Here is a 45,243-nt window from a genome sequence, read left to right on the forward strand (position 1 = left end):
TCTTCTACACCTATTTGTAGTAGCATGACTCGTAGTAACGGCCGAGATGCTAAATCAAAAGACTTTTGGGCTATTTCTGTTGTTAGCCGCTCAACTTGTGCTTGTCGTTCAACTTCTGGCATCAAAAGCAAGTTCACCAGTGGCAGCGTTACCGTTACAGTAGGATGAATAACTTGAACTGCTTGTTCCTCAACTATCTCAAAAGTAGTACGTAACGCTTCATGGCGTTGCACAATCTTGTTGAGACTTTGTTCTAGCACATCCACGTTCAGCGCACCCAATAACTGTATAGACGCTAGTTCACTGTAATAAGGATTGCTAGGATCTAACTGATGGAGAAACCACAGCCGTTGTTGAGCAAAAGATAGGGGGGCAGGACTTGTTTGAGAACGTTTTGGAATAACTTCTAATTGAGAGTGAGAGTCAACTTCACCCCGCAGCCGTTTTTCGAGAAGCGCCTGCTGAGTGGGTGAAAGCTTCGACCGTCGTTTCAAAATTTTATCTTTTGTGTTGTCCATAATGTCCCCATCAACCTATCAAAACTAGCAATGCCTTCTACTCTATAATTTTGACCTTCACATATTCAGGAAAGAGTTGAATTTGTGTAAGTTCATTTTCTAAAATTTGCAAGTCTCCGTTCTTTTCAATTTCCTTAAAACCTGCAAATTTATAAAACACATACATCATTCTATTATGATTGTTTGAAACAAACTCAGAACGCAAACGGACATTGTTGTTTTTAGCTAATGTCATCATATAATTAAGCATAATTGTACCAACACCTCTGGACATAACACGACAAGACATCAGCATAAGTTTTATAGTCCACACAACCTCTTGAAATTCTACAAGAGCTAATCCAATTTTACCGTAACTGCCATACTTATCATCTAAACTTGCAACTAATAGTTTATGTTTATCAGATTTGCGAAAATGATTGAGATCGTCATAGGAATATGTATAACCAGTTGTATTTAATTGATTAGTTCTAACTGTTAATTCTTCGGCTCGCTGTAAATCTTCTTCTTGGGCAGAAGAGATAGTAAAAATCATATTAAGTGTGGCTAAAAATTCTTCTTGAGTCCCAACAAATTTTTTTTCTAAATTGTTGCGTTCTATATCACTCATGTACATTAATCTTCTCAGTCTTGAATCCTCTGTAATAAAACGAGGATTCATTTCTGGCAGTTCGAGGAAATGCGCTAATTCACTAGTGTTAATACAAAGTATTTCTGTCAGTGAAAAACTAACTTCTTCCAATTCAAATAACTGGTCATCTATAAAAGCAAATGTATTGATACCAAGATTTAAGGACTTAGCAATTTCTTTGAGCGAACTAGATTTGGAGTTCCAATTGATTTGGGGATAGAGAAAATATTCGTGCAAACCAAACTCTTGGAGTTGCGCGATCGCTCTGGCATAATCATTTTTACTTGCGATAGATTGTAAAATACCTCGACCATCCAATGTTTTGATAATCTCGACTACCCGATTTCGCAAAGAAACGCGGTCATTCTCTAGTAAAACACCATCCCAAATTGTGTTATCTAAATCCCAAACTACACATTTGATAGCTTTTTTGTCGGTGTGTTTATTATTTGAAAGTTCAGCTTGTATATCAATCATATTCTTACGTCCTTGCCAGTAATTTTTGAGAAATTACAGCAGGAGTAGGTTGTAACATATACTCCTGATAACCGTAGTCAGCGATAGTTATCTGTTGTATTTGCGTGCTTCCTTCAATGATTTCCATGATTTTGGCATCTCGTAAATACCTGGCAACAGAATATTCACTACTGCATCCATTAGCACCGTGAATTTGTACGGCATCATTAGCAATTTTGGTTGCTGTTGTAGATGCAAAATATTTAGCGATAGAAGTCTCTACTATCGAGCTTGGATCGCTATTATCTTTGAGATAACCTGCTTGATAACACAGTAATCTTGCTGCTTTCACATTAGCAATCATCTCAGTGATCATTTGCCGAATCAATTGGTGTTCTTTGAGATAAACACCAAACTGCTTTCGTTCGCTTGTGTATTGAATACAGGCTTCTAGACACGCTTGAGCAATACCTACAGAACCCCATGCCACACTGTATCTTCCGTAATCTAGTGCAGAAGAAGCAATATAAGAGAAACCAAAACCTAACTTACCCACTAGATTATCTTGGGGAATTCGGCAATCCTGAAAATGTAATTCTGCTAACATAGAAGCCCGAACACCTAACATTCCAGAAATAGGTTTTATCGTAAGTCCTGGACTGTTCTTTTCAACTAAAAAAGCACTAGCTTTCCCTGAACATTGAGCAAATACCAAAAAAACATCGGCTATTTGTCCATAGGTAATCCATTTCTTCTGCCCATTTAACACATAGGAATCACCTGAAAGTATCGCTGTAGTTTCTATACTCTTGGCATCGCTACCAACATTAGGTTCACTCAAACCAAAAGCAGCTATAATCTCGCCAGATGCTAACTTTGGTAGCCAATAATCTTTTTGAGACTTATTGCCCCATTTATCAAGAGCGCGAGCAACCATGCTATGAACTGTGAGCAAACTCCGCAATGAAGAACATCCACGCCCAATTTCTTCGTTTAGAAGACCATAGGTAATCATGTCCATAGCTTTGCCGCCAAATTCTTTGGGTAATATAGCACCCAAATACCCTAGTTGAGCTAGATTTTTAATTAGCTTTGGAGGTGTGCGCTCTTCTTGGTCGTAGCGATTTGCGAGAGGAACAATTTCTTCGTCTACGAAAGCTCTAAATTTAGCTTGAGCATCTTTTTGTTGAGTAGTTAACTCTATTTTCATCTTACTAAGATTGACATTGATTAGAACTCATTTTTGTATTACTAAAGCTGTTTTGCGCTCAATCAAATTAGTCATTGCATTTATCGTCCTAAAGTTATTAAGTTCTAAGTCTTCATTATCAATAGTCAGTTGAAATTCTTGTTCAATAAACAAGACGAGTTGCATAGCGAACATGGAATTTACAAAACCGAGTGCAAATATATCTTCATCTAGCTGCAAGTCGTGATTACGGAAAAACTTTGAAAGGAATTGTCTAATTTTTGCTTGTATTTCTTTCATATTTTAAATAATGGTTGGGATTTTTTGTTAAAATCCTGTTTGATTTATGATAAATAAACTGCAAAGGAAAAAAGTATCTGACTTCAGATTGTTCTTTTATAAGTATAAAAACCTTGTCCATTCTTACGACCATACAATCCTGCATCTACCATCTTTTTCAGCAATTGACAGGGTCTGTATTTGCTGTCGTTGAAACTCTCATACAAAACTTCGATGGAAAAAAGAATTGTATCCAATCCAATTAAGTCAGCAGTTTCTAAGGGCCCCATCTTGTGACCAAAACAAGTTTTGAAAATTCTATCCACTTCTTCCACTGAAGCAACTTGATCTTGTAACAAGAAAATAGCTTCATTTATGGTCAACATTAAAACTCGGTTGGAAACAAAACCTGGCGAATCATTGACAAGGATGCCTTCTTTACCCATCTGTGCCAACAATTCTTTTGCTGTCGAGATTGTTTCATCGGATGTATGATATCCGCGAATCATTTCAACCATCGGCTTCATTGGAACCGGGTTCATGAAATGCATACCAATTACTTTGTTAGCACGCTTAGTTAGTGAAGCAATGCGAGTAATGGGAATAGCAGATGTATTAGCTGCAAATATAGCTTTCTGTGGACAAATCGCATCAAGCTGTGCGTATACCTCCTTTTTAATATCCCACTTTTCTGTAACGTTTTCAATCACGAAATCTATATCTTCAAGAAACTTATAATTTGTAGAAAATTTAATTCGATGCAGAATGTCATCGGGATTGTCTACTTGCTCATTTTTATTGAAAAAACCTTGAAAACGGATATTATTTTTGATTTGCTTGTTAGCAGATGATAAAATTTCTTCAGAAATATCTACTAGAATCACTTGATGATTGGTTTGGGCAAGGTTTTGAGCTAACCCAATTCCCATCACACCTGCTCCGACAACACCAACAGTTTTAATTTTCATCATCTTTATCCTGCAATAACCAAATTTTGCTATCTAGTTTGACATGATTTCATTTGCAGATAATTTTTCTAACTCTTCTATGAGAATTTCTTCAATTACCAAAGCTAATTCATCTATGGTGGGGGCTTCAAAAAGAGAACGAACAGGTAGCTCTATGTGAAAATTTTTGCGAAGTTGAGAAATTAGTACAGTTCCTGTGAGAGAGTCTCCCCCTAATACAAAGAAATTGTCATGAATACCAATCGGCTCAATACCTAGTAACTCTTGAAAAATCTCAGTCAGCTTGCGCTCTAGATCATTACTAGGAGCAACGTAAGCATTCTTTAAATTCGGTCTGGAGTGACGAGAAGATAAATTAACTTTTTGGGCAATAGTTTTTTCTTGTAAAGGTTTTAATTTAATCCATTGGTCAATTCTAGATTGTAAATTACCAGTCGAGACAACTATTTGATGATATTGACTCCACAAAAGAATACGTTCCAAGGCATTGATACCCTCAGTCGGTTCGATGGTGAATTCAGCCAAACTTGTACCAGCAGGTATTTGTGAATTGTCTGCGCCAAATTGCCATGCATCCCAATTGACACTCATCCAAGGAATCGGATTTGTCTGATTATGTTGGTAAGTAAAAGTGTCCGTTAATAAACTTGCTGCTGAGTAGGTAACAGAGCCTAATCCCCCTAAAACTGAGGTTAATGAAGACATTAATAGACAAAAATCAAGTTTTTGGGGTTGTAAAACATTTTCTAATATTAAAAGTTCCTGTTTTTTTTGTTGAAATTGCTGTTCGTACTCCATTTTATCTATCTCCATAATGGGAATAAATAATTTTTTTTTGGAAACTTTAGCTGTATGAAATACCCCGTTAATTTGACCAAACTGTTCTTGGATTAAATTTACTATATTAGTGTTTTTGATTAAGACTTCTGCACCGATATTTTCTAGTTCCTGTACTTTGAGAATCTTGCGGCTGATATTACATTGCTGATCGTGAGTTGTTAGCCACTGTTCCCATTTCTGTCGGTTGGGAAAATCCTCAGCCTCTAAAAGTAGTAGTTTTGCTTGTACTGTCTTTGCTAAATATTCGGCTACTACAAGTCCTATATCTTCGAGTCCACCAGTTATTAAATAGACTCCTTTTTCCCTTAATGGTGTTTCAGAAAAGTTTGCATCAAATTGCACAGACTCATAGGTTTGTACCCACCTTTCTAAACCACGGTAAGCAATCACTGAATCAGAGGAATTAGCTTTGATTTCCGTTAACAATTGACCTACAAATCTCTCTTCTTGCCAACTTCCTGGTGAAGGAATAGTAACATCGATATTGCGACATTTAATATTTGTATATTCTTGTGGGATGACTTTAACAAGTGCAAGTACAGTCGCTTTTTCTGGGCAAAGAGTTTCAACTCCGGTTACTGCTTGTATGTTGTTGGAGATAACTACAATTTGTAACTCATCAATGAAATTCTGTTTTCCCAGCGCCTGTGTCAACAACAACAAACTTTGGCATCCTTGGGCTGTGTTAGAGTCTGCAAGTTCTGACTGGGTTACATTCCACAGATGAATAATTCTTGTTGGTATGAAGTCTTGGGCGCGAAGTTCTTTAATTAGGGTATTGTATTCATCCTGTTTTTGAGGCGCTATTGTATATGTACGCTTGCCAAACTGCTTCTGTGAAGATTCGCTTGTACTACTAAATTGCTCGCCAACTCTCACGGCGATCGCATCTTGACTTTCAAGTTCGAGTCGGTTGATGATTTGAGCGCCTAACCCATACTCATCGACAAATACTAACCAGCGTTCTGCTTGTTTAACCTGACTGTTTAACTGTGGTGGTAGCGAACGTTTCCAGGAAGGAATATAGAACCAGTCAGCGATCTTGGGCTGTTTGCCAAATGAAACTTCATGCGTGTTCTGTGCATCTTGTTCATCAAGTAATGCTGTAAATGCGAATGGTACTTTCTCTGTTGCTGGCGCAGTAGCTTGAGCTACAATCACATGTTCTCTAAAAGGTGCAAATTCTGAAAACGCACTCACCTGCACGAAACCATGAGATTTGAGTTCTGCTTGCCACTGTTTTTCAGATATAAAAGGATTACCCATGTTGCGATCGCCTGATGAATCTTCTATCGGATTCATAATTAAGGCATCAATAACCTCTGATTCCAACCTGGCTTGAGTTGTCTCCCAAAGTAGCAGCAAGCCGCCAGGAGCAAGTAAAGAGCGAATATATTCCAAAGTTTGTCCAATATTTCGAGCTACATGCAGTACTTTAAAAGCTACGACTACATCATAACTGTGTTCCTTGTAGCCCTGTTCTGCTGGCGATCGTTCAATGTCTAGCAATTGATAGTCAAGAAACGGATAATCGCTAAACTTCTTTTTAGCTGCATTGAGGAAAAATCCACCCACATCAGTAAAGGTGTAGTTCGTTTGTTCTAAGGGCAATATAGGTAATAATTCTGCCGTGGCTGTACCAGTTCCAGCACCAAGTTCAAGAATTCTTAGGTTGACTCGAGATGACAATGACTTCACTACCTGTTCTACACATGCCCGCATAATCGAGTTGTAGTACTTATTCTCAGGTAATTGTTGGACTGAAAATTCTCCTGACTTTAATAAGGTAGAAACATGAAATTCTAACGGTTCTTTTTCACCAGTCAGTATGGCTATCATATTTTCGCCATAGAGTTGCAGCAAATCTATTTGTTGAAGTGTATCTGTGCATCTGACTCTTACCTCTGGTAAAAGTTTATCAATATAGTCTGTTGAAAGTGGTAACAGGTCGAGAAACAGCCCTTGTTCTTGATGCAAATGACCTTGCTCTACCAATATTTCCAGCCATCGACTTAACAATTCTTGATAGCGAGGAATAATCTGACATTGCTCAAACAATTCTGCCAATGAATACTTTTTAGAGGGATTGCTAAAAGCACCTAAATGTGACAAACCAAGATTGATATAGGCTGTGCATAAAATATCTAACCACTTTCTTTTCTCTTGATAAGCTTGCTCGTCAAATTCCGCAGCACCTACGCTAGCTTGGAGTTGACCAGCTTCTACCAGAGATTTCCAAAGTTCTGATGCTGTTAACTTGGGTTGAAAATTTATCTGTGAAGGTAATAATTTCTGCGGTTCAATCCAATATTTTTGTCGCTCAAAGGGATATGTTGGCAAGGGAAGACGATGTCGGTGCTCATGAGCATGAAATCCTGACCAATCTATCTTGATTCCCTCAAGCCACAGTTGTCCTACTGTGTTGAGGATGAAAGCAACGTCAGATTGTCGCTCGTATGCATAGCGTAGCGAAGATAATATTACTTTGTTATCATCAACATTATCTAAACATTGCATTGCCAAGCTGCTTAATGCTTGTCCTGGCCCTATCTCCAAGAAAATAGGACTGTGTTTTGCCCACAACTGATGTATTCCATCGGCAAATAGCACAGGTTGGCACATGTGCTGTGTCCAGTAGCTGGGATTTGTGGCTTGCTCTGGTGTTATCCAAGTTCCGGTAACGTTAGATAGATAAGGGATTTGTGGTGGTTTGAGATTGATAGTTTTTACCAGTGCGGTGAAGGAGTTAGCGATCGCCTCCATCATGTAAGAATGAAAAGCATGAGAAGTCTGCAATTGCCGACAAGCTAAACCCTGAGCGCTTAACTCACCTGCCAATTCCTCTACAGCCTGTGTAGTTCCCGCAAGCACGCACTGGGATGAACCATTGACTGCTGATAATGAAAGGTTTTCACCTAAGAAAGGTTGCACTTGTTGCTCTGTCAAAGGAACCGCCAGCATTGCGCCCCCTGGCAACTCTTGAATCATTTGCGCTCTTTTGGCAACAAGAGTAATTGCATCTTCTAAAGACAGTACCCCTGCTAAAGTTGCTGCGACATATTCACCGATGCTATACCCAATCATCGCCACTGCACGAATGCCCCAAGACATCCATAATTGAGCTAAAGCATATTCAATGGCAAATAGCGCTGGCTGAGTGAGATAGGTTTGATTGAGTTTTTCGGCAGCGGGATCTAGTGGTTGAGTACCCCGGCCAAGCATTTGGCGTAAATCTATACCAGATTTTTCTGGGGTTGCTTCTTGATTTGTAGAAGAAGTAGGATAGATAACTTCTTTGAGATTAAGACCTAACAGAGGTTCAAATAAAGAGCAACAGCGATCAAGTTGTTCGCGGAAAATAGGTTCATTTTGGTATAATTCAGAACCCATATTTACATAATGAGTTCCCAAACCAGTAAACATAAAAACTACTGAGCGCTCATTCGTCTCCTGAGTGCCACTGAGAACTCGTTTGGAATTCTGAAGGGCGGCTATAGCATCTTGAATGTCTTGACAAACAACTGTGCGGCGATGGCTAAAAGTGTGACGACCGACTTGCAATGTATAAGCGACATCCGCAAGGTTGAGTTCTGGGTGCTGTTGCAGATAATTAACCAAATTTACAGTTGCAGTTTCTAAAGCAGAATTGGTTTTAGCCGATAGACACAGTAGATATTTACTTTTGCCTTTTGACTTTTGACTTTTAACTTGTACTGGCGTTTCTTCAAGTACAACATGAGCGTTAGTCCCCCCAAGACCAAAAGAACTAACCCCAGCACGGCGTGGTGTCCCGTTTGTTTGCCATGCAGAAAGTTGGGTGTTGACGTAAAAAGGACTGTTGGCAAAGTCTATCTCAGGATTTGGTTCTTCAAAATGCAAGCTGGGTGGTATTTGTTGATGCTTGAGAGCCAAAACAGTTTTAATCAAGCTGGTTACGCCAGCGGCTGTATTCAAATGGCTGACGTTGGTTTTGACTGAACCGATAGCACAAAAACCTTTCTTATTGGTTCCGGCACGAAACACCTTTTCTAAGGCTCGAATTTCGATGGGGTCGCCAAGGGCTGTACCTGTGCCATGAGTTTCAATATAGGTAATTGTATCAGGAGCGAAAGAGGCGATCGCTTGAGCTTGAGCAATCACTTCTGCTTGACCTGCAACGCTTGGTGCTGTGTAGCTGACTTTCACTGCACCGTCATTATTAATAGCTGAACCTTTAATCACTCCATAAATATAGTCGCCATCTGCTACGGCATCTTCTAATCTCTTAAGAACAACAATACCCGCCCCTCTACCAAAAGGGCCGCCAGTAGCTTTGGCATCAAACGCACGAGTGTGAGCATCAGCAGAAGCCATGCCTCCAACTTGATAGAAATAACCTTCTACTTGCGGAACTTGGATGGCAATGCTTCCAGCTAGCGCCGTATCACACTGGTAACTTTGCAACCCTCGGCACGCTAGATGAACAGCTACTAAAGAGGTAGAACAAGCTGTACCAACACTAACACTCGGCCCTTTTAAATTTAACTTGTAAGAAACTCGTGTAGATATAGAATCCTTATCATTGCCAAGGGCAATTTGCATATTCAGCGATTTGAGCAAGTCAGGGTGTGAGGCGAGATTATTGAGCAGGTAAGTACTTAGATTGCCCCCAGCATATACACCAATTAGATTATTGTCTGATTTTGGGTCATAACCAGCATTTTCTAAAGCTTCCCAAGCACACTCCAAAAAAACTCGCTGCTGCGGGTCGAGAATTTCAGCTTCTCTAGGAGAGTAACCGAAGAATGAAGCATCAAACATCTCGATGTCTTCTAGCACAAACCCTGCTTTCACATAGTTAGGGTCTTGCAAAGAGGTTCGATCTATGCCTTGTGCCATTAACTCTTCATCGCTGAAGAGTGAAATAGACTCCACACCGCTGCACAAATTCTGCCAAAACTGAGTTACACTTTTGGCTCCAGGAAATCGACCAGCCATGCCAATGATGGCTATTCCTTTCAATCGATTACTCATATTACCCTCCTTTTGAGCTTCATCAGCTCCATTTCTTCTTCAATTGCTGCTTCTTGCCTCTTGGCACGCTCTTGTGCTTGCTCAAAGGCTGGTTGTTCGTTTTGTGTTTGGCTGAAATATTTTGCCAAAAGATTGATGGTGGGATATTCAAATAAGTCAGCTGTGGAAATATCGCAGTTTAAAGCAGCCTGCAATTTACTGCGTACTTGTACCATCAGGAGCGAATCGCCACCTAACTCAAAGAAGTTGTCGTGGATACCTACTTGTTCGCTCCCCAAGAGTTCTTGCCAGATAACAGAGATTTTTTGCTCGATTTCATTTCTGGGAGCAACATAGACAGTAGTCAGTTCTGGTCTTGAGTACGTTGGTTTCGAGAGGTTATCTTTGGTTGTAGCTTCTGAAATAGGTGAGTTACTGACGATATCCGGCTCGATTTGGAGTCTAAAATCATGGGTTGATACCAGAACTTGGGAAAAAGTATTCCCCAGAATCCGGTTGAACGCTTCTACTCCCTCAGCAGGTGATAAACCTTGCTCTAAGAGCTGTTTTTGATACGCTTGAGCAGGTGTAACAGATTTTTTCGGCTTTTTAGAACTAAAAGCCACGGATACTTTAGTATCTTTGTTTTCCCCAATAGCTAGGGAGTCTTGATTTTCTAAAGATACGACAATCTTACCAATATGTTTAGCTTTAGCCATATCTTCAAAGGCGCGAGCTACCGAGTCAATAGCAAAGACCTGATAAGACAAGGGTTTAAAATTTCTCTCGTGGAAATGTTGTACTACTTCGTGCCATAGGTCGCTAAAGTTGGGAAGTTGTCGGTCTACGTTAATAGCAAAGAACGATAAGCATTTTGCAAATACTTTTAAACCTAGTTGGCTATTGTTGAGAATATCCCGCTTACCAATTTCCAGAAAACGTCCATAAGGTGCTACTATATCTAGACTTTTAGTCAAGAATTCTCCAGCCAGCGAATTTAAAACGACATCGACTCCTTTACCATGCGTGCGTTGCATCACTTCGTCAGCAAAAGCCACAGACCTAGAATCAAAGACATGCTCAATGCCAATCGAATGCAGAAACGCTCGTTTCTCTGGATTTCCCGCAGTGGCGAAGATTTCTGCTCCTACCCACTGAGCAATTTGGACTGCGGCCATACCGACTCCACCAGCCGCAGCATGAATGAGAATGCGATCGCCCTTACTCAGCCTACCTAATTGCATCAACGAATAGTAAGCTGTAGTAAAGGCTACGGGAATTGTTGCCGCTGCTTCTAAACTCAAATGTTTGGGTTTGAGTGCAACCGACAAAGCGGAAGTTGTCAAAAATCGGCTAAAGCAACCATCACCAAAAGCAATCACTTCGTCTCCGATTTCAAATCCCTTAACGCCTTCTCCCAATGCCACTATCTTGCCAGCACACTCTAAACCAAACTTGAGATGAGTATCAGATGGAACAGGAAGCATTCCTAATGCTAGAAGTACTTCTTTAAAATTAAGACCAGTTGCACCAACTTCAATTTCTACCTCTCCTCGACCTGGTTGCTGGCGTGGCATTGATTGAAATGTCAGAGTATCTAGAATGCCAGGAGCAGAAATTTGCAAACAGAAGTTTTGGTTTTCAGCAACGGAAGATTTTTGTTGAACAGCAACTGTATTAGTCTCTATTTTTCTTAGGGTATACTCTTCTATTTCAACTAATTCTCTCCCTTGTCCATCCATAATAGTAATATCAAATTTCAGAGTATTATTCTGAACTTTTTTAGTGCTTCTAATATAACTATATATTTTTTCTGGTAAAGGTTCTAGAAATTTTAATCTCTTATAACAAAACGGCAAATAAGCGCCTTCTTCTTTAATTCCTAGAAAACCAATGGCATTATCTAATAAAGCCGGATGTAATTTATACACATCAATATCATCTGCAAATTCTGTAGGTATTTCTAGGGTAGCAAAACCCTGACTATTGCTAAAACTTGCCTGTTTAAAGTTGTTCCATCTAGAGCCAAATTCTATGTATCCCCCTTGATTTTCTGCAACAGTAATTTTCTGCTCGTTACATCTGGCTGCAATTTCTTCTACATTATATTTTTGAGGTAATTCTCTGGCGATAAAATTTATTTCGCCTCTAGCATGTTCTAACCATTTATCTTCTTCAGTATTAGATTGGCTAATAATCGAGAATTCAAATTTATCTGCCTGCTTTGTGAGAAGTGTCCGAACTTCTTTTTCTTCCTCTACTTCTACTACTAAAGGTGTGAGAAAGTAAACTTCCCTGATTTCTATAGGGCGATTTTCGCTGTGGGTTTCAAAAGCAGCTCTAGCCATTTCTAAGTAAGCTGTTCCTGGAAGCGTCGCCTTTCCCATAACTATGTGTTCATTCAAAACCCAATGTTTGATAACGCTAAACTTAGAGATATATATTTCTTGCCCTGAACTCTCTACTATACATTTTTCAAATAATGGATGATTCACTGTTTGGAATTGGGATTTGGCAGTCAGTTTTGCTGCTGTGGCTGCCATCCCGACTTCCTGCCAAGCAGACCAGTTAATAGATATAGAAAATATACCATCTCGATTGCTTTTGTAGTGAGCAAAAGCGTCAAGAAAAGCATTCGCACTGGTATAATCTACCTGCCCTATTTCTCCTTGAATGGCAGTCATTGAGGAACATAAAATAAAAAAATCAAGCTGAGTGTCTTGGAAAATACTATCAAGAACTAGCGTTCCCTTTACTTTAGGTGCTAGAACATTTGCTGTCATTTCTGCCGTTTTTAGCTGAATGATTCCACCTCCTGGAATCCCTGCGGCATGAATTACACCATTGAACTGACCAAAACTCTCCTGCGCTTGAGCGATCGCCCAACGCATTTGTTCAATATTAGTAACATCAGCATTCACTACCAAAATTTCTGCACCTAACTGTTCGAGTTCTTGGAGTTTTTGAATCTTGCGGCTAACACTATCTTGTTCACCATGAGCGTTTAGCCACTCTGACCATTTGTCTTTTGTTGGAAATTCTGAACGTCCTGTAAGCAGTAATTTTGCTTGTACAGTCTTCGCCAGATGCTCTGCTAGTACCAGTCCAATACCTCCCAATCCACCAGTGATTAAATATACGCCTTCTTTTTTGAGTTTTGGTATTTTTGCGGAGGCTGGCTCTAAGTGAACAGGTTCAAATTGTTGTACCCAGCGATGATTTCCTCGGTAGGCAATAACTGAGTCCGAAGATTGGGTTTGTAATTCGCTCAACAACTGGTCTATCAGTTTTTCTTGTTGCCAAGATTGATTTGAGGGAATGATAATATCAATGCTGCGACAACTGATATTAGAATACTCTTTTGGTATGACTTTCACAGGACCAAGAACAGTTGCCTTTTGGGGACACAGCATTTCAACTCCTGTCACTTCCTGCATATTGTTGGAGATGACAACTATTTGCAGTTGTTCGCTAAGGTGTTGTTTCCCAAGTGCCTGAGCAAGAAATAGCAAACTGTAAAATCCTAAATCTTCTGTATCAACTACTGATTTTGTGTTATTTACAGGTGTGACATTCCATAAATGCACAATTGTTTTTGGAAAATTGTCTTGTGCTAGAAGTTCCTTAAGCAGAGCATCATAGTCTTCTCGTTGTTGCGGATTTAAGGTGTAGTGGCGATCGCTTAGTTTTCTCAACTCCAATCCTACACTGACGGCGATCGCATTTTGACCTTCCAGTTCCCATCGTTTAACTAATTCCTCACCCAAGCCGCACTCATCGGTAAATATCAGAATGCAAGATTTTTCCCTTTCGGGCTTTTCCGATAGTGGAGAGCGTTTCCATGATGGGATGTAGAACCAGTTAGCAATATCTAACTTTTCACCTGGTAAAGAAGTAACAGGCTTCTGTACACTCGTCTTAACAGTTGTTACATTTTTTTGACCTTGAATCCAATAACGCTGGCGTTCAAAGGGATATGTTGGCAAGGGAAGACGATGACGGTGCTCATGAGCATAAAATCCCGACCAATCCACATTTACTCCAGATAGCCAAAGTTTGCCTAATGTGTTCAATATGAATGCTACATCTGACAGTTTTTCTTGAGGATGTCGTAATGAAGACAATCCCACCCGTTCTGAATGCTTTTTGGCGAAGGTAGATAAAGTATGTCCAGGCCCAACCTCTAGCAGAATGCGATTTGGCTCTTGCAACAATGCAGAGATTCCCTCCGAAAAGCGAACACAAGAGCGTAAATGTTTCGCCCAATAATTTGGATCTGTGGCTTGAGCTGCTGTAATCCAAGTGCCTGTGACGTTAGAAATAAAAGGAATTTTTGGGGGATTTAGTTTGACTTTATTGACTTCTTTGATGAATGGCTCCAAGATGGGTTCCATCATCGGAGAATGAAAAGCGTGGGAGGTATGCAGGCGACGACATTCTATCCCTTGAAGCTGGTTTTGAAATTCATCTATAGCATCATCAGTTCCCGATACTACACACAAAGCTGGCGCATTACTAGCAGCTAAGGATAAATTTTCATTCAGTAAACCTCTGACTTCTGCTTCTGGCAGTGGTACTGAGAGCATAGCACCAGATGGAAGTTGTTGCATCAGTCGCCCACGAGCAGCCACCAGAAATAAAGCATCTTCAAGTGACATCACACCAGCTAAAGTTGCAGCAATATATTCCCCGATGCTGTGGCCAATCATTGCTTGGGGAGAAATCCCCCACGACATCCACAGTTGAGCTAAAGCGTATTCTATGACAAACAATGCAGGTTGAGTGATGTCAGTTTGTTGGAGTTTTTCGGCTGCGGCTTTTGATTCGGACTCGTTGGGGTAAATCAGTAAACGCAAATCCAACCCTAAATGAGGTTGCAGCAATTCACAACACAAATCAATCTGTTGTTGAAAAATCGGCTCAGTTTGGTAAAGTTCTTTACCCATATCTACATACTGAGCGCCCTGTCCAGGGAACATGAAAGCGATGGGGCGATCGCCATTTTCAACTAAGCGAGTGAAAATTCTTTGCGGATCTCCTAACTGCAAGGCGCTGGCTGCATCTTCGATATCTTGGCACACCAGCACACGACGATGATTAAATTCACCACGCCCCACTTGTAGGGTATGGGCAACATTCGCTAAGTCCACATCGGGATGTAGCTGGAGGTGATTAGCCAGATTTTCTGTTGCAGTTTCTAAAGCAGAGTCAGTTTTAGCAGAAAGTAGCAACAACTGCCAGGGACGAGAAGGGCTAGAAGGTTCTAGCACTGGTGCTTCTTCTAAAACGACATGAGCATTAGTGCCACCAATACCCAAGGAACTCACACCAGCACGGCGAGGACTATTTCCTGGTTTCCATTCTGCTAGCTTTGTATTGACATAAAAAGGGCTGTTGGCAAAATCAATTTGGGGATTTGGCTGTTCAAAATTTAAGCTGGGTGGTATTTGCTTGTGTTTCAAGGCTAAGACAGTTTTAATTAGTCCGGCAATCCCAGCAGCTGCATCCAAATGACCAATGTTTGTTTTCACTGAACCAATAGCACAGAAGCCTTTTTTGTTGGTATTACTACGAAAAACTTGAGAGAGTGCGGCAATTTCAATGGGATCGCCTAAAGCTGTACCAGTCCCATGAGCTTCGATATAGTTGATTGTCTCAGGCTCGACTCCAGCCAGCATCATTGCTTCGGCAATCACCTCTGCTTGACCATTCACGCTAGGTGCTGTGTAGCCAACTTTACTAGAACCATCATTATTGATAGCTGAACCTTTAATTACAGCATGGATGAAATCGCCATCTGCTAAAGCATCGCTCAATCGCTTAAGGACAACAACACCCACACCATTACCGATGGTCGTTCCTTGCGCTTTAGCATCAAAAGCACGACAATGACCATCAGCAGACAGTGTTCCTCCCGGTTCGTACAAATAACCTATTTTTTGTGGTACGTGGATAGAAACTCCACCAGCCAAAGCCATATCGCATTGATAATTCAACAAGCTTTGGCAAGCGAGTGTGGTTGCAACTAATGAAGTGGAGCAAGCTGTTTGGACTGTAATACTTGGACCAGTTAGATTTAATTTATAAGAAACACGAGTTGTAAGAAAATCTTTATCATTACCAATTACTGTTTGATAGCATTGGGCTGAACCCATGCAATCGCGATTTAAATCTACAGAATAATAGTTATTCAGGCTAGCACCAGCATAAACTCCAATCCGACTGTCACATCTATTAGAATCATAGCTAGCATTTTCCAACGCTTCCCAGGCGCATTCTAAGAAAACACGGTGTTGGGGATCTGTAATTTCTGCTTCTTTGGGATTAAAACTAAAAAATCCCGCGTCAAATAAATCGATATTTTCTAATATGGCACTGGCTTTTACATAATTAGGTTCGTTTAGTATATTAGGAGCAATTCCGTCAGATATGACTTCTTCATTTTTGAAGATAGAAATTGACTCTACGCCAGATTGTAAATTTTGCCAAAATTCTTCAATATTTTTAGCACTAGGAAAACGCCCTGCCATTCCTATAATGGCAATTTCAGCAATTGATTCATAATTATCTACAATGTCCATTATTATTTATTTCCTTTTTATATTTTAAAAGTTTTTGACCAATTAACTATTTATTGTTTATTAAAATATTTCCCTTATTACTTGTTGTTGAAATTATTTTATAATACATTTTTGTCTATATATATTTCTGACGTTTGGAGTTTAACTCTATCTCCAATGTCTTTTAAACGACTAAATTGCTGTACTAAAATAGGTACATTGCTAAGACTCTGCCAATAATTCCACAAATAAGAAATTATTGCATATAGATCCCCTGCTTTTACGCCTGGTAGCTGAGTCGCACGAAGCAAAATAGCGACAGCAAATACTAGTGAAAGCAGTTCCATAAATCCATAATTAGCTGCTTCGGCATTGGAAAGATAAATTCTCAATTTGGAAATAAATAGATAGTGTTGGTACACAGTCTCACCTTTGCAAGCTGTCAAAATTTCGACTTCATCTTCTAAGTGATCGTTAAGTTTTTGATTCAATTTTATTGACTTGCCAACATATACGTAATTAATGAAAATTATAGGAATAAGCAAGGCCAAAGAATAAAAGCCCATCTGAATATCATAAATAAACAGCATCACTAAAGCCCCAAAAAAGTCAAACAAAGACCTAAGTATTTGAGGAATATCACGCTCAAAAAAATCGACAAACTCTCTAGTCAAGGCAGAACGAGCAATAATTTGGGAGTTAGGTACACCCTGTTTATTTTGCTCTAATACTACTAAAGTGACCAGATGGCTGTATACATTAGTAAAAGTACGCGTATCGTATATTTTGCGTGCAACTTCTGTAATGTCGTAAGCCAACCAAATGCATATCAGTAATATCAGACTTTCATATCGTTTTTGAAGTAATTCATTGATTGTAACACCAATTATAAAAGGATAAAGTAAATTAAACAAAATTCCTAATATAGTCAAAAAATATGTTAATAAGATTGAATATTTATGACTGATAAACAAATGTTTCAGTATCATATTAAACCCAGTAATTACAATCCTAAACTTAAAGCGATCGCTCGTCTAATATCACCATCTGATTCCATTATTAAATAGGTAATATACATGCTCTTTATTTCAACTTTTACGTAGGGTACTAGTTTGTTTCCGACAAACAACACAAGCCCAATCTGACTCTTGACCAATATCAACTCCCAAATCACGGTTGATATAATAGATATTAACTTCCGTAAACCCTAGTTGTTCAAGAGTCTGTTGAATAAGTTTGGGAGAATAGGCTCTATATGAATAATTCCAGTCTAAACGTTGCCAGTTTCCATTTATCAGTTCAAATCTAGCTACATCAGCTTCACCTAATTTTTTGTCCGAGTCATAGCTCCAACGTGTAGCCATAACATGATTATCTGAAATATAGCTAATAGAACCTCCAGAAATCAATGATTCACCATCTTCTTCTAAATATAAATCGAATACAAACCAACCGTTTGTTAGCAGTGATGTACACACATTTTTAAAGACAGATTTTAGTTCTTCAATACTGAGAATATGGCTGAGACCTCTATCTGTAGAAATAACTGCATCAAAGGTAGGTGGCAACTTGAAAAAGCGTGCATCATCTAGGATAAATTTGGCATCAGCAACATTTTTACGAGCATAAGACAACATCATCTCAGAGCCATCTAGCCCAGTTACTCGATACCCTTTTTCTATGAGTCGTTTTGCTACTTGTCCTGTGCCACAACAAAGGTCAAAAATATGTGCACTTTCGGGAAGACGTTGCAGCAATAAGTTTTCCAATAAAGCTATTTTCATGTCATAGTTATCTGTGCCCATCGCTTCGTCATACATAGAAGCCCAATTATCATAATCAGAATAACGATTAGTTGAACTCATGAAAAGTTTCTCCTAAAGAAAAAATAAACTTGATATGGTCAGCAAGCCGAACTGCTAAAGCGACGATGGTCAGCGTCGGATTGGCAGACCCAGCAGTGGGAAACACTGAAGAACCAGTTATGTACAAGTTACTAATTCCATGTACTCGACAGTTTTCATTAACAACACCCTGTTTAGGATCTACGTGCATACGCGTTGCTCCCATTTGATGGCAAAACGATACCAAAGGTGCTTCTTTTATTTCTGTTCCAGGAGGAGGCCAAGACCAAGACTCATAGCCATCTTCCTCAGCAAGTTCAATTTGTTGTAATTTTTCAAACAGATGATTCAGTTCAATACGACTGATTATTGTCGAGGGAAGCAAAGAGTCATCCTCTCGAGCAAGTTCAATTTTAAGCTTACCAAACTCGGTACGACGTAATTCCTCATCAAGAATTTGTTGCGAACGCAGAATAGTATATTTCTCAGTTAAACTAAGTTGCAGATCCAATTTTGCTGTATTTACACCAAACCTATCTTGCTCGTGAGTAAGTGTAATGCGGTTCCTTGGCTCAGGAGCTTGCTCTAACATATTTAAAGCCTTGAAAATTAGTGGAAAAGGTGTGGGCAATAGGACAGTACTACAGCTGAGTAGCTTTTCTTGTTCTTGTAGTTCTTGAGATAGGGATAAGCCAAGTAAAATTCCATAAGAATCAATAGCTTCCAAAGTATACAAAGTAGGATAATATTTTGATTTAGAAAAAAAGATACTACCAGAGCCGTACAAATGTGGGCGTTCCATAAAAAACCTGCCCACAATATCATGTTGATTACCTAAACCATTATTTTGAACTTGATTAGAAGCTAATAGAAGGCGAGGATTCTCAATTCCTCCCATAGCTAAAATAAAAATTTTTGCAGCAACCCAGAATGTTGTTCCATTGACACATGCAACTTTGACCTTTGTAATAGTTTGAGCAGTATCGTTTGTTTCAATTTTTACTACATTTGCATGAATGTAAGTGTAGATATGCTTCGCCTTCTCGATTTCCGACTGATAAGCTTTACCAAATTGCAGTGTTGGTGTAGCTACTTGCCAAACTCTTGTAACTAATTGTTTACTATTAAACGGAATTAGGCTTAATTCAGGATGCCCTAAAGTTTTTATTAAATGCGTAGGATCGTAATTTTTAAAATCACCAATCTGACAGATTTTTTGAGCACGATTGTAGTAAGGAATTAGTTCTGCTTTTGTAAAAGGCCACCCACTGTATGGAACCCAAGGGCGACATTCAAAATCAACATCATCAAGTGGGCGACACCAGGAACCCTAAAAATTGGTATTACCGCCTAAAGAACGACAAGAACGTACATGTTTTGAGTAAGATAGTCCAAGATTTTCACCATCAGACAAGACTTTTGTCAGTTCCTCAGGTTCCTCTAGTCCTCCACTTTCGAGCAGACAGACATGATGTGATGTGCCCATGAATTCTTTTGCCAGAGTAATTCCTGCTGCTCCGCCTCCAACAATGCAAATTTCACTGTCAATAACTGTACCATCTGGTATGTTAAATGCATCAATAATCAAAATTTAACTCCTTGGGTTTTAGTTGTTAGTAAAAGCTCAATCTTTACAACCGCTGACATTATGCTGGAGTAAAATGAACACAAGGATTAGTACAACAAGGCAAAAGTCAAAAGCAAGAATACATAATGCTGCAAACTTTTTACTTCATTTCAAATGGTGGCTTTATTTCTGCGATGACGTACTTGAAAAGAAACAGGTAGCCATCATCAAAAGTGATTAGTACTGCCCGCCCTGGAAGCGGCTTTTTTGTCATCATCGCTATGCGCCAGTCCTCTAATGTGACACTATAGAATCCTGCATCTTGCAGATAGCGCAGCTGTTCTTCAAATGCTTCAGGTGTTACACGCCATTGAGCCATTTTAGATGAACCAGTGGAGGCAACCCTGTGATACATCAGAATAGGCAGTTCAATAGTGTGGGTGACAATAGAAATTTCTGGGTTACGCTGGGGTATTCCACCTTCCCATAAAACATTCTCCGCATCTGTAGAGTTTAGTTGTCCATGTTGAACCTCAATTACCTCTGGAATTAATGACTCCTCTAAAAAGCTACCAGGTAATTTTCGTTGAAAAAGTTGAACTCGGTAAACAGGAGTGTGGAGTTCCTTGATTTTGTCTTATTTTAAGGTGGTTGCTCTAAAGCTTTAAAAAATACATACTTTTTCATAACAATCCTGTGGTGGAAAGAGCCTTACCAATCAACGGAAATTCTAAAATCAATGGTAAAATTTTCCCTTTTATTGGAGCTTCATTTCTAACAGCTTCAAAAACTATTTCTGAACACCACTCATTTATAAAGTTAGAGGCTAAACTAATGCTATTTTCAATATTTATTACATGATGAAACCACCTTATTGGTACAAATATAATTTCTCCCGCTTCTAGGTTTACTTCTACTGGCGTAGTATTTACATAAAGGGGAAATTTTTTGTAATCTGGGTTGAATACGTCAACTTGACCGTTGTACAAGAAATCTTCTTGGTCTGGTGTGAATAAAACAATTTTTTTCCGCCCAGAAATCAGCGCTATCCATGAAGGCATATCCAAGCCATCCTTATGAAGACCTATCGATGTATCTTTAGCACCTATAAAGAGTATAGTCAACAAATAACCGAAATAATTGTTTAAAGGCTTCTGTGGCAGTCTTGGCAACCAATCGTGGAAATAAACTGGAACTTTGTAGTCTTCGTAAAGTTTAGGAAAAGAAGAAATAGGCCAGGCTCGGTAGAGAAATTTGTCGCAATCAGCAGCGGTCGTTCGATCCAGATATTCAGCAACAGTCATATCCATTAACGGGTTCTCCACACCAAAGTCTCCGACGGAAATTGATGCACACTCCGACCTGAAGAAATCTAAAGTCCACTTTGTCGAGGCTTTCCAGTCTTTCATTGCATCTGTGATGATGACAGGTTTTCCAACAGATGCGTACTCTCGGACAAACTCATCATACGAAAGGTTGCTGCGACGATCAACTGAATAAATTGATGTCCACACCAACTTATATTTTTGCTTGCGCCACATTCTTGTAAGTAAATACATTATTAAGCGAACGACAACAATTAACGTAATCGTGACAAAAGTAAATCTAATAATCGTGAACAGATAAAAAGGTAGTTGTACATTCATGATTTTAAATGGCGCAACAACAAATAATTAAAAAAGTTATCATATTTTTGATTGCAAATCAAGTTTTTCTGTGCTTCATCTTCTAAGAGTTGCTCAATGTCTGTTAAGGCTTTAGCTAACGCATTCTCATCTGTTTGATCAGCCATTTTTATGATAATCACTTCAGCTAACCCAGCTATAGTTGGTTCATTAAAGAAACTCTTTTTTGAGCACGATTGTAGTAAGGAATTAGTTCTGCTTTTGTAAAAGGCCACCCACTGTATGGAACCCAAGGGCGACATTCAAAATCAACATCATCAAGTGGGCGACACCAGGAACCCTAAAAATTGGTATTACCGCCTAAAGAACGACAAGAACGTACATGTTTTGAGTAAGATAGTCCAAGATTTTCACCATCAGACAAGACTTTTGTCAGTTCCTCAGGTTCCTCTAGTCCTCCACTTTCGAGCAGACAGACATGATGTGATGTGCCCATGAATTCTTTTGCCAGAGTAATTCCTGCTGCTCCGCCTCCAACAATGCAAATTTCACTGTCAATAACTGTACCATCTGGTATGTTAAATGCATCAATAATCAAAATTTAACTCCTTGGGTTTTAGTTGTTAGTAAAAGCTCAATCTTTACAACCGCTGACATTATGCTGGAGTAAAATGAACACAAGGATTAGTACAACAAGGCAAAAGTCAAAAGCAAGAATACATAATGCTGCAAACTTTTTACTTCATTTCAAATGGTGGCTTTATTTCTGCGATGACGTACTTGAAAAGAAACCAGCTGCTATGAGATCCTCAACACTACTCTTAAAAGCTTGAATTAAGCAATCAATATCTTGGTCTGTATGTGCTGTAGATAAATAGCCAGCACCACTTTCAAGTAAAGTGATTCCTTTGTAGCGTAAGTGATACATTAATAATCTCAAGCTTGTCCAGTAGGATTCGTCTTGTAATTGAGCAGAAGTCCCCATAGAACTTAAACTGAATAGTGAGCCGAAATTCGAGTAGCAAAGTGACAATTCATTTTCTGTAAAGATAGTATTCAATCTTTTGACAAGCTCAGAAGTGCGTTGATTTAGTTGCTGTTGCAGGTCGAAACCATAAACTTTGAGATGTTGCAGAACAGAGTATGCAGCAGCCATCGCCAGTGGATGTCTACGAAAAGTGCCAGCAAAAAAAGTCGTCTCGACTTGAGGATAAGAAATATCACCATAGTTCCACATCCCACCGTCGATTCTATCTATATAAGCAGCTTTACCAGCTATGATGCCAATTGGCAAACCACCACCAATAATTTTTCCGTAGGTTGCTATATCTGCTTGAACGCCGAACCATGCCTGTGCGCCACGTGGATGAATACGAAAACCTGTAACCATTTCATCAAAAATCAATACTATTCCTGTTGCTTGTGTTAATTGTCTTAGTTGCTGAAGAAACTCTTGAGGCTGCAAGTTAGCATGACGACTCTGCACAGGTTCAACTAGAACGGCGGCCAATTCCTGTGCATTAGATTCAATCACATCTAATGACTGAGGATTTCCATAATCTAGAACCAAAATATCTTCTACAAAATTGGGAATTACTCCTGGAGCTGTGGGTACAGTACATAGATTTCCATCGACTGTCTTTGATTGTTGAGCTAGAGTTCCATCAAAATGACCATGATAAGAACCTGAAAATATCACTATTTTCTTACGACCTGTTGCTGCTCTGGCTAGGCGTACCGCTGTCATTACTGCTTCTGTGCCTGTGTTGGAAAAGGCTACTCGTTCCATCTGTGTCAGTTCACAGATTAACTGAGCAACCTCACCTACTAGCTCTGGCTGTAAACCAAGCTGAATGCCTTTTTCAAGCTGCTCCTGTAAAGCTTTCTTAATAAAGTCTGGATTATGACCAAAGAGATTTATTCCCTGTCCCATGATGAAGTCAGTGTATTCGTTCTCATCTACATCCCAGATTTTGGAACCCAGAGAGCGCTTTACAACTATGGGATAACACACTTCTTTGATTGAGACATCAAACAATCCCAAAAGACCGGGTTCAGCAATTACAGGATGATAGGTTTGTTGAAATGTTTTTGAGGTTTTTGTTCGTTCATTATAGGATTTGATAAATGTTTCTAAATATCTGCTTTGTAAGTTAAATAAACTAACATCTTCTGCATACATAAGTTCATAGCTCCTGACTATAACAATTTATACACTAAGAAGGTTTTTATGACAAAGCATCTCAAAAAGCTAAGGGACTTAGCTTGACAACGAAGTCCTCTAGGCTATCTGAGCCTTCTATTTCGATCCGAGGTAGTTCCAGTAGAGGGTCCTGAAACGAGCTGCGACCCGATCGACAAGACAAACCAAAGATGTAGCCACAAGCTCCAATTAAATGCTTAACTACTGGGTCAACATCACCTTCTGGATATGAAAAAGCTCTAATAGGTGTTCTCAGCTTCTGTTCGAGGATTGTTCGCGATCGCACTCCTTCACGCACAACCTCAGCAGGTGATAAAGAACTAAGGTGGCGATGACTAGCTGAATGAGAGGCAAACTCAACTCCTTCTGCTTGCAGTTGTACAATCTGCTGCCATTCGAGCAGAGGTAAATTTTCGCCATAATAAGCATTATCCCACTTATTAGTCTGTCCGATTCGATCCGCGACCAAAAAAACCATCGCTGAAAAACCATAGCGTTTGAGCAGCGGCCAAGCATCAGTTAAGAAGTCAAGATAGCCATCATCAAAAGTGATTAGCACTGCCCGCCCTGGAAGCGGTTTTTTTGTCATCATCGCTATGCGCCAGTCCTCTAATGTGACACTATAGAATCCCGCATCTTGCAGATAGCGCAGCTGTTCTTCAAATGCTTCAGGTGTTACACGCCATCGAGCCATTTCAGATGAACCAGTGGAGGCAACTCTGTGATACATCAGAATAGGCAGTTCAATAGTGTGGGTGACAATAGAAATTTCTGGGTTACGCTGGGGTATTCCACCTTCCCATAAAACATTCTCCGCATCTGTAGAGTTTAGTTGTCCATGTTGAACCTCAATTACCTCTGGAATTAATGACTCTTCTAAAAAACTACCAGGTAATTTTCGTTGAAAAAGTTGAACTCGGTAAACAGGAGTGTGGAGTTCCTTAACAAGGCAAAGACCAGGGGTTGAACCAATGATTTCACCAATTACTTTGGCACCAAAGGGATGATCCCAGTTGAAACCAGTACGGTTAGGCTCATCGACAACAAGATTTGCATGGGCTGTTATCAAGTAACCCCCAGGTTCAAGTGCATCAACAAATTTATGAGCAACTGCCTGGAGGTTTTCCCGGTTACCAACATAATAAAAAACTTCGCTACATACAATCAGTTCAAAACCACTGGGAAGCGGATCGGTTACAAAATCGAGATGCATATAACTGACATTTTTTAGTTGAGCACAGCGTTTAGCAGCACGCTCAAGTCCAATCTGCGAAATGTCAACAGCAACTAGATTATCAACATAAGGAGCAAGTTGTACTGTAAAGTGACCTTCTGCACAGGCTAGTTCAAGTGCCTGCTTAATTTGCCCAGATGGTAGCAATGAAAGAGTCTGTTCGTACTTTGTCTGTTCGTAAGAGCCTTTGTAATCCCAAGGGTCTGGACTCATAGCAAAAATTGTCTCGAATATTCCGCGAACGCCGGAATTAGCACCCTTAACTTTGATTGAAGAATTTAAAGCGGTTGTTTCTATTGCAGACCGCCATCCTTGACTCGTAGACTGACGCAGAATCAGGTCTGGTGTATAAAATAGCCTTTCTACATTTTGGTTAGGTTGGGGAGATATCTGAATCAATAGTTCATTGGTAACTAGAGCAGCATCAGTTAGTTCATCAATGACTGTTGTTGGCAGCATTGCCCACCGAGAAGCACTACTGCCTATTGGCTCCATAGTCCGACAACCAATTACCATTGCATTTTTTCTTAAGGATAAGATCTGGTTTAGAGCTTTAGCTGTGCCTAAAACAAGATTAGATATATATGCTTCTACCTCTGAAGTGTTTTGAGCTTTTTGTTTGGTTACTACTTCAGCTAGGCGGTCTCGGAGCGATATTTTCTCTGTCAGCGATCTGCCAAGTAAGCCTTCCCGAACAGCGGCTCGACATAGTTCAAACCCGCTCTCCAATAAGATTTTAGATCGCAATTTCTGAGCGCTAACAATACTCGATTGAACAGGCATGATAAAGGCTCCAATCGCCACCCCACCTACTGTGACAACAATATTTAAAAAGTTACTAGAAACTTCTAAATCGACCAACTCATCGCTGACCTCAACTACGAGATAGTTATTGACGACTAGGCGTTTTGTAGTTTCTTTTTGTACTGCCTCTTGCTCGTAGAAAACATTTTGCGACCAGTCTGGATATCCCCAAATTTCCTGTAAAAATACTGTCCAGCCAACCTGCTCGTGAGCCTGTGTCCAAAACTGCTCGCCTTCAGGCAATCCATCTGCAAGGCGCATTTTACCTCGCTGGATTGCTAAACCTGTAGAGTCTTGTTCAATCATGAAATCTGGATAGACGAGATGCTCGAAGAAGCGGCCGAGAATTGGCCAAGCAAACTCAGCAGCGATCGCATCAGCTAGAACACGACCAAAAACTATGCCATCAAAAACTGGCAATTCTAAGATTCCTAGCCGTTCTCCCTCTAATTCAATCGTACAATGCAAGCGTTCTGTTGAAGAAGGAGTATATAAGTCCTGAATCGGCTCTGTAACCTCTACTCGCACGGCATAGGTAATACCAACAGTTACAGGTCGCAATTGCACTGCCTCGTCTAAGATTATGCGCTCCATGTGGGAACGGGCACGACGAACAAGTCCAGTCGCGCCTAAGTGATTTTCCAGAGCTATTAAGAAGTCGTTTATTGGTTCTTGGAGATTTTGCCAGAACTTATGATATTCAGATAGTGGTGGGCAGGTTCTCAACGGTAGACCATAAAGTAAGGAGCTAACTATATCACTAGACAATAAATCTGGATTGCGAACATCCTGAAGCCAGTCTAGTAGAGGCCGGGCGTCCTTACCAGAACCGATAGCCAGTCCAGCACAGTAGCAAAGCCAGTTGAGTTTAGCACTAGGGAGGTCATCCATTGCCTGACCCTTTGCATAAGCGGGATGGGGGTTTAGTACTCGAGAATCGGGCGCATGTCCTTGAGTAATCACTTGAAGACCATCAATGAGCGATTGAAGTGCGTTAGTTGAAATAGAGTCAGTTCGTATACGATAATGCGCCAGCACTTCACTAGTCTCACTAAAATAAGCACCGATTCTGGCAATTCGTTGCCAGAAATCCCAGTCCTCACAGTTACTAAGCGCCTGATTAAAACCCCCAATTGCTTGAACTAGCGATCGACGAATAATACAAGTATGGATGGCCATTGGACTACTTTGAGTCAATCTAGGAAACAGTCCATCTGATGAAATTGAAAACACTGGCCCATATTGTTTGCGTTCAGAAGTCACTCGCATCCAACTGCAATAAGCAGCATCAAGTTTGGGGTCTGAAGCAAGGATGGTTGTTAGCCGCTCTAGGTGTAAGGGTAAAATCCAATCATCGGCATCAAGAAAAAGCAGCCAGTCGAATTGCGCTAAATTAATGCCACTATTTCGAGCGGCACTCACTCCCATTTGTGGTTGACTCACTACACGCATTCGAGAGTCCTGCTTTGCGAAGTTTGTGGCTATGGTCGCTGTTTCATCGCTGGAGCCATCATCAATAATAATCACCTCCCAGTTTGAAAAAGTCTGTTCGCAAACAGATTCGAGAGTTTCTGCAATTGTTTTAGCTGCATTGTGTGCAGGGATGATGACGGATACACCTAAGCTATTCATGAAAACACTCTCTCAACTTTTAAATTGCTTGACATTTAAATAAATTGCAGCCTTAAAAGCCATACAGTAAAAGTTTTAACGACCATTTTATGCAATATAAACATTTTGCTGATGTTGATTAAATAGCAAATGATGATGAAAAGCTTCAACGGCACGCATTACACCATTTTCTGCCTGAATACGTTTGCCCATAGCCGCTACACGCTGCTGCATTTTTTTGTCACTGATGGCAGCTAAAATTCCAGTTGCAAGCCTTTCAGCTGACAGTTCTCTTCGTAAAATTGGTGTCGGACCAAGACCTAACTTTGCTATCCTATTCCCCCAGAAAAATTGGTCGGTAATGTGAGGAATAATAATTGTAGGAACACCATCACGCAAGCTGTTCATTGTTGTTCCACTACCACCATGATGCACAATTGTCGCTACTTGTGGGAATAACCAATCATAAGCAATCCATTGTTTGATATTGAAAACTTCATCTGGTAGTTCGACTTCATCATCCAAGCTCTGCACGATGATTCTCTGCCCTGTGAGTGCCAATACTTTTAGCACTATTTCTTTATTCAGTACATCCCAGTTCATATTATTGCTAATGTATATTGGTGGTGCTCCTGCGGCTAGAAAATCCACTAAATCGGTAGGCGGTTGCCAATCTGTTGGTCTATCTAAAAACCAATAACCAGTCACGTGATGCCAATCAGGCCAATCAGATGGTTTAGGCAAAACAGAAGGACTATATATGTAAAAACGGGGTATTTGCTGCTGGTTCATCCGACGCACTATACCTGACCAGACTGGAAGAGCAGGCAAGTTTAAATTTTTCTGTCGCCATTCATTAAGCGGCTGACGAAAAAATTGCCAAGAAAGTTGGTCAAATAAGGGGTAGCTTAACCGATTATAGATTCCTCCCAAATCGAATCTACATGGCATATATAGATGAGGAAAAGCACGGGTTTGCTGAAGGGGTTGTGCAAAAGCAGCATAGCTAGGTATGCCCAGTTTTTCCACAATCTCATAAATCGGATGGGCATCTGAGTTAAAGATAATTGCGTCTGTATCTTGGCAAATACGCCAGCACTCAGGAAGAACACTTTCTTTGTATCTTTGCAGTAGCTTCCTTTGATAAATTATGGTACGGAATGTGTGGGAAATCAAGGATTCGGGGTATTCGATGTCTTCAACATTCAGGTCTATAGGAACACACTTTAATCCATGACTTTTAACTATTTCTTGATGATAATAATTAGTAGCAATTTGCACTGTGTGACCAACGCGTTGTAGTCCCAAAGACAATGCAATAAAAGGTACTATATCACCAGTTGAACCCCATGTCACCATTGTAATTTTCATAATAATTTTTATAGATTCGCTTTTTTTATGAAAAATCTATTGCAGTATTTTAGTGTTTATTTTTTCTTGAGCAATTTGTGTTTAATATTATTGGTAAATACAAACAAACAACAAAAGTTTTCAGTACTTCAGGTAACTGAGATGACTGTAAATCTGCCGTCGAGTATCTTGAAATGCTCTGCGACCATGCAAAAATCTGGAATTATCAATCATTACCATGTCGCCAGTCTGCCATGGTATCACCCCAGTCAATCTGTTTATGATTGTGTTAATTTCATCCATAACTACATCAGTAATTGGTGAACCATCTTCAAAGGTTATTGTCTGGGGTTTTGCTTGTAAATAAGTTACTAAAAATTGTGGCAGAGAGCCAAAAAGTTTTCCGAAGGTCGAACTATTATACGTCTCTAGCAAATAAGACTTTATCTTTTCCCAAGTACCTTGTTTGTGATACCACGGTATGATGCTATTAGCAAATGCCTCTTCACCAGAGTTTCTTGTTTTTACTACAGCTGAACAAATATATTCCATGTCTATGGACTGATCGTCTCTGACAATATAACTTATACCTTCAAACTCAGATAATGCTCGCTTCGCATCATCAATAGTGGTATCTGAACCAAAAAATAACTTCCAGCTATCGATATTAAAATCAAACATAAACTTGAGTTTTTTGGAAAGAAATAGTTGTTTCGACTGTTCGCTTAACTCTTTCCAAACCTGTACACCATCCCAAAACAAAGTTTCACCATCCTCAGCAGCGGGTACAGCACAACAAAACCAGACAACATCAGGACGGAATGGACTAACTGCATTCTCACAATGAGGAGGAACATACCCAGTTCCGTTATCTACTAACTGAATAAATTTGTCTGCTGAATCAACAATTTGTCTTTGGGGATCTCGAACGTATTTAGAACTAAATTGTGCCGAAAATTCTACTAATTGCTCGTAATTAATACCAAACCCCCGAAAAAGTAAAAGACCAAATGAATTAAACAGGTCTAATACTTCTTGAGTTGGAAGGCTAAGAATATTTTCTTGGCGATCACTAAAAATTATCTTAGCATCACTAGTGCCAAATTGTCTTATTTGAATTGTTGTCGTCATAATTTTCAATCTTTTTTATGTTGTAATTGCTTACTAATTTTTTTCGTGTTTCAACCGCTTCTATTTGCTTATTTACTCTGTTACGTATTGATTGAAATAAAGGAGCTTTTTCTGATTTTTGATTTAAATATTGTGTCAAGGAGTTGATAGTTGGATTCTGAAACATTTCTACAATAGATATATTACAGTTAATAATTTCTTGTAGCTTGTTATTTACCTGAAGCATCAGTAATGAATGACCACCAAGGTCAAAAAAGTTGTCATTGATACCCACTTTTTCTAGATGGAGCATCTCTTGCCAAACTCTTGCGATCGCCCTTTCCATTTCAGAACGAGGAGCCATATAAGCCTCTTCTAACTCAGGGCGATCGCCATCTGGTAGAGGCAATGCCCGACGATCTATCTTGCCATTCGTCGTTAACGGTAGTGCCTTTAGCTGTACGAATATCGACGGTAGCATGTATTCTGGTAGCTGTTCCTTGAGAAAGTTCCGGAGGTCAGTAGTGGTAGGAGCTATCTCAGTGTTGGCAACAAAATAAGCTACCAAACGCTTATTGTTTGGTACATCCTCCCGCATTAGCACTATTGCTTCTTGAACTTCTGGATGTTGCCCTAGTAAACCCTCAATTTCTCCAAGTTCAATACGATAACCACGCACCTTTACCTGATGGTCAATCCGTCCCAAAAACTCTAGATTTCCATCCCAACGATAACGAGCCAAGTCCCCGGTCTTGTACAATCGCGCTCCCGGCTTGTTACTAAAGGGATTGGGAATGAATTTCACAGCCGTAAGTTCTGGTCGATTCAGATAACCTCGCGCTAAACTAGCACCTCCTATATACAGTTCACCTGGAACTCCAATCGTCACTGGCTGGTGATATTGGTCTAATACATGTAGCTGAGTGTTAGCTATTGGTTTACCAATAGGAACTGAGCTTGATTCAATTTCACCATTAGGTACTCGATAAATACAACAGCCCACAACCGTTTCTGTTGGGCCATATTCATTTACCAACATCGTATCAGGTGCAAAGGCTTTCCAGAAGCTGATGCTCTCTGTCAAGAGGTTTTCTCCTCCAATAATGAAAGCTCTGGTTATACCTGCTACTTCTTTTGACGATAATTGCCCAGAGATTAATAAGAGTTCGGCTGGTGTGATTTTAACGAGACTCAAGTTTGACTCTTGGCGAAGTATATTTGCCAAAGACTCGATGCTTTGGTCTTCGGGAATGAGTTCTACCTGACGCCCAACCAGTAATGGTGAGAACAGACTCGTGATAGTTAAGTCAAAAGCAAGAGAAGAGTGAACGGTAGTTCCTTTGCCTTGCTCAACTGTATATGCTTGAGTACACCAACTTAAGTAGTTGAGTAATCCCTGATGAGGAATTAATGTTCCTTTAGGTTTGCCAGTGGAGCCAGAAGTGTAAATAACATACACTAGGTTAGCAGAATTTATCTGACAAACGGGGTTTTCTGATGATTCTTGAGCAATTTCTTTCCAATCGTAATCTAAACAAACTACCTTGATGGAATCGGTTGGCAATTTCTCTATCAACCTCTGCTGAGTTAGCAGTATTGGACTCTGGGTGTCTTGTAAGATAAAGGCTAAACGCTCTTTGGGATGTGCAGGATCTAAGGGCAAGTATGCTCCGCCAGCTTTTAAAATACCTAACACTGCAACTACCATAAAAAGCGAACGCTCCATACAAATACCAACAAGCACCTCTGGCTTTACACCCAATTTTTGTAAGTAGTGTGCTAGTTGATTCGCTCGGTTATTCAACTCGCGGTAGGTCAATTGTTGATTTACTCTGCGAGAAGCCGCGCCTTGCGCGTCTACAAAAATGACTGCAACAGCATCTGGTGTTTTTTCTACTTGCACCTCAAACAATTGATGAATGCACTTGTCTTGCGGGTAGTCTGTCTTGGTATCATTCCACTCAACTAATAATTGCTGAACTTCAGTTGGCGTTAATAGTTGCAATTTTGAAATACATTGTTCGGGATCGCTAACTATGCTTGACAATAAAGTCTGGAAATGTCTCAGCATCCGAGTAACGGTATCTGTATGAAATAAATCCCTGTTGTACTCGTAAGTTGCAACCAACCCTTGCTCGGAATCCTCCATAAACAATGTCAAATCAAACTTAGATGTCCCGTTGTAACCCTCATAATAAGTAACAGAGACATCTGACAGTTTGGGATTTGATCTTGGTACATTCTGGAGAACGAACATCACTTGAAATAATGGGTTGTAACTTAAGTCTCTATTTGGCTGTAGTTCTTCTACTAACTTCTCAAAAGGTAAGTCTTGATGAACATAAGCTTCTAAAGCTGTTGACTTCACCCGCGCTAATAACTCTTGAAAACTTAAGTCGGCAGAAAGTTCTGTACGCAGTACTAAAACATTGACAAAAAATCCTATTAATGACTCAACTTCTGCTCTGTTACGATTGGCGATTGGCGAACCGACTAAAATATTAGTCTGATCTGTGTAGCGATACAGCAAGGTTTTAAAGGCTGTAAGCAAGGTCATAAACAGAGTTACTCCCTGCTGACGGCTCAAATTCTTTAGTCCTTTTGTGAGAGTTGGAGAAAGAACTAATTTCGCTTGAGCGCCTTTGAATGTTTGAACTGGCGATCGCGGACGGTCTGTTGGTAAATTCAGTACAGGAAGTTCACCTTGCAACTTTTGTTTCCAATAGGTCAATAAAGATTGAATACGCTCAAAATCGAGCCATTTTTGTTGCCAATTAACAAAATCTCCATACTGAATGGGTAATTCAGTCAGTGGTGAGAGTTTGCCTGTTGCGAATGCTTCATATAGTGCAGTTAGTTCTTTAATCAAAAGACTAATAGACCAACCATCTGCAATTATATGATGCAGGGTAACAATTAAGTGATAACTTTTATCACTTAATTGTAAAACTTGAGCACGTAAAAGCGATTGAGCAGATAAGTCAAATGGCTGCTGTGCGAATTCTCTAGCCAAACGTTGTGCTTCTTGAATGCGTTCGTTTTCTGATAGTGAACGCAAATCTTCAACCGCCAAAGTTAAAGGTATAGCTTGATTGATAACTTGGACGGGTTGTTCATCTATGACTGTAAAGCTTGTGCGTAAGACTTCATGTCGTCTAATAATTTTGTTAAGACTATCTTGTAAAGCTGTTAAGTTAACACAACCTTTGAAGTTAATGACTATAGGAATATTATATGTAGGAGTATCGGGAGTAAGCTGATTGATAAACCATAATCCCTGCTGGGCAAAAGATAGAGGATGAATAGATGTGTTTTTTTCTTGTTGAGTAAGGGATAATGACGGTATTGCGTCTGTTGTCATTTGAGCCAGTAACTTGGTGACAAGCGATCGCGTACTCATCCCTTCAAAAAAGTCTGCTACGGATACTTCTACCTCTAAATCAACCTCAATCCGATTTTTTAATTCAAATACTTTTAAAGAATCAAGTCCCAGTGTGCTTAATGGTTCTTGAAGATTAATATCATCCGGTGCGATGGAAAGTACTCGTGCTAAGAGTTCAGTCAAATATGATTCTAGAATCGGTTGACACTCTTTTGGGGAAAGCGCTAAAAGTTCGGAACGCTGTAATCGAGTTTCTTTTCTGGCAATATCACTAATTTTGAAAATGTCACTGACAACTATATTCAGTTCACCATTCTGAAATTGAGTGCGAGTTACACGTCGTTGAATTTTACCACTAGAAGTTTTAGGTATACTACCTGGTTTAATTAAAACTACGCCATAAACTTGTACCTCATGTTCTTCACTAATAACTTGCCGAATTGCACTAGTTACTTCTGCTAAACTTGGCTTGGCACGAAACTCTAATTCTTGTACAACAAAGAGCCTTTCTTCGTTATTAATATCTACTGTAAATGCTGCATTAGCACCAGCACGTAAGGATGGATGACTGCGTTGGGCGCTTAATTCTATATCCTGCGGGTAAAGATTGCGACCGCGAATAATAATTAAATCTTTTGCTCTACCTGTAATAAAGAGTTCTTCATTGTCCAAAAAGCCTAAGTCACCAGTTCGTAAAAACGGCCCCTCGCCTGTGTCTTTCAAATAGGCGTGGAATGTTTGCTCTGTTTCTTCTTTTCGATTCCAATAACCTTGACCTACACTTGGCCCAGATACCCAGATTTCGCCAACTTCATCTGATGAACAGCGAGTAAATGTTTCAGGATTGACAGTGACAATTTGCTGTTGAGGAATTGTTTCACCGCAACTGACAAAGCTTTGGATACCTTGACTCTGGGTAGTTGCTTCAACTATCTGGTTCTGTGAAAGTGCAGATTTCTCTACAGTTTTTACTTGAGCTAAAGCTGTTTTGATCCCACCAGAAACTATCAAAGTTGCTTCCGCCATGCCGTAACAGGGGTAGAATGCTTTTGGACGAAAGCCACACTCTGCAAAGGTGGTTGCAAATAGCTCAAGAGTATCCTGCCGGACTGGTTCAGCACCGTTAAACGCGACATTCCAACTACTTAAGTCAAGAGTTTCTTTTTGTTCTTGAGTAATCCTTTGAACACATTGTTCATAAGCAAAGTTGGGGCTACCACTGGTGGTGCCTTTGTAGTAAGATATAGCTTGCAACCACCGGTAAGGTCGTTGTAAAAAAGATGCTGGCGACATTAAGATGCAAGGAAAACCGCCATATAAAGGTTGCAAAATCCCACCAATCAACCCCATATCATGGTAAACAGGCAGCCAGGATACAAACTTGCTACTAGATGAATGTTCCATGAGTTGGTAAGTTACATCGGCATTGTGCAGCAGATTGCCATGACTGAGCATCACTCCCTTTGGTGTGCCTGTAGAACCCGATGTGTATTGCAGAAAGGCTAGGGTATCCCTATTGATTGCAGGTTGTTGCCAAGAATCTTCTATACCCTGTGCGATGTTGTCAGTTGTCAGCCAGTGAAAATTTCCCTGTTTTGTTAGGAGTGTGAGTATTAATTGTAATGTGGGAAGCATTGCTGTTGTGGTGAGAGCAACGCTTGCCTGTGCATCTATGCTAATAGCTTGTATTCTAGGCGTTTTACGTTGATTGCGAGGCGGATAAGCTGGAACTGCCACTACCCCAGCGTATAGACAACCAAAAAATGCTGTTAGGTAATCCAATCCTGGAGGATATAGTAATATGGCACGTTCCCCACTCAAACCAAGAGCTTGGAGTTGAACTGCTACAGCCCGACTGCGCCGATCCAATTCTTGGTAAGTCAGCGTTAATTCCTGAGTCTCGCCATCTTCAAGAAAAGTGAAGGCTGGTGCGTGTGGCATCTGGAAACTGCGATCGCGCAGAATATCGATGATAGTCGCATACTGAGGGGGAATTTTTCGGAATTTATTAATAATTTGAGTCATTATTATGTCTCAGGTAATCAGATCCAAACAAGCAGTAGTGGCAAAACTAATTTCACACTCACTTCTGGCTGAACAAAGATTTGAGTCAGTTGTTATAGATATCTTAGTTTGAAGTTCTACTTCAATAAAGTAAACCTTAAACAGATATACCTCTTTCCTGCTCAAGCTCGTGCTTTTCTAGAATTATTTAATTCAATTGGGAAAACTCACTCAAAAAACAGACCTCAATGTTGCTTTAGGGAACAAGACGGCGAAATCACTAAATTAGCCATGCAAGCTTTGATATTGCTAGTTATTTTCATTTAGATTTTTATAGATTACAAGGGATTGTGGCATTTAGCAATCATCTATTAATAAGTAATACCTATTAGTACAAAATGTAAACGTGATTTTATCCTATTGCATAAAATAATTTATTACTTTTGACGTATATCAACGGCTCGAACAAGTCAAGTACTTTCAACAACCTGATTTTAGCTCAAGCATGGGAATTCCGTAGTTTAAGGGTAGTCCAGTGGCTCAAATTTGAATAGTGAATGTGCGATCGCCTCAAGGCAACGCGCGCTTAGAGGATCGCCTGCAAAAATTTGCCTTTTTAACTTGTGAGCGATTTCTATCATATCCTTACTTGGTAACCAGGGAAAAATTACTACCTCCCCTGGTTTGGAAAACATGTTGACTAGCTGTTCAATCAATTGCTCTTTAAGATCCGATTCTGGAAAAACGATGACAGTCTTTGCTTGTTCAATTAACCAATCATGATCCCAGTCATCAGAAGTAATCGCAATAGCAAGGGCAGCAAAGGGTATGCGTTCGACAAATTGGGGTGAGGCTGTATCACCGCAAAACAAAAGATGCTGCTTTCCCAATAAGTACCAGCCTGACTGAAGTTCATTATCAATAGTAGTAACAGGAGAAGAAGCCGTGGATATCTTTGGTGCAGTCACTTCTATTACTGATATTTCAACCTCTGCCACTGCTTTTGGTACTATGGTCTTAATCTTCTGCTCTTGAGTAAGTGGCTTTAATGGCTCTGATGAAATAACAACAGAAGTTGACTGTGATTTCTCTTGCTCAATTGCTTGGCGAAGGCTTTTGTATGTTACGCTTTTCCCTTCTTTTGCTCGTTGCAAAAACTCCTGACGAACATCTTGTGATGTTGATGGTGCTGCCAAAAGGTAGAGAGCAGTAGTTGCAATATTTATTTGTGCAAGATTTGCAGGTTCAGTCAATGCTTCATAAACATTAATAAAATTGTAAGCCGTCCGTCGGCTCCAACCAAACTCAACTTTGAGCCAAGTCTCAAACTGTCCGTGTTTGAGCCGGGAGCGCACGTCAGCTAACTTCTGACCAATTTCCCAAATATCCTGGGCTGAACGGCGTAAGCGCTCCTTAATTTCTCCAGTTCGCTGCTGAATAACAATACGCTGTTTGTCATCCAAAGTTTTATAGTCGAAGCCAGTGACTATTTGGCTCTGTTTTTTCAACCTGTTCACATTGTTCACAATTTGTATAGACTACCTTCTACAAAAAATTTATCATAGCCAATTATTATGTTGATTGTGTACAGCATCCAGCAACGTGATTGCTGAAAAAGATTTCTAGAACTTACGCCAAAAAACCTCTCTAACTCTTATTCCTCCGTGTTCTCTGCGTCGTGCCAGTTGCTAAGAAAGCGGGAACGCTAAGAGCGAACAAGTCGGGGAACCGCAAGGGCACACTGGCTTCTCTGTGGTTTGATTTTCCGTTACCTGTGCGTAAGTCCTGATTTCAAAGGAAGCGAAGTTATGAGGGAATGCGCGAAAATAATTTCTACAGCTGAGTGTTTGATTCGATGCACTTCGGTCATTAATATACAATGCCTTGGATTGAGGGAATTGATAAATCGGTTAAAAAGATGACGCTCACTTAGGAATTTTCCAAAGAAAGAAAATTGCGTTTTAGAACGCGGATTGATATTAGCACCAGCTTAAGGAAGATATTAAATGCAACTACACAAATCATGGTAAAACCTATATTGGCTCAAACACTATTGGTCTTGAGGCGGGAGAATGAACAAACCACCTTTTCAGCGCAAAAGAACCACCTCTGTTGCCTCTAGCGCTCTAAAACTACCAGAACCCTTTGCAAAGAAAGATACTCCTCTAAAAGAAAACCTCGCTTCCGTGACAATTGACGTTACTGCTGTTGAAGTCCAAGAGTTAAGTGAAGAAGAACAAAGCTTACGCCTGCATTTAGAGCAAAAAGTTGAACGTGCTTTTTATGAAGCAGGGAAGGCGTTAATGGAGTTACGTGACCGCAGGCTATACCGTTCCACACACAAAACATTTGAGGATTATTGCCGCGATAAATTTGGTCATAGTCGGCAACAGTCGAATTACTTGATTGCCGCAGCTGATGTTTATGAAAATTTGACAACCAATGGTTGTCAAATTGTGGAGCATGAAGACTTGACAGCCAATGGGACACAAATTCTACCAACCAGTGAGCGCCAAGTCCGACCCTTGACAAAGCTTGAACCCCAGCAACAGCAACAAGCGTGGCAACTTTCAGTCCAGGAGGCTAGTGGCAAAGTGCCAACTGGTAGAATCGTCAAAGACGTAGTTCAGCGAATCATGGATCACAAGAAAGTACCCAATACCTATGAAATTGGAGAAGTTTGCCAAATCATTGCCCAGGACAATCCCGAACTCAGGGGTAAGAGTGGGTGTTGGGGCATAGTCAGCCAAGTGAACGATTTCACTTGCACCGTAAGACTTTGGGATAGAGAGTACACCATTGGGTTAAAGCATCTGAAGTCTTATGATTACTCACCTTCGGAATGTCAGCAAATACAACAAATCAGCGAGCGCATCAGCAAAATATACTCCAGCGCGTTGGAAGAATCGGTTCAAAGGTTTTTGGAGTCTTTAGGAAAACTGAACCGACCTTATTTAAGTGCATTGGAAGAAAAACTGTTGAATGTATTGGAATCGGAACAATTCAATAATCTAAGGATAGTCCAATGGCTCAGATCTTAATCTTGAGTGTGCGATCGCCTGACGACAACGCTCAATATCAGGATCTCCCGCAAACACTCGCCTACTTAGCTGATGAGAGATTTTTATCATATCCATGCTTGGTAGCCAGGGAAAAATTACTATATCCCCAGATGCCGAAAACATCTTGATTAGCTGTTCAATCAAATCCTCTTTAAAATCTGATTCGGGAAAGATAATCACAGTCTTTGCCCGTTCAACTAACCAATCATGATCCCAGTCCTCAGAGGTAATCGCAATGGCAAGTGCAGCAAATGGTATGCGTTCGACGAATTGTGGTGCAGCTGTATCACCCCAGAACACAAAATGTTGCTTTTCCAGTAAAAACCAACTTGACTGGATTTCATCGGCAGTTTCAATAACAGGTGAGGCTGAGGATGACTTTGCTACAGTAACCTCTAAAGCTGGTGTTTCAACTTTAACCATCTCCTTGGGAATTATAGTCACAATCTCCGGCTTAGAAGTAAGTGGCTGTGGAGGCTCAGGGGAAGCAGCAGCAGAGGTAGACTGTGATTTCTCTTCCTCAATTACCTGACGAATACTTTTATGAGTTAAGGTTTCGCCTTCCATAGCACGTTGCAGAATTTCTTCACGAACGTTTTCTGGAGTTGATGGTGCTGCCAAAAGGTAGAGTGCAGATGTGGCAATATCTATTTGTGCAAAATTTGCACGTTCAGCAAATGCTTCATAAACATTAATAAAATTGTAAGCCGTCCGTCGGCTCCAACCAAACTCAGCTTTCAGCCAAGTCTCAAACTGTCCGTGTTTGAGCCGGGAGCGCACGTCAGCTAACTTCTGACCAATTTCCCAAATATCCTGTGCTGAACGTCGTAAGCGCTCCTTAATTTCTCCAGTTCGCTGTTGAATAACAATACGCTGTTCAGAATTTAAAATTTCATAGTCGAAACCAGTGACCACTTGACTATGTTTTTTCAACTTGTTCACGATTTGTTTAAGACTACTTTCTACACAAAATTTATCATAGTCGATTATATGTTGATCGGCCCTAGCATCCATAAACGTCGTAGCTGAAATCTTCTTCAGCTATAGAGAAATTATGAGGAAAATAGCTTGATCTTCTTTAATCTTAATGATAATCTTTTTAATTAAGATGTACTCAAGAGACGATGAAAGAAGAAAAAAATTGGCTTCTAATACTAAAACAGGGTATCCTAATTGAATAATATTTCTAATTGTTAACACAATATCTGTAGGATTCAGTCATACATTAACCTTTAGCTGAAAACTACACTCATTTTAGTGCGGGTAAATAGAAGCTCAACCAAGACTACGGCTTAACTTTCCACACATGGGTTGCTGAGTAAAGCAAATTTCTTTGGCTAGAGTTTAGAGTTCAGCAAGAAAAATTAAAGCTGAGAATTGATTGCTATGCAAACAACGTCCCACCAGATAAGTGCGGATAATTTTTTTCTAGAGGTAGATCACATTTTTATCTGCACGACAAAAGGCGCTGAAAGTATCTCAGTTCTTGAACAACTTGGTTTTTACTGCTCTCATCAAGTAGTGCAGCATGTGAAACAAGGAACAGCATCAAGGATAATTTTTTTTGAGAATACTTATCTTGAGTTAATTTGGGTAGAAGATAAACATTTAGTGGAACAGCAATCTGAGCTAACAGACATTCATATGCTAACCCGTGTTCGTGGGCAACACCCAGAAGCATCACCCTTTGGTATTGGTCTACGTAGGAGGTCTGATCAGAGCAAGTTGGTATCCGATTCAACTTTATACTGGGCTGAGTGTATGCAAGGACAGATATCTATTAGTTTTGCAGCAGAAAATCTTGTGAATCAGAAAGAGCCTTTTTGCTTTGTGATTCCTGACTGCATTGCTCTGACAACTTGGCTCGATCCCTCATTAACAGCGTATCAGCAGTTAATATCTCATCCCTTGGGTGTAAGAAAGCTAACCAGTGTAAAAATCACAATTAATAGCGACAAAGACTTGACTGACGCTATGTCTGTGCTTTGTACACATAGTCATGTCACTATTGAACGAGGGAAAGTTCCACTGCTAGAGTTAACTTTTGACGAGGGTATCAGAGAAAAAAATCTTGATGCACGACCAATTCTACCAATTTTGTTGAAATATTAAAACACAGCGTAATTGCATCGCTGCCAAACAGAAAGAATGTGAACAGAGGTATTACTATGGCAACAATGGGAAAGTATTGCAAAGCTTACTCTTTAAAAAAATTACGTGAGTTCAGTCAATGGACGGAGTATGCTGAAAATACAAGAAAAGAAAGCACAGAAGTTGAGGGCGAGAAAGTCAAAATTAATAGAGAACTAACCGATGATGACTTTCTTTACCTTCAAGAAAACTATGTAGTCACCGATGGAATTTTCAAGGATGAGAATATCATTTTTGACAATGTAACTCCCGAATGGAAGGAGTTTTGCCACAAGACTCTGGCCTTTGAGATTCCAGTTTACGAACCCATACAAGTCAAAGCATCAGTAAGTCAAGAAAAAGTTGAGTCCTAAAATAAGAGAAACTGTGATGAACGAGTTAGTACAACGATTGTCAGAAGGTCAACATCCTGTCGAAGTCAGCTTACGACCCGAAAAAACAGCCATAGCACTTAAAGAAAGTATCGACAGAGGTTATGTTCACATCAAATTCACAGATACTAAGGGAGGTACTGATTTAAGTGTCAAGCTAGATCCAGAACTGTCTAATTTTAATGAAGCTAACTTTGAGCATCCCACGGGGAAAGTTCATTTAGTTGGCAACCTAACTCTAAATTACGTAAAAGTTCAATGCATTGCAGATATTAACCTCGAAACTTTAGAAGGTAAGGGACACCTCGAACCGATAGAAAAGTGATAGCAGTTTTACTCCATTGCAATAGATGTATAGAGGCGAAATTACTTCCTTCAAGAAGGCTGAACGAACGCATCTCTACACAACTCTAAACTTGAGTTCCAAACAAGGTACAAGATTTTGATATTAGGCATCAAAAATAATTAATAGGAGAGAAAAATGTATCAAGATGATAAAGAAGATACAACGATTTACAAAGTTGTAGTTAATCATGAAGAGCAGTATTCCATTTGGCCTGCTGACCGAGAAAATGCATTCGGTTGGCGGGATGCAGGCAAAAGTGGTTTGAAGGCAGAATGTCTTGAATATATCAAGCAAGTCTGGACTGATATGAGACCACTCAGTTTAAGAAAGAAGATGGAAGAAGCTGCTCGCAGCCAAACTTAGTACTACCGATAAAGTAATACCAATTCGCTAAAAGAATGTTACAGATTCAAACCGGGATGCCCAAATCGATCTTACTTTCTTAATTACAAGCTTGCTTCTCACGCCTAGCACAAGTATTGCCAATTGGTATAAGAGGTTTTAACTGCAAGAAACAGAGCTTAAAAAGATACTTTATAGGGCTATTTTATCAAACTTCAAGTCCAATCATGACGACTACACCAACTTTAAACTCCTGGGTTACCTGTCCTAAGCCAAATTCTTCTGCTTCGGTGCGTTTATTCTGCTTCCCCTATTCCGGTGGTAGTTCTCTAACTTTTCGTACCTGGTCAGAGGGCTTACCCACAACTGTAGAAGTTTGTCCTATTGAACTACCTGAACGAGGAACTCAGATGAAGACAGCTCTATTCTCGCAGCTAGAACCTCTTGTGAGTGCGATCGCTCTCGCTTTGCTTCCACATCTAAACAAACCATTCGTCTTCTTTGGTCACAGTATGGGAGCGCTAGTCAGCTTTGAGCTTACCCGTTTACTCCGTAAACAGTACAGTCTAGAACCAGTACATGTGTTTGTTTCTGCTCGCCGCGATCCCCAAATTCCCGACTCAGATCCACCCATTCATGCCTTACCAGAACCTGCTTTTAAAGAAGAACTACGTCGTCTTAATGGTACCCCCGAGGTAGTGTTGGAAAACACCGAACTGATGCAACTTCTTGTCCCGATTTTAAGAGCAGACTTTGCGGTTTTGGAAACTTATGTTTATACTGCCGAACCACCACTTAACTGCCCTATTACTGCTTTTGGCGGCTTACAGGATCGGGAGGTCAATTTTGATGAACTCCAAGCTTGGCGCGAGCAAACCAATAGTGCATTCTCACTGCAAATGTTCAGAGGCGATCATTTCTTTTTGCACTCAGCCCAATTACTCCTGCTACAATCACTTTCTCAAGAACTACAGGAGATTACCAATAAAATAAAGCGTTCACAATATAACTTTTGATTTCTTCTGTTTATTCTTAATTTTACCTTACCTTACATTTGTAGTTTGTAGTTTGTAGATTGTAAATTTTTATAACTCAGGTAAAAATATTTTTTATTTTCCTCAATGTTTGATAAAATATTTTATAAATGCATAATTTAGTAAGCCTCTTTTATGTATTTTCATCAAAATATTCAAGGAATTTTAGAAATAATATTTAAATACCTTTAACAGTATATTTAGTATTGAAGTTATTTACATTTTCTTCATTAATTAGAAAACTAAAATATGAGCTATATACTGAAAGTTCTTCAAAGAAAAACATTCCGACTTTTACTGTTTATACTTAGTTTCATCTTTATCTTATTTACAGCAAGCCATAGTGGAGTGACACTAGCAAAATCCACTGAAATACTTTGGGATACTTATGGCGTACCCCACATCTATGGTAAGGATCAAGCAAGTGCATTCCGAGCATTTGGTTGGGCGCAAATGCAAAGCCACGGTAATCTACTTTTGCGTCTATATGGTCAAGCACGCGGACGCGCTGCCCAATACTGGGGAGAGAAATATTTAGAATCAGACCAATGGGTACTGACTATGGGAGTCCCGGAACGAGCTCGTTCTTGGTATAAAGCACAGAGTCCAACTTTTCGCAGCTATCTTGATGCTTTTGTCACAGGAATCAATGCCTATGCTAAGGAGCATAGTGAGTTGATAGATGACGAGGTAGAGGTTGTGTTGCCAGTCAAGGCAGAAGATGTTCTGGCTCACCTCAACCGAGTACTCCATTTTACTTTTATCACGAATCCAGAAGAGGTTGCGGGTCTTAGCAAGCAAGAATCAAAAGCTGGGTCTAATGGTTGGGCGATCGCACCATCACATTCTGAAAACGGTCATGCTATGCTGCTGGCTAACCCACACCTACCTTGGTCAGATTTATTTTTGTGGTATGAAGCCCAGATGAATGCACCAGGAATTGATGCTTACGGAGCAACACTGGTGGGTATTCCTGTTTTAGCGATCGCCTTTAATGATAATTTGGGTTGGACTCATACAGTCAACACCTTTGATGGGTGGGATGCCTACGAACTCAAACTGCGCGATGGTGGTTATCTTTTCGATGGCAAAGTTCGCTCCTTTGAAACTAAAACCCTATCTTTGAAAGTTAAACAAAAAGACGATACACTGCGATCGCAAAAACTTTTAGTGCAAAGTTCTATTCACGGACCTGTCATACCGCGTAAAGACGGTAAAACTGTGGCACTGCGCGTTGTGGGTCTTGACCAGCCAGGAGTACTACAACAGTGGTGGGATATGGCACGCTCTCAAAACCTCACCCAATTTCAATCTGTACTACAACGGTTACAACTACCGATGTTCACGGTGATGTATGCAGACCGAGCAGGGCACATCATGCACCTGTTTAACGGTCAAGTGCCAATTCGGCAACAAGGCAATTTTGAATACTGGCAAGGTTTAATTCCTGGAGATACATCTAAAACCTTGTGGACAAAAACTCATCCATATCAGGATTTACCACGGGTAATTGACCCAAAAAGCGGCTGGTTACAAAATACCAATGACCCACCTTGGACAACAACCTTTCCACAGGTTCTCAATCCAGATAATTATCCGCCTTACATAGCACCACGCGGATCTACGAATTTTCGGACGCAACGTTCTGTGCGGATGCTAGCAGAGGATGACAAAATCTCTTTGGCGGAAATGATTGCTTACAAGCATTCAACAAGGATGGAACTGGCAGATCGTATTTTGGATGACTTAATTCCAGCTGCACAAAAGTATGGAAGCGAATTAGCTCAACGCGCAGCAGACGTACTGTCAACTTGGGATCGACAAGCGAATGCAGATAGTCGGGGTGCGGTATTATTCGCCAATTGGGTAGAAACAATAGACTTTAATAGTGCATTTAGCAAACCTTGGAGTGAAAAGTTTCCCCGCACTACACCTGATGGCTTGGCTAATCCTGAAAGTGCAGTCACAAAATTGGAAACTGTTGCAGCTCAAGTAGAAAAAGCTTATGGAAAATTAGATGTAGCGTGGGGAGATGTTTTCCGGCTACAGTCTGGTGATGTTGATTTACCTGCAAATGGTGGTGATGGCGAACTCGGTATCTTTCGCGTCGTCGATTTTGCTCCACTGCCAGATAGGCGCTTCAAATCTGTTGCTGGTGATTCGTATGTCGCTGCGGTTGAATTTTCTCAACCTGTCAAAGCAATGGCGCTTATCGGTTATGGTAATGCAACTCAACCAAATTCACCCCATGTGGGCGACCAGTTGAAGTTGTTAGCCCACAAGCAGTTGCGGCAAGTTTGGCGCTCACGCCAGGATATCCTACCGCATTTGACTGAACGCAAGGTATTCTGAAATCTATTCACAAAATTGGTGAATTGATATGACACCTGAACGTGAGCTAAGAGTCGAAATTGCTAGAAACATCATTGAGGAATGCGAAATTCGGCGTTGCTGAATGAAAATATGAATCAGGCGGTCGCTGCAATCAGACGAGTGGGATACATCTGAAGCGGCACTGAACCATACCTGAGATAATGTATAACTAGTCGAATGGAGAATTTCAGCATTTGTGCTGACTTAGAATAACAGAAAGATTTACGATGTAGTCGAGCTAAATAATGCGGAGCCGGAGATGCTCCGCCTCCGGTCTAAAACGACTGTTTTCTCCTTCGACTCTACTCACATCTTGCACCTAACCGGATAAACCCGTAAAAGATAAATAAAGAGCGCAAAATATAACAGTAAAACAAGAATATTGCTGAAATCTCAA

The 45,243-nt window shown here is 40.1% G+C and carries 29 protein-coding genes and 2 pseudogenes (1 of these 31 running past the window's edge); 7 read left to right on the forward strand and 24 right to left on the reverse strand.

Annotation, left to right across the window (positions count from 1 at the left end; genetic code table 11):
- From V7K56_RS06010 to V7K56_RS06115, 22 genes and pseudogenes are all read right to left on the reverse strand, one after another.
- Positions 1–518: the 5' portion of an amino acid adenylation domain-containing protein gene (locus V7K56_RS06010; RefSeq protein ID WP_334908542.1), read on the reverse strand. Its footprint begins 8,809 nt before the window's first position; 518 of the gene's 9,327 nt are visible here — the first part of the coding sequence; it begins with the start codon at positions 516–518; its stop codon lies off the left edge, out of view.
- A 37-nt stretch (positions 519–555) separates the two neighbouring features.
- Positions 556–1,626 carry an HAD-IIIC family phosphatase gene (locus tag V7K56_RS06015; protein WP_334908544.1) on the reverse strand — a complete coding sequence of 357 codons (1,071 nt, stop codon included), beginning with the start codon at positions 1,624–1,626 and terminating at the stop codon, positions 556–558.
- Between the two features lie 4 nt (positions 1,627–1,630).
- The gene (locus tag V7K56_RS06020; RefSeq protein ID WP_334908546.1) at positions 1,631–2,815 is read right to left on the reverse strand and encodes an acyl-CoA dehydrogenase family protein; all 1,185 of its coding nucleotides are present in this window, start codon (positions 2,813–2,815) and stop codon (positions 1,631–1,633) included.
- A gap of 27 nt (positions 2,816–2,842) precedes the next feature.
- Entirely contained in the window at positions 2,843–3,094 is a 252-nt protein-coding gene (locus V7K56_RS06025; RefSeq protein ID WP_334908548.1) for an acyl carrier protein, read from the reverse strand.
- Positions 3,095–3,177: 83 nt separating this feature from the next.
- On the reverse strand, positions 3,178–4,044 hold the full coding sequence (locus V7K56_RS06030; RefSeq protein ID WP_334908550.1) for a 3-hydroxyacyl-CoA dehydrogenase family protein: 867 nt from the start codon (positions 4,042–4,044) through the stop codon (positions 3,178–3,180).
- 30 nt (positions 4,045–4,074) lie between these two features.
- Positions 4,075–9,894: a beta-ketoacyl synthase N-terminal-like domain-containing protein gene (locus V7K56_RS06035; RefSeq protein WP_334908552.1), complete on the reverse strand. Its 5,820-nt coding sequence runs from the start codon at positions 9,892–9,894 to the stop codon at positions 4,075–4,077.
- Entirely contained in the window at positions 9,891–12,071 is a 2,181-nt protein-coding gene (locus tag V7K56_RS06040) for a zinc-binding dehydrogenase (protein WP_442939927.1), read from the reverse strand. Before V7K56_RS06040 ends, V7K56_RS06035 begins: the two co-directional genes overlap by 4 nt.
- Positions 12,072–16,454: pseudogene (locus V7K56_RS06045) on the reverse strand (type I polyketide synthase); the annotation flags it as partial.
- A gap of 98 nt (positions 16,455–16,552) precedes the next feature.
- On the reverse strand, positions 16,553–17,422 hold the full coding sequence (locus V7K56_RS06050) for an ABC transporter six-transmembrane domain-containing protein (RefSeq protein ID WP_334908554.1): 870 nt from the start codon (positions 17,420–17,422) through the stop codon (positions 16,553–16,555).
- A gap of 99 nt (positions 17,423–17,521) precedes the next feature.
- Entirely contained in the window at positions 17,522–18,298 is a 777-nt protein-coding gene (locus V7K56_RS06055) for a class I SAM-dependent DNA methyltransferase (protein WP_334908556.1), read from the reverse strand.
- The gene (locus V7K56_RS06060; RefSeq protein WP_442939924.1) at positions 18,285–19,079 is read right to left on the reverse strand and encodes a GMC family oxidoreductase; all 795 of its coding nucleotides are present in this window, start codon (positions 19,077–19,079) and stop codon (positions 18,285–18,287) included. Before V7K56_RS06060 ends, V7K56_RS06055 begins: the two co-directional genes overlap by 14 nt.
- A gap of 528 nt (positions 19,080–19,607) precedes the next feature.
- The gene (locus tag V7K56_RS06065; RefSeq protein ID WP_334908560.1) at positions 19,608–19,865 is read right to left on the reverse strand and encodes a hypothetical protein; all 258 of its coding nucleotides are present in this window, start codon (positions 19,863–19,865) and stop codon (positions 19,608–19,610) included.
- Between the two features lie 139 nt (positions 19,866–20,004).
- Positions 20,005–20,259 (reverse strand): hypothetical protein, encoded by a 255-nt coding sequence (locus V7K56_RS06070; RefSeq protein ID WP_334908562.1) that lies wholly within the window; start codon positions 20,257–20,259, stop codon positions 20,005–20,007.
- Between the two features lie 268 nt (positions 20,260–20,527).
- On the reverse strand, positions 20,528–21,490 hold the full coding sequence (locus V7K56_RS06075) for a cupin-like domain-containing protein (protein ID WP_334908564.1): 963 nt from the start codon (positions 21,488–21,490) through the stop codon (positions 20,528–20,530).
- Positions 21,487–21,636, reverse strand: a complete 150-nt coding sequence (locus V7K56_RS06080; RefSeq protein WP_334908566.1) for a hypothetical protein — start codon at positions 21,634–21,636, stop codon at positions 21,487–21,489. Before V7K56_RS06080 ends, V7K56_RS06075 begins: the two co-directional genes overlap by 4 nt.
- Before the next feature lie 173 nt (positions 21,637–21,809).
- Entirely contained in the window at positions 21,810–22,067 is a 258-nt protein-coding gene (locus V7K56_RS06085) for a hypothetical protein (RefSeq protein ID WP_334908560.1), read from the reverse strand.
- A 162-nt stretch (positions 22,068–22,229) separates the two neighbouring features.
- Complete coding sequence (locus V7K56_RS06090; RefSeq protein WP_334908568.1) at positions 22,230–23,651, reverse strand: aspartate aminotransferase family protein; 1,422 nt, start codon at positions 23,649–23,651, stop codon at positions 22,230–22,232.
- A gap of 61 nt (positions 23,652–23,712) precedes the next feature.
- On the reverse strand, positions 23,713–27,342 hold the full coding sequence (locus tag V7K56_RS06095; protein ID WP_334908569.1) for a trifunctional glycosyltransferase/class I SAM-dependent methyltransferase/polysaccharide deacetylase: 3,630 nt from the start codon (positions 27,340–27,342) through the stop codon (positions 23,713–23,715).
- An 87-nt stretch (positions 27,343–27,429) separates the two neighbouring features.
- Positions 27,430–28,692 carry a glycosyltransferase gene (locus V7K56_RS06100; protein WP_334908571.1) on the reverse strand — a complete coding sequence of 421 codons (1,263 nt, stop codon included), beginning with the start codon at positions 28,690–28,692 and terminating at the stop codon, positions 27,430–27,432.
- A gap of 120 nt (positions 28,693–28,812) precedes the next feature.
- The gene (locus V7K56_RS06105) at positions 28,813–29,802 is read right to left on the reverse strand and encodes a TauD/TfdA family dioxygenase (RefSeq protein WP_334908573.1); all 990 of its coding nucleotides are present in this window, start codon (positions 29,800–29,802) and stop codon (positions 28,813–28,815) included.
- Entirely contained in the window at positions 29,765–35,188 is a 5,424-nt protein-coding gene (locus tag V7K56_RS06110) for an amino acid adenylation domain-containing protein (protein ID WP_334908575.1), read from the reverse strand. The genes V7K56_RS06105 and V7K56_RS06110 overlap by 38 nt, the downstream gene beginning before the upstream one ends.
- A 500-nt stretch (positions 35,189–35,688) precedes the next feature.
- Positions 35,689–36,684, reverse strand: a complete 996-nt coding sequence (locus V7K56_RS06115; RefSeq protein ID WP_334908577.1) for a DUF3102 domain-containing protein — start codon at positions 36,682–36,684, stop codon at positions 35,689–35,691.
- A 555-nt stretch (positions 36,685–37,239) separates the two neighbouring features.
- Here V7K56_RS06115 and V7K56_RS06120 point away from each other — a divergent pair.
- On the forward strand, positions 37,240–38,208 hold the full coding sequence (locus tag V7K56_RS06120; RefSeq protein WP_334908579.1) for a hypothetical protein: 969 nt from the start codon (positions 37,240–37,242) through the stop codon (positions 38,206–38,208).
- Here V7K56_RS06120 and V7K56_RS06125 read toward each other — a convergent pair.
- Positions 38,179–39,171, reverse strand: coding sequence for a DUF3102 domain-containing protein (locus V7K56_RS06125; protein ID WP_334908580.1), 993 nt, complete (start codon positions 39,169–39,171; stop codon positions 38,179–38,181). The genes V7K56_RS06120 and V7K56_RS06125 overlap by 30 nt on opposite strands.
- A 444-nt stretch (positions 39,172–39,615) precedes the next feature.
- Between V7K56_RS06125 and V7K56_RS06130 the strand changes: the two genes are divergently transcribed.
- The 6 genes from V7K56_RS06130 to V7K56_RS06155 all read left to right on the forward strand — a co-directional run bounded on the left by V7K56_RS06130 (position 39,616) and on the right by V7K56_RS06155 (position 44,825).
- Complete coding sequence (locus V7K56_RS06130) at positions 39,616–40,341, forward strand: VOC family protein (RefSeq protein ID WP_334908582.1); 726 nt, start codon at positions 39,616–39,618, stop codon at positions 40,339–40,341.
- A 56-nt stretch (positions 40,342–40,397) separates the two neighbouring features.
- Positions 40,398–40,733: a hypothetical protein gene (locus V7K56_RS06135; protein ID WP_334908584.1), complete on the forward strand. Its 336-nt coding sequence runs from the start codon at positions 40,398–40,400 to the stop codon at positions 40,731–40,733.
- A 16-nt stretch (positions 40,734–40,749) separates the two neighbouring features.
- Complete coding sequence (locus V7K56_RS06140) at positions 40,750–41,076, forward strand: MbtH domain protein (RefSeq protein ID WP_334908586.1); 327 nt, start codon at positions 40,750–40,752, stop codon at positions 41,074–41,076.
- 156 nt (positions 41,077–41,232) lie between these two features.
- Entirely contained in the window at positions 41,233–41,460 is a 228-nt protein-coding gene (locus V7K56_RS06145) for an MbtH family protein (protein WP_334908588.1), read from the forward strand.
- A gap of 206 nt (positions 41,461–41,666) precedes the next feature.
- Complete coding sequence (locus V7K56_RS06150) at positions 41,667–42,455, forward strand: thioesterase II family protein (RefSeq protein WP_334908590.1); 789 nt, start codon at positions 41,667–41,669, stop codon at positions 42,453–42,455.
- Positions 42,456–42,722: 267 nt separating this feature from the next.
- On the forward strand, positions 42,723–44,825 hold the full coding sequence (locus V7K56_RS06155; protein WP_334908591.1) for an acylase: 2,103 nt from the start codon (positions 42,723–42,725) through the stop codon (positions 44,823–44,825).
- Between the two features lie 116 nt (positions 44,826–44,941).
- On the opposite strand, the pseudogene V7K56_RS06160 reads toward V7K56_RS06155, so the two are convergent.
- A pseudogene (locus V7K56_RS06160) lies at positions 44,942–45,156 on the reverse strand (hypothetical protein); the annotation flags it as partial.
- Positions 45,157–45,243: the final 87 nt, after the last annotated feature.

It is taken from the genome of Nostoc sp. (assembly GCF_036917535.1).
GTDB lineage: Bacteria > Cyanobacteriota > Cyanobacteriia > Cyanobacteriales > Nostocaceae > Nostoc.

Coding starts and splice junctions, on each gene's coding strand:
- V7K56_RS06090 (WP_334908568.1), bottom strand. CDS start 23,651: ATGTATGCAGAAGATGTTAGTTTATTTAACTTACAAAGCAGATATTTA.
- V7K56_RS06135 (WP_334908584.1), top strand. CDS start 40,398: ATGGCAACAATGGGAAAGTATTGCAAAGCTTACTCTTTAAAAAAATTA.
- V7K56_RS06075 (WP_334908564.1), bottom strand. CDS start 21,490: ATGAATGTACAACTACCTTTTTATCTGTTCACGATTATTAGATTTACT.
- V7K56_RS06055 (WP_334908556.1), bottom strand. CDS start 18,298: ATGAGTTCAACTAATCGTTATTCTGATTATGATAATTGGGCTTCTATG.
- V7K56_RS06035 (WP_334908552.1), bottom strand. CDS start 9,894: ATGAGTAATCGATTGAAAGGAATAGCCATCATTGGCATGGCTGGTCGA.
- V7K56_RS06030 (WP_334908550.1), bottom strand. CDS start 4,044: ATGATGAAAATTAAAACTGTTGGTGTTGTCGGAGCAGGTGTGATGGGA.
- V7K56_RS06095 (WP_334908569.1), bottom strand. CDS start 27,342: ATGAATAGCTTAGGTGTATCCGTCATCATCCCTGCACACAATGCAGCT.
- V7K56_RS06015 (WP_334908544.1), bottom strand. CDS start 1,626: ATGATTGATATACAAGCTGAACTTTCAAATAATAAACACACCGACAAA.
- V7K56_RS06050 (WP_334908554.1), bottom strand. CDS start 17,422: ATGATACTGAAACATTTGTTTATCAGTCATAAATATTCAATCTTATTA.
- V7K56_RS06155 (WP_334908591.1), top strand. CDS start 42,723: ATGAGCTATATACTGAAAGTTCTTCAAAGAAAAACATTCCGACTTTTA.
- V7K56_RS06140 (WP_334908586.1), top strand. CDS start 40,750: ATGAACGAGTTAGTACAACGATTGTCAGAAGGTCAACATCCTGTCGAA.
- V7K56_RS06100 (WP_334908571.1), bottom strand. CDS start 28,692: ATGAAAATTACAATGGTGACATGGGGTTCAACTGGTGATATAGTACCT.
- V7K56_RS06060 (WP_442939924.1), bottom strand. CDS start 19,079: ATGGAACGCCCACATTTGTACGGCTCTGGTAGTATCTTTTTTTCTAAA.
- V7K56_RS06110 (WP_334908575.1), bottom strand. CDS start 35,188: ATGACTCAAATTATTAATAAATTCCGAAAAATTCCCCCTCAGTATGCG.
- V7K56_RS06145 (WP_334908588.1), top strand. CDS start 41,233: ATGTATCAAGATGATAAAGAAGATACAACGATTTACAAAGTTGTAGTT.
- V7K56_RS06120 (WP_334908579.1), top strand. CDS start 37,240: ATGAACAAACCACCTTTTCAGCGCAAAAGAACCACCTCTGTTGCCTCT.
- V7K56_RS06070 (WP_334908562.1), bottom strand. CDS start 20,259: ATGTATCACAGGGTTGCCTCCACTGGTTCATCTAAAATGGCTCAATGG.
- V7K56_RS06080 (WP_334908566.1), bottom strand. CDS start 21,636: ATGGCTGATCAAACAGATGAGAATGCGTTAGCTAAAGCCTTAACAGAC.
- V7K56_RS06020 (WP_334908546.1), bottom strand. CDS start 2,815: ATGAAAATAGAGTTAACTACTCAACAAAAAGATGCTCAAGCTAAATTT.
- V7K56_RS06025 (WP_334908548.1), bottom strand. CDS start 3,094: ATGAAAGAAATACAAGCAAAAATTAGACAATTCCTTTCAAAGTTTTTC.
- V7K56_RS06130 (WP_334908582.1), top strand. CDS start 39,616: ATGCAAACAACGTCCCACCAGATAAGTGCGGATAATTTTTTTCTAGAG.
- V7K56_RS06150 (WP_334908590.1), top strand. CDS start 41,667: ATGACGACTACACCAACTTTAAACTCCTGGGTTACCTGTCCTAAGCCA.
- V7K56_RS06105 (WP_334908573.1), bottom strand. CDS start 29,802: ATGACGACAACAATTCAAATAAGACAATTTGGCACTAGTGATGCTAAG.